General features: G+C 40.9%; 51 protein-coding genes (2 of these 51 cut by a window edge). 39 read left to right on the top strand and 12 right to left on the bottom strand.

The window, feature by feature from the left end; genetic code table 11:
- From Q4567_RS12995 to Q4567_RS12950, 10 genes are all read left to right on the top strand, one after another.
- On the top strand, positions 1 to 733 hold the 3' portion of the coding sequence (locus Q4567_RS12995) for a homoserine O-acetyltransferase (RefSeq protein WP_303500670.1). It extends 452 nt beyond the left edge of the window; 733 of the gene's 1,185 nt are visible here — the last part of the coding sequence; the start codon falls outside the window, past its left edge; the stop codon is at positions 731 to 733.
- 12 nt (positions 734 to 745) lie between these two features.
- Positions 746 to 1,765 carry a PHB depolymerase family esterase gene (locus Q4567_RS12990; protein ID WP_303500654.1) on the top strand — a complete coding sequence of 340 codons (1,020 nt, stop codon included), beginning with the start codon at positions 746 to 748 and terminating at the stop codon, positions 1,763 to 1,765.
- A gap of 3 nt (positions 1,766 to 1,768) precedes the next feature.
- Complete coding sequence (locus Q4567_RS12985) at positions 1,769 to 2,536, top strand: 3-hydroxybutyrate dehydrogenase (protein ID WP_216048434.1); 768 nt, start codon at positions 1,769 to 1,771, stop codon at positions 2,534 to 2,536.
- 87 nt (positions 2,537 to 2,623) lie between these two features.
- Positions 2,624 to 3,499: an NAD(+) kinase gene (gene nadK, locus Q4567_RS12980; RefSeq protein WP_216048433.1), complete on the top strand. Its 876-nt coding sequence runs from the start codon at positions 2,624 to 2,626 to the stop codon at positions 3,497 to 3,499.
- A 91-nt stretch (positions 3,500 to 3,590) separates the two neighbouring features.
- Positions 3,591 to 5,282: a DNA repair protein RecN gene (gene recN, locus Q4567_RS12975; protein WP_216048432.1), complete on the top strand. Its 1,692-nt coding sequence runs from the start codon at positions 3,591 to 3,593 to the stop codon at positions 5,280 to 5,282.
- Positions 5,283 to 5,394: 112 nt separating this feature from the next.
- Complete coding sequence (locus Q4567_RS12970; RefSeq protein WP_303500653.1) at positions 5,395 to 5,751, top strand: outer membrane protein assembly factor BamE; 357 nt, start codon at positions 5,395 to 5,397, stop codon at positions 5,749 to 5,751.
- A 277-nt stretch (positions 5,752 to 6,028) separates the two neighbouring features.
- On the top strand, positions 6,029 to 7,618 hold the full coding sequence (locus Q4567_RS12965; protein ID WP_303500651.1) for an ABC-F family ATPase: 1,590 nt from the start codon (positions 6,029 to 6,031) through the stop codon (positions 7,616 to 7,618).
- 36 nt (positions 7,619 to 7,654) lie between these two features.
- Positions 7,655 to 8,146, top strand: coding sequence for an NYN domain-containing protein (locus Q4567_RS12960; protein ID WP_303500649.1), 492 nt, complete (start codon positions 7,655 to 7,657; stop codon positions 8,144 to 8,146).
- Positions 8,147 to 8,242: 96 nt separating this feature from the next.
- Complete coding sequence (locus Q4567_RS12955) at positions 8,243 to 8,533, top strand: YebG family protein (RefSeq protein ID WP_216048428.1); 291 nt, start codon at positions 8,243 to 8,245, stop codon at positions 8,531 to 8,533.
- A gap of 333 nt (positions 8,534 to 8,866) precedes the next feature.
- Entirely contained in the window at positions 8,867 to 10,480 is a 1,614-nt protein-coding gene (locus Q4567_RS12950) for a Na+/H+ antiporter NhaC family protein (protein ID WP_303500647.1), read from the top strand.
- Between the two features lie 17 nt (positions 10,481 to 10,497).
- Here the strand turns inward: Q4567_RS12950 and Q4567_RS12945 are convergent, their stop codons facing one another.
- From Q4567_RS12945 to Q4567_RS12935, 3 genes are all read right to left on the bottom strand, one after another.
- A complete protein-coding gene (locus Q4567_RS12945) occupies positions 10,498 to 11,697 on the bottom strand; it encodes a serine hydrolase (protein ID WP_303500646.1) in 1,200 nt (399 codons plus the stop codon).
- 430 nt (positions 11,698 to 12,127) lie between these two features.
- The gene (locus Q4567_RS12940) at positions 12,128 to 13,474 is read right to left on the bottom strand and encodes a class II 3-deoxy-7-phosphoheptulonate synthase (RefSeq protein ID WP_216048425.1); all 1,347 of its coding nucleotides are present in this window, start codon (positions 13,472 to 13,474) and stop codon (positions 12,128 to 12,130) included.
- 198 nt (positions 13,475 to 13,672) lie between these two features.
- The gene (locus Q4567_RS12935; RefSeq protein WP_216048424.1) at positions 13,673 to 14,158 is read right to left on the bottom strand and encodes a low molecular weight protein-tyrosine-phosphatase; all 486 of its coding nucleotides are present in this window, start codon (positions 14,156 to 14,158) and stop codon (positions 13,673 to 13,675) included.
- A 98-nt stretch (positions 14,159 to 14,256) separates the two neighbouring features.
- On the opposite strand from Q4567_RS12935, the gene pepE reads away from it, so the two are divergent.
- Positions 14,257 to 14,961, top strand: coding sequence for a dipeptidase PepE (gene pepE, locus Q4567_RS12930; protein WP_216048423.1), 705 nt, complete (start codon positions 14,257 to 14,259; stop codon positions 14,959 to 14,961).
- Here the strand turns inward: pepE and bioD are convergent.
- From bioD to bioB, 4 genes are read right to left on the bottom strand one after another with little or no spacing between them, the layout of a single operon-like run.
- Positions 14,950 to 15,627 carry a dethiobiotin synthase gene (gene bioD, locus Q4567_RS12925; protein ID WP_303500644.1) on the bottom strand — a complete coding sequence of 226 codons (678 nt, stop codon included), beginning with the start codon at positions 15,625 to 15,627 and terminating at the stop codon, positions 14,950 to 14,952. The two genes, pepE and bioD, sit on opposite strands and share 12 nt — an antisense overlap.
- The gene (locus Q4567_RS12920; RefSeq protein ID WP_216048421.1) at positions 15,624 to 16,424 is read right to left on the bottom strand and encodes a methyltransferase domain-containing protein; all 801 of its coding nucleotides are present in this window, start codon (positions 16,422 to 16,424) and stop codon (positions 15,624 to 15,626) included. The genes bioD and Q4567_RS12920 overlap by 4 nt, the downstream gene beginning before the upstream one ends.
- Positions 16,417 to 17,625: an 8-amino-7-oxononanoate synthase gene (locus Q4567_RS12915; RefSeq protein ID WP_216048420.1), complete on the bottom strand. Its 1,209-nt coding sequence runs from the start codon at positions 17,623 to 17,625 to the stop codon at positions 16,417 to 16,419. Before Q4567_RS12915 ends, Q4567_RS12920 begins: the two co-directional genes overlap by 8 nt.
- A 3-nt stretch (positions 17,626 to 17,628) precedes the next feature.
- Positions 17,629 to 18,738, bottom strand: a complete 1,110-nt coding sequence (gene bioB, locus Q4567_RS12910; protein WP_216048419.1) for a biotin synthase BioB — start codon at positions 18,736 to 18,738, stop codon at positions 17,629 to 17,631.
- A gap of 98 nt (positions 18,739 to 18,836) precedes the next feature.
- Between bioB and bioA the strand changes: the two genes are divergently transcribed.
- Positions 18,837 to 20,126 (top strand): adenosylmethionine--8-amino-7-oxononanoate transaminase, encoded by a 1,290-nt coding sequence (gene bioA / locus Q4567_RS12905; protein WP_216048418.1) that lies wholly within the window; start codon positions 18,837 to 18,839, stop codon positions 20,124 to 20,126.
- Positions 20,127 to 20,133: 7 nt separating this feature from the next.
- On the opposite strand, the gene Q4567_RS12900 is transcribed toward bioA, so the two are convergent.
- Positions 20,134 to 20,514: a hypothetical protein gene (locus Q4567_RS12900; RefSeq protein WP_216048417.1), complete on the bottom strand. Its 381-nt coding sequence runs from the start codon at positions 20,512 to 20,514 to the stop codon at positions 20,134 to 20,136.
- A gap of 225 nt (positions 20,515 to 20,739) precedes the next feature.
- Here Q4567_RS12900 and asnS point away from each other — a divergent pair, with 225 nt between their 5' ends.
- From asnS to Q4567_RS12850, 10 genes are all read left to right on the top strand, one after another.
- A complete protein-coding gene (gene asnS, locus Q4567_RS12895; protein WP_216048416.1) occupies positions 20,740 to 22,137 on the top strand; it encodes an asparagine--tRNA ligase in 1,398 nt (465 codons plus the stop codon).
- Positions 22,138 to 22,267: 130 nt separating this feature from the next.
- A complete protein-coding gene (locus tag Q4567_RS12890) occupies positions 22,268 to 23,680 on the top strand; it encodes an aminotransferase class V-fold PLP-dependent enzyme (protein WP_303500641.1) in 1,413 nt (470 codons plus the stop codon).
- Positions 23,677 to 24,831: a paraquat-inducible protein A gene (locus tag Q4567_RS12885; RefSeq protein WP_216048414.1), complete on the top strand. Its 1,155-nt coding sequence runs from the start codon at positions 23,677 to 23,679 to the stop codon at positions 24,829 to 24,831. The genes Q4567_RS12890 and Q4567_RS12885 overlap by 4 nt, the downstream gene beginning before the upstream one ends.
- Positions 24,818 to 26,500 (top strand): intermembrane transport protein PqiB, encoded by a 1,683-nt coding sequence (pqiB, locus tag Q4567_RS12880; protein WP_216048413.1) that lies wholly within the window; start codon positions 24,818 to 24,820, stop codon positions 26,498 to 26,500. The genes Q4567_RS12885 and pqiB overlap by 14 nt, the downstream gene beginning before the upstream one ends.
- Positions 26,493 to 27,095 carry a membrane integrity-associated transporter subunit PqiC gene (locus tag Q4567_RS12875; protein WP_303500638.1) on the top strand — a complete coding sequence of 201 codons (603 nt, stop codon included), beginning with the start codon at positions 26,493 to 26,495 and terminating at the stop codon, positions 27,093 to 27,095. Before pqiB ends, Q4567_RS12875 begins: the two co-directional genes overlap by 8 nt.
- Positions 27,095 to 28,225: a GGDEF domain-containing protein gene (locus Q4567_RS12870; RefSeq protein ID WP_303500637.1), complete on the top strand. Its 1,131-nt coding sequence runs from the start codon at positions 27,095 to 27,097 to the stop codon at positions 28,223 to 28,225. Before Q4567_RS12875 ends, Q4567_RS12870 begins: the two co-directional genes overlap by 1 nt.
- A 167-nt stretch (positions 28,226 to 28,392) precedes the next feature.
- Entirely contained in the window at positions 28,393 to 30,933 is a 2,541-nt protein-coding gene (locus Q4567_RS12865; protein WP_303500635.1) for an RND family transporter, read from the top strand.
- An 18-nt stretch (positions 30,934 to 30,951) separates the two neighbouring features.
- On the top strand, positions 30,952 to 31,737 hold the full coding sequence (locus Q4567_RS12860; protein WP_303500634.1) for an outer membrane lipoprotein-sorting protein: 786 nt from the start codon (positions 30,952 to 30,954) through the stop codon (positions 31,735 to 31,737).
- Positions 31,737 to 33,047 carry a hypothetical protein gene (locus Q4567_RS12855; protein ID WP_303500632.1) on the top strand — a complete coding sequence of 437 codons (1,311 nt, stop codon included), beginning with the start codon at positions 31,737 to 31,739 and terminating at the stop codon, positions 33,045 to 33,047. The genes Q4567_RS12860 and Q4567_RS12855 overlap by 1 nt, the downstream gene beginning before the upstream one ends.
- A gap of 31 nt (positions 33,048 to 33,078) precedes the next feature.
- Positions 33,079 to 33,294 (top strand): DUF2892 domain-containing protein, encoded by a 216-nt coding sequence (locus tag Q4567_RS12850; RefSeq protein WP_216048407.1) that lies wholly within the window; start codon positions 33,079 to 33,081, stop codon positions 33,292 to 33,294.
- A gap of 72 nt (positions 33,295 to 33,366) precedes the next feature.
- Here the strand turns inward: Q4567_RS12850 and Q4567_RS12845 are convergent, their stop codons facing one another.
- The gene (locus Q4567_RS12845) at positions 33,367 to 34,671 is read right to left on the bottom strand and encodes a sigma-54-dependent Fis family transcriptional regulator (RefSeq protein ID WP_252729099.1); all 1,305 of its coding nucleotides are present in this window, start codon (positions 34,669 to 34,671) and stop codon (positions 33,367 to 33,369) included.
- Positions 34,672 to 34,881: 210 nt separating this feature from the next.
- On the opposite strand from Q4567_RS12845, the gene Q4567_RS12840 reads away from it, so the two are divergent.
- From Q4567_RS12840 to Q4567_RS12785, 12 genes are all read left to right on the top strand, one after another.
- Positions 34,882 to 36,153: an NAD(P)/FAD-dependent oxidoreductase gene (locus tag Q4567_RS12840; RefSeq protein ID WP_216048406.1), complete on the top strand. Its 1,272-nt coding sequence runs from the start codon at positions 34,882 to 34,884 to the stop codon at positions 36,151 to 36,153.
- A gap of 8 nt (positions 36,154 to 36,161) precedes the next feature.
- Complete coding sequence (locus tag Q4567_RS12835; protein WP_303500629.1) at positions 36,162 to 36,797, top strand: DUF3365 domain-containing protein; 636 nt, start codon at positions 36,162 to 36,164, stop codon at positions 36,795 to 36,797.
- A 253-nt stretch (positions 36,798 to 37,050) separates the two neighbouring features.
- On the top strand, positions 37,051 to 38,643 hold the full coding sequence (locus Q4567_RS12830; protein ID WP_303500627.1) for a cytochrome ubiquinol oxidase subunit I: 1,593 nt from the start codon (positions 37,051 to 37,053) through the stop codon (positions 38,641 to 38,643).
- A complete protein-coding gene (gene cydB / locus Q4567_RS12825; protein WP_303500625.1) occupies positions 38,640 to 39,776 on the top strand; it encodes a cytochrome d ubiquinol oxidase subunit II in 1,137 nt (378 codons plus the stop codon). Before Q4567_RS12830 ends, cydB begins: the two co-directional genes overlap by 4 nt.
- An 18-nt stretch (positions 39,777 to 39,794) precedes the next feature.
- Positions 39,795 to 39,905 (top strand): cytochrome bd-I oxidase subunit CydX, encoded by a 111-nt coding sequence (gene cydX, locus Q4567_RS12820; protein WP_100643419.1) that lies wholly within the window; start codon positions 39,795 to 39,797, stop codon positions 39,903 to 39,905.
- The gene (locus tag Q4567_RS12815) at positions 39,905 to 41,509 is read left to right on the top strand and encodes an ABC transporter ATP-binding protein/permease (RefSeq protein ID WP_303500623.1); all 1,605 of its coding nucleotides are present in this window, start codon (positions 39,905 to 39,907) and stop codon (positions 41,507 to 41,509) included. Before cydX ends, Q4567_RS12815 begins: the two co-directional genes overlap by 1 nt.
- Positions 41,499 to 43,040: an ATP-binding cassette domain-containing protein gene (locus Q4567_RS12810; RefSeq protein WP_303500622.1), complete on the top strand. Its 1,542-nt coding sequence runs from the start codon at positions 41,499 to 41,501 to the stop codon at positions 43,038 to 43,040. The genes Q4567_RS12815 and Q4567_RS12810 overlap by 11 nt, the downstream gene beginning before the upstream one ends.
- Positions 43,033 to 43,905, top strand: a complete 873-nt coding sequence (locus Q4567_RS12805) for an MBL fold metallo-hydrolase (protein WP_216048400.1) — start codon at positions 43,033 to 43,035, stop codon at positions 43,903 to 43,905. Before Q4567_RS12810 ends, Q4567_RS12805 begins: the two co-directional genes overlap by 8 nt.
- A 3-nt stretch (positions 43,906 to 43,908) precedes the next feature.
- Positions 43,909 to 44,667, top strand: coding sequence for a sulfite exporter TauE/SafE family protein (locus Q4567_RS12800; RefSeq protein ID WP_252729097.1), 759 nt, complete (start codon positions 43,909 to 43,911; stop codon positions 44,665 to 44,667).
- A 13-nt stretch (positions 44,668 to 44,680) separates the two neighbouring features.
- On the top strand, positions 44,681 to 45,091 hold the full coding sequence (locus tag Q4567_RS12795; RefSeq protein ID WP_216048399.1) for a TIGR01244 family sulfur transferase: 411 nt from the start codon (positions 44,681 to 44,683) through the stop codon (positions 45,089 to 45,091).
- A gap of 102 nt (positions 45,092 to 45,193) precedes the next feature.
- The gene (locus Q4567_RS12790) at positions 45,194 to 46,828 is read left to right on the top strand and encodes a methyl-accepting chemotaxis protein (protein ID WP_216048398.1); all 1,635 of its coding nucleotides are present in this window, start codon (positions 45,194 to 45,196) and stop codon (positions 46,826 to 46,828) included.
- A gap of 169 nt (positions 46,829 to 46,997) precedes the next feature.
- The gene (locus Q4567_RS12785; protein WP_303500618.1) at positions 46,998 to 48,599 is read left to right on the top strand and encodes a hypothetical protein; all 1,602 of its coding nucleotides are present in this window, start codon (positions 46,998 to 47,000) and stop codon (positions 48,597 to 48,599) included.
- Between the two features lie 136 nt (positions 48,600 to 48,735).
- On the opposite strand, the gene Q4567_RS12780 is transcribed toward Q4567_RS12785, so the two are convergent.
- Positions 48,736 to 49,470 carry an RNA methyltransferase gene (locus tag Q4567_RS12780; protein WP_303500616.1) on the bottom strand — a complete coding sequence of 245 codons (735 nt, stop codon included), beginning with the start codon at positions 49,468 to 49,470 and terminating at the stop codon, positions 48,736 to 48,738.
- Between the two features lie 272 nt (positions 49,471 to 49,742).
- Here Q4567_RS12780 and rlmE point away from each other — a divergent pair, with 272 nt between their 5' ends.
- Entirely contained in the window at positions 49,743 to 50,363 is a 621-nt protein-coding gene (gene rlmE / locus Q4567_RS12775; RefSeq protein WP_303500614.1) for a 23S rRNA (uridine(2552)-2'-O)-methyltransferase RlmE, read from the top strand.
- A gap of 19 nt (positions 50,364 to 50,382) precedes the next feature.
- Here rlmE and fdxA read toward each other — a convergent pair whose 3' ends face one another.
- Positions 50,383 to 50,706: a ferredoxin FdxA gene (gene fdxA, locus Q4567_RS12770; protein ID WP_216048394.1), complete on the bottom strand. Its 324-nt coding sequence runs from the start codon at positions 50,704 to 50,706 to the stop codon at positions 50,383 to 50,385.
- A 210-nt stretch (positions 50,707 to 50,916) separates the two neighbouring features.
- On the opposite strand from fdxA, the gene Q4567_RS12765 reads away from it, so the two are divergent.
- From Q4567_RS12765 to Q4567_RS12750, 4 genes are all read left to right on the top strand, one after another.
- Positions 50,917 to 52,548 carry an NAD(P)/FAD-dependent oxidoreductase gene (locus tag Q4567_RS12765; protein ID WP_303500612.1) on the top strand — a complete coding sequence of 544 codons (1,632 nt, stop codon included), beginning with the start codon at positions 50,917 to 50,919 and terminating at the stop codon, positions 52,546 to 52,548.
- A 40-nt stretch (positions 52,549 to 52,588) separates the two neighbouring features.
- Positions 52,589 to 53,833: a TMEM143 family protein gene (locus tag Q4567_RS12760; protein WP_303500668.1), complete on the top strand. Its 1,245-nt coding sequence runs from the start codon at positions 52,589 to 52,591 to the stop codon at positions 53,831 to 53,833.
- 342 nt (positions 53,834 to 54,175) lie between these two features.
- Positions 54,176 to 55,966 carry an acyl-CoA dehydrogenase C-terminal domain-containing protein gene (locus Q4567_RS12755; protein WP_303500610.1) on the top strand — a complete coding sequence of 597 codons (1,791 nt, stop codon included), beginning with the start codon at positions 54,176 to 54,178 and terminating at the stop codon, positions 55,964 to 55,966.
- 68 nt (positions 55,967 to 56,034) lie between these two features.
- On the top strand, positions 56,035 to 57,603 hold the full coding sequence (locus tag Q4567_RS12750; RefSeq protein WP_303500609.1) for an AMP-binding protein: 1,569 nt from the start codon (positions 56,035 to 56,037) through the stop codon (positions 57,601 to 57,603).
- Between the two features lie 27 nt (positions 57,604 to 57,630).
- On the opposite strand, the gene Q4567_RS12745 is transcribed toward Q4567_RS12750, so the two are convergent.
- Positions 57,631 to 57,671, bottom strand: the end of a protein-coding gene (locus Q4567_RS12745; protein WP_303500607.1) for a helix-turn-helix domain-containing protein. The gene runs 901 nt beyond the window's last position; the window shows 41 of its 942 coding nt (coding positions 902-942); its start codon lies off the right edge, out of view; its stop codon occupies positions 57,631 to 57,633.

Here is a 57,671-nt window from a genome sequence, read left to right as displayed (position 1 = left end):
TGATTTTGTAAACGTCCAGAAACAATTGCTAACGTCGTTGGGAATTTCAAAATTATATGCCGTAGCAGGTCCCTCTATGGGCTCAATGCAAGCTCTGGATTGGGCAGTTGCTTATCCTGACTGGGTAGAACGAATGATATCGGTTATCGGTTCAGGTGAAGCAGACGCATGGACATCGGCTAAACTCGAACATTGGTCGACACCCATCAAATTGGATAAAAACTGGCAGCAGGGAAATTATTATTCTGGCCTGCCGCCAACAGACGGATTAGTGGCCTCTTTAATGCTAATAACCCAAGATGCACTCTACCCTGATTTTTTTAATCAAGTTGGACAATCTATTGATTTTTCCCCATCCGAAGTAGCGCCACTTGAAGATATTCGACAATCACCAAGCATCGTTAATTGGTTGCGAGCAAGGGCTGAGGCACGGGCGGAGGCGATGGATGCAAACCACCTATTGTATTTAGTTCGAGCCTGTCAGTTGTACATTGCTGGCCACCAAGGTGATTTAAAGAATGCGCTAAAAAAAGTTAAGGCAAAAACCTTATTTTTACCGGCAGCCACAGATCTTTTATTGATGCCATATAATTTGCAGGCTACACATCAAATGCTATTGGATAATGGTAAAGACAGTCAGTTATCGATTTTGCCGGGAACCTTAGGGCACTTAGAAGGTGTCACAGGTATTACTAATCACGCCGCGCTAATCCAATCTTTTTTAAATAACTAGGTTAACAAGCATATGAGAAAATTACGTAATTTGGCTATCTGTATGGGATTAACCACTAGCCTGTCCATTAACGCCGTTGTTAATGCCGAGACTGTAGAATTGGATTTAGATATTGACAAGATCACTGTGTCAGGGCTATCTAGCGGTGGTTATATGGCAAATCAGTTTCACATTGCTTATTCTGATTGGGTAAAAGGTGCCGCCATTATTGCAGCTGGCCCCTATTATTGCGCTCAAGGAAGTATCACTACCGCGCTATCTGAATGTGTTAACAAACAATCCGCAGAATTCTCGCTGGATGTATTAACAAACCAACTAAGCCAATATGCAGAACAAGGATTAATTGCCCCGTTATCTCATTTACAAGACAGTAAAGTTTGGTTACTACATGGCAAATTAGACGCAAAAATCTCGCCCCCAGTAGCCAATGCCCTTTATCAGCAATATCAAGGGTTAGTTAAAGACGAAAACCTAACTTATATAAAAGATAAACCTTTTGCCCATCACTTCCCTACCCTGGCAACGGGATCTTCTTGTGATACCTCAGAATCGCCCTTTTTAGGAAATTGTAACTACGATGCAGCGGGTGAGTTGCTTAATTTTTTATACCCAGATTTAACGGCACCTTCAGCTGCATCTAGTGGCCAGATCAAACAAATTGACCAACATGAATTAGGCGGAGATCCTGCCGAAAGTATGGCCGAGAAAGGTTTTGTATATGTGCCTAAGAGCTGTGCACAAGGTGAAGAGTGTCAAGTGCATGTGAACTTTCACGGATGCAATCAAAATGCTCAAACTATTGGTCAAGATTATATCAAAAACAACGGTTTGAACCGTTGGGCTGATAATAATCAGTTAATCATTTTATATCCTCAAACAACTACATCAATGATGCTTCCAATGAACCCTCAAGGATGTTGGGATTGGTGGGGGTACACTGACAAAAATTATGCTACAGCCCAAGGAAAACAACTCAAAGCTGTTACAAATATCGTGAAATCACTTGCCGTTCAATCGAAATCTAAAGGATAAAAAATGCAAAATAAAACCATATTAATCACCGGCGCTGCAAGTGGGATTGGCTTTGGTATAGGCCAATATTTAGGAAAAATGGGACATAAGATCATTGTTGCCGATATTAATGCCCAAGCCGCTCAAAATGCAGTTGATAAATTAGTTGCAGAGAATATTAATGCTCAGTCTGTTGAATTAGATGTGAGTGACGCCGCCCAGATAGAAGCGTTACCGGAAAAACTGTTGCCAGATACTGTCGATGTGCTGATCAACAACGCAGGCATCCAACATGTATCTCGTTTAGAAGATTTTCCCGCACAAAAATGGCAACAACTAATCAATATCATGCTTGTTGGCCCCGCACTATTAAGCAAAGCGTTTTTGCCCCATATGCGCGAACAAAATTACGGACGCATTATTAATGTTGGTTCCTTGCACTCGGTTGTCGCCTCCCCCTACAAATCCGCTTATGTCGCTGCCAAACACGGGTTATTGGGATTTGCTAAAACCTTAGCGCTAGAAACAGGTGATTGTGACGTGACGATCAACACCTTATGTCCAGGCTACGTTAAAACCCCTTTGGTCGAGCAACAAATTGCCGCCCAAGCAATAGAAAATGGGATCAGTGAAGAAGATGTTATCAATAAAATCATGCTTGAGCCTATGCCTAAAAAAGCCTTTATAGAAATTGAAGAACTGGCCAGCACAGCGGCTTTTTTAATCAGTGATGCCGCTAAAAATATGACCGCTCAAGCGCTAGTAATTGATGGAGGTTGGACCGCTCGGTAAACATTTATTGAGACAGTGTTAACTATCATGCTTGGTTTTCATTACTAAGCATGGTTATACTGAGTTTTTGAATTTAAATAGAAAGTTATGCCTTTTAAAACTATTGGTCTGATTGGAAAGCCTGCACATGAAGGTGCAAACAAGAGCCTTAACGCTATATTGCAATTCCTTAAACGAAAAGGATGTCGAATTCTTGTCGAAACAAAGGTTTCTGGCATGCTACAAGGAAATGGTTTTGAAACGGCTGAGTTAGAAAACATCGGCTTACAAGCAGATCTAGCCATTGTTGTGGGTGGTGATGGCAACATGTTAGGGGCTGCCAGAATACTGGCTAAACACGACGTAGCAGTGGTGGGTGTCAACCGTGGCAACCTTGGTTTCTTAACAGATATCCACCCAGACGATATAGATCGTCAGTTAACCTGTTTGTTCAATGGTGAGTTTGTCAGAGAACAGCGCTTTATTCTGCAAGTTGATGTATTTCGTGACGGTATACAACAAAGCTCCAATTCGGCTATTAATGAAGTCGTGCTGCATCACGGTAAAGTAGCCCATATGATGGAATTCGAAGTATACATTGACGATAACTTTGTTTTTAGTCAGCGCTCCGACGGACTCATTGTGGCCACACCCACAGGTTCCACAGCATACTCCCTGTCTGGTGGTGGCCCAATTCTCACACCTAACCTAGATGCCTTAACATTGGTGCCAATGTTCCCCCACACCTTGAGTAGTAGACCAATAGTGGTAGATGCCAATAGTGTAGTGAGAATGAAAGTGTCTAATGATAACACCGATAATCTACAAGTAAGTTGTGACAGTCACATTGCACTCACTGTGTTTCCTGGTGATGAAATCCATATCAAAAAAAATCAAGACAGATTGTCTCTGATCCATCCAAAAGATTATAACTACTTCAACGTTCTTCGCACCAAACTAGGCTGGGGTTCGAAACTCTATTAACTTTTAGCGTGCAAATAGCAATTCTACTTTACAACTAGAAATTTATGTATATATTTACAGTTACTGTATGTATAACCATGTGTTTGTTTTTATGTTAATTCACTTATCTGTACAAAATTTAGCAGTCGTAAAGTCATTAGACGTCGATTTTAAGCAAGGTCTTAGCGTTATTACCGGTGAAACCGGGGCTGGTAAGTCTATTGCTATTGATGCCCTTGGGTTATGTTTAGGTAATCGCGCCGATGCTGGTATGGTGCGACCTAGTTGCGACAAAGCGGATGTTTGTGCAACCTTTGATATAACAAATCTTCCAAAAGTTAAATCTTGGCTAAATGAGAATGACTTAAGTGAGCAAGAAACATCGGAAAACGAACATCAAGAGCTAATGATTCGACGCGTAGTTTCCTCTGAAGGCCGTTCAAAAGCCTATGTAAATGGTTATCCCGTTCCGGCACAACAACTCAGAAGTTTAGGCTTACAATTAATTAGCATTCATGGTCAACATGCCCATCAATTATTGCTTAAATCTGAAATTCAGAAGCAATTGGTCGATAATTTTGCAGAACATGGCAATTTAGTCAGTGATGTTAAGCAGCAATATGAATTACTTAACACTGCCCAGAAGCAAATGGCCGTGCTATTGGCTGGTACGCAAAAACGTTCAGATCGTCGAAATTTACTGCAATATCAGGTGCAAGAATTAGATGAATTCAATATCGCTGAAAATGAATTTATTGAACTGGAATTAGAGCATAAAAAATTAAGTAACAGCCAAGCTTTGTTAGAACAATCACAGAAGAGCTTTTATCAACTATATGATGCTGATGAAGGCAGCGCTTTAAATGCAGTGCAAAGTAGTATTGATATGCTCGGAGAATTGCAAGAGCATGATCCTGAATTAGCGCCTATCGTTACCATATTAAACGAAGCACTCATTAATATTGATGAAGCCTCTAGCCAATTGCGCGCCTATACTGACCGCTTAGAAATTGATCCCATGAGGATGCAACAAATTGAACAACGTTACTCTCAAGCGTTAGATTTGGCTAGAAAGCACGGTGTGCGTCCTGAAGGACTGTTTGAGCATCATCAACAATTGTCTACTGAGTTAGCCGAATTAGATAATCAAGACGAGTCTCTGGAGGAATTACAGGGCAAACTCACGGTATTACAACAAAATTATATCAGTGCAGCAGAAAAACTAAGCGCCAGTAGAAGCAAGGCAGGCAATAAATTAGCAAAATTGGTCGAACAACATATTCAAGAGATGAATATGTCGCAGGCAAAATTTTCTGTGTGCGTAGAATTTGATGCCGAACTTGCTCCCTCCCCCTCAGGTTTAGACAAAGTGAAGTTTTTAATTTCCACAAACCTAGGCATTAAAGCGGATACTTTAGAAAAAGTAGTCTCCGGTGGTGAACTTTCTAGAGTTGGTCTTGCCTTACAAGTGATTAGTGCCAAAGGTAACTTAATTCCAACTATGATTTTTGACGAAGTGGATACAGGTATCAGTGGACCCACGGCATCTGTAGTTGGAAAGTTATTGCGGAAACTCGGTCAAACAAGCCAAGTCATTTGTGTAACCCATTTACCGCAAGTAGCAGCAAGTGGTCATCAGCAAATGTTTGTGACTAAGTTTTCAGATAAAAAAACCACTGAAACACACATGATTTGTTTACAAGAAAATGAACGAATTGAGGAATTAGCTCGCCTACTAGCTGGGGACACTTTGACCAATTCAGCTATTGCTAATGCAAAAGAATTACTCAGCAGTTATCATTAGTCTCGATTAATTATTGATTGCAGACCTAATGCTGAGTTAGCATGCGTGTCCAGAAATAAGCTGGCTCATTGGGCTAAGCTAGATTAATTATTTAACTTAAATGAAAGAATGAATGAAGTATAAAAGTATAATAGCGGCTGTTGTAACAACATTATTTTTGTCTGGCTGCACAGATTGGATATACCGTATTGACGTTCCCCAAGGGAATTTCCTACAGGAAAAAAGCGTTAAACAACTGCGTGTTGAAATGACCAAAGAACAGGTTATTTATGTACTAGGACGTCCAGTAGTTCAGGATTCTTTCGACCACGATACTTGGTATTACATATACGAGATGAAGCGCGGTATGAGCAAGCGAGGTGAAGACTTTCGCAAAGAATTAATCATTCATTTTGAAGATGAAAAAGTGGCTAGCGTAACTGGTGACTTTGAGCTTTCCGAAGATTTTAATACACCGCTAGATCAATAGTTCTTCTCTAATTTATCGAATCTTTTCCCCGCCTGACATATTTAATGGAAGGTGGGAAAATCGATGATTTCTGCCATCACTGTGCTGCAATCTAATTGTTAGTTAACCTATCTTATTGATAATTCATAATATCCCACCATTACCCTAGCCCAAAACGCGATTAACGTGTTAAAACGGTGCTTCGCGATTTAAATCAACAAACCCCATCAAAATAAAGTTATTTGTGGCATAATCCTGCGCAAAATTTATATGTCTTTAATCTATAGGAATTGCCAACGTGTTAGCTACTGCCAATATCACCATCCAATTTGGTGCCAAGCCTCTTTTTGAAAATGTGTCCGTCAAATTTGGAGAGGGAAATCGTTACGGTCTTATCGGAGCTAACGGTTGCGGTAAATCCACGTTCATGAAAATTCTAGGTAATGATTTAGAGCCATCTTCAGGTAACGTTACAAAAGATCCTAATGAAAGAATTGGTAAGCTTAAACAAGATCAATTCGCCTTTGAAAAATATTCAGTAATCGATACTGTTATTATGGGCCATGAAGAGCTGTGGAAAGTCAAAGAAGAACGAGATGCGATTTATGCTAATCCGGAAATGACAGAAGAAGATGGTATCAGAGCAGCCGAACTGGAATCTGAATTTGCCGAAATGGATGGATACACTGCTGAGTCTCGCGCGGCTGAATTGCTTACCGGTGTGGGAATAGAAGAAGCTTTACATTACGGTCCAATGAGCGAAGTAGCACCAGGTTGGAAATTACGGGTGTTGTTAACCCAAGTTTTATTCGCAGACCCGGATATTATGCTGTTAGACGAACCCACCAACAACTTGGATATTGATACTATTCGTTGGTTGGAAGATACTCTTAATTCACGTAACTGTACGATGATTATTATTTCTCACGATCGTCACTTCTTAAACAGTGTTTGCACCCATATGGCTGACCTCGATTATGGTGAGTTACGACTTTTCCCTGGCAACTATGATGAGTACATGACCGCTGCTACTCAATCCAGAGAACGTTTACTGTCTGACAACGCCAAGAAAAAAGCACAAATTGCAGAGCTAAAAACCTTTGTCAGTCGCTTCTCAGCTAATGCGTCAAAATCTAAGCAAGCTACATCTCGTGCCAAGCAAATAGACAAAATCCAACTGGATGAAGTAAAACCTTCTAGTCGTCAAAATCCATTTATTCGTTTTGAACAAGATAAAAAGCTGCATCGATTAGCCCTAGAAGTAGAAGGTTTGAGTAAATCCTTTGAAACTCCCCTATTCTCTGATCTGGATTTAATGATCGAGGTAGGCGAACGGGTTGCGATCATTGGTCCCAATGGCGCAGGTAAAACAACCTTAATGCGTTGTTTATATGGAGACATTGCAGCCGACAGCGGGAATGTAAAATGGTCTGAAAACGCATCTATAGGCTATTACGCGCAAGACCACGCTCATGATTTCGAAGAAGACAAAACCTTATTAGATTGGATGTATCAGTGGGGTAAAGAAGGCGATGATGAACAGGTTATTAGAGGAACACTAGGCAGACTATTGTTTTCTCAAAAAGAAATTGATAAATCAGTTAAAGTCATATCTGGTGGTGAGCAAGGTCGAATGATTTTCGGCAAGCTTATTTTGCAGAAAAATAACGTATTACTAATGGACGAACCAACCAATCACTTAGATATGGAGTCCATAGAATCGTTAAACTTAGCCCTTGAAAACTACCCAGGCACACTGTTGTTTGTTAGCCATGACCGTGAATTTGTATCTTCATTGGCAACCCGGATTTTAGAGATTACTGAAGATGGGATAATCGACTTCAAAGGCAACTACGAAGATTATCTAAGCAGTAAAAAGCTCGTTTAAACAAACTAACTTAAATAACCTGTGGGCGGTATCAGTATGCAAAATAAAGCTAAAAACATCGGCGTTTTTGTTGATGTGCAAAATGTTTACTACACCTGCCGACAGGCTTATCAAAAACAGTTTAATTATCGCCAGCTTTGGCAACAACTTTCAGAACACGGCAATATAATTGTAGCCAACGCTTATGCGATAGCCCGCCAAGATGACCAACAAATTAAATTCCAAGATGCCCTTCGGCATATTGGTTTTGAGGTTAAACTAAAACCCTTTATTCAACGCAGTGATGGTACCGCCAAAGGTGATTGGGACGTCGGTATTACCGTTGATATGATCGACCAGTCAGCGCATTTAGACGAAGTTATTTTACTCAGTGGGGATGGCGATTTCGCGGTACTGATGGGCTACATTAAAACTAAGTTTGGCGTTTCTACACAGGTTTATAGCGTGCCTAAATTAACCGCCAAAACATTGAGTGATTGTGTCGATGTGTATCATTCAATTGAGGCTAATTCTCCGTTACTCAAATAAATAAATATCAATCACAATTAATACTGTCCAAACATACAGTAGTTTGTTATATTTAATTTCGACGGCACAAAACCTACTGAAATTTGAGGATATATTATGGCGATTATTGTGAAATATGTTGTTGAGCGAAATGGAGAAGAGAAACTTGTGACTTCAGACAAAAAAGCCGCTGACCAATATGACAAAATGCTTGATGTAGCGGATAACCTAAGTACCTACATTCAGGCTAAAGGTATTAAATTACCTAATGATGTATCTGAAGAACTCACCATCATGCTGTCTAAAAACAAAGACGTGATAGCGAAGTTATTTAAAGGTACTGATGCAGATTCAATTTTAGAGCAAGAAAAAGCAGAAGTGGTAAAAATGGATAAGAAGAAAGCGTAAGCAACACACTACCCGAAATTATCGTAAAGCCCCTAAATTATCCGAATGCTAAAAAACACGCTTACACTTTTGTGTAAGCGTTTCTTGCACTCCCTCGAAACAATGTATCCATCAAACTCTAGGTTCGGACTAAACCTGTATGCAAAAAACTATAACAATTCCGCCACTCTATCATTGAATAAATACAAGCTATAGACTAATATTTGTACACAATCATTCTGGTTTATATTCCATAGGTCAATAAGTAACTCAGAAGTGCGAAAAAACTGTATCGTGTCATTATTTTAGTATCAGTATTTGGCAAAATTGAAATTGATCAGAAGGATCTGGACTTTGAAGCTCAATAACCTGTTTATTGCCATTAGTGTAATCATTCTTTCTGTTGGATCTGTACTGTATGCTCCTCCATTTGATGCGCAACATCCTAGTTTCATCGCAGTAATACCTCCTGTACTTGCTATTTTGTTTTCATTTATTTTTCGTCAGGTTATCGTCTCGATGATTATGGGTATATGGTTTGGGGCTTGGGTAATTAATGGCGCAGATATCAATGCAGTAATTACCAGTTTATTTGACGTTCCCGCCAAGTATGCAGTATCAGTATTAGTTGATAGTGAACACATTATGTTGATCCTTTTATCTGTGTTTATTGGTGGCTTGATGGCCGTTATTTATCGCAATGGCGGAATGCTGGGATTAGTGAATATAATTTCAAAAAGGGCCAATACGCGCAAAAAAGCACAATTAAGTGCTGCGTTTATAGGCATTTTGATTTTTTTTGACGATTACTCCAACACGCTATTAACCGGTAATACGATGCGACCATTAATGGATAGATTAAGGGTATCGCGAGAGAAATTGGCTTATATCGTAGATTCAACTGCCGCGCCAATTACTTCAATTGCCGTTATTTCGTTATGGGTAGGGTTTCAAGTTGGACTCATAGAAACTGCAACAAAATCTATCACTGAATTAGAAAGTCCATTTATGCTGTTTATCCATTCGATTGCATACAGTTTTTACCCAATTTTAGCACTTCTTTTTGTTTTTATTGTCGCTTCAACAGGCAGAGATTTTGGTCCTATGTTAGAAGCAGAAAAAAGTGCGTTGAAGACACTAAATGAAGAAAATAAAATCGATAGTCCGCAAAATAGCATTAAAATCTCTTCTGCCTATAATGCAACTATTCCTATATTCGTTTTAGTTTCCAGTATGCTAACCGGGCTATATATTACCGGCGACGGTAACACGCTATTTTCGATAATAAGTTCTGCTGATCCGTTTAAATCACTTTTAATCGCTGGTTTTGTGGGCTCGATTGTTGCCATAGTCATGTCAGTTAGTCGTAAACTGATGTCCCTTAATCACGCCATAGAAACCTGGGGTGAAGGAGTCAGCTCAATTACCAGTGCTGTTATTATTCTCGTTTTAAGTTGGTCATTGGCGCAGTTAACTCAAGAGATGAACACAGCGCAATATATAATCACTCAACTAGGTGATTCAGTTTACGCGCCAGTCTTTCCGGCAATTGTGTTTGTATTGTCAGCAATCATAGCATTAGGTACAGGATCATCATGGGGAACCATGGCAATCCTAGTGCCATTAGTTATACCTTTAAGTTGGAAAATAATTAATCAAGACATAGATATTCCAGCTGCTGCTAATATGCACATATTTTATTCGTCAATATCAGCAGTTTTAGCTGGTTCAGTCTGGGGCGATCATTGCTCGCCGATTTCAGATACCACGGTCTTATCTTCTATGGCATCAAAATGCGATCATATTCAACACGTTCGCACCCAAATGCCTTATGCACTGCTTGTCGGGTTTGTCGCAGTAATGTTAGGCACCTTACCTGCTGGCTTTGGCTTCCCATGGTGGCTTGGTTTGCTCGTCGGTGCTGCATGTTTAATAGTTACAATGCGAATCATTGGTAAACGAAGCTAATCAAATTATCTGACTTATTATTCGTTTGCCTGCAAATCAATTGCAACCTTAATCCGATCTATAAATTCAAAGCGTTTCCGATTCAAATCGGCATCGCTAGCTGTTGGCCAATTACCATTGAAGGCAATCACAAGATTTCTATTTGGATCAATAAATATAGTTTGCCCAAATATACCTCGAGCAGTATAACTTCCGTCATTGAATGTCCACCATTGATACCCATAGCCTCTGTCGGGAAATCCATAGTCAACTTGTTTAATTGTCGCTTTTGCTACCCAATCATCAGGAAAAACCGACTCCCCTTCTATTTGCCCATTTTCCAACATAAACAAACCATAGCGGGCAAAATCACGTAAGCTAGCTTGAATACAACATCCTGATATTTCGTTACCATCAGAACCCAAAATCCAAGTCGCTTTTTGTGCCATCCCAAAGGGCTGCCAAATTTTTTCAGTCAAATATTCGCTAATATTACGCCCAGTTGCTCGTTCAACTAAAATACCAATTAGGTTGGTTTCCCCTGTAGAGTATTGCCATTTTTCACCCGGTGGGTAGGCTCTAGATAAACCACGCATGTAACTCACTATCGTGGGCAAGCCATCTTCTGCTTTATGATTGTTGAACATGGCTACATCTGAATTTGGATCAGTGTAATCTTCATTCCATGCAACACCAGAGGTCATGGTAAGTAATTGTTCAATGGTTACATTATCGTAAACAGAGTCTTTTAAGCCGGTAACATATTCAGAAACATTGTCGTTAAGACTGCTTATGTGGCCTTCTTTTATGGCAATACCAACAAGACTTGAAGTGAATGATTTAGCCATTGAAAAGCTAGTCCACCTGGAGTCAGCTGAATGTCCGAGACCATATTTTTCAAACCTGATTTTGCCTTTATGCAGTATTAAACCACCAGCTAAACGCTGCTCCTCAAAAAAACCATCGATATCTTCATTTAGTATCAATTCCTCGCCGATAGGCAACTCTTTTACTTTGCTACTTGGCAGCATTTCGCGAGACTTAACGAGAAGAGAAAACTGATCCATAACTTGGAAAGCAGCATCACGCTGACTTTGACTCCAAAAAAGAACATCAAGAGCTTCAGGTGGATCTAAAATAAGCGAACGCCATTTAGGACCAACCCACCACCACCCTAAGGCGGAAAAAATCAACAATGCTGTTAGCGCACGACCCATCCATTTCAACGTTTTATTCATATTATTTTCTTTCCATGATTATCTAAATACGTACACAAGCTAATATTTTTAAATTTTAACACCTTGATAGTTTTATCATTATTCCTGTAACTGGGCAAACGCACGTACCAAAAAGGTCAGCGCCTTCCACATAACGAAGAAATGGAGAATCAAGATAGGTTCCGGTATTTGAACACATATCAATTTTACCTATTTGAAATATGGTGCCCTCTTCATAGTATGACGTAGATGCTTCTCGGCTCAGATAGTCACAAATTATAGGGCAGGTAACCCCTTGTACGTGACCAATCCATCTTCGACGGTATGACTGAGATCTATTAATTTGCTCATTTTATCGTCTCTCTTCATTATTTTTTTGTAAAAACCAAAAAAGCCAGTTGGGTCAGCAACTGGCTTAAAGAATTAACGTATAAAGAGCACTAGATATAAACTATTTACCACTTTTCAAATGGTCTGCTACTAAAAATGCCATTTCTAACACTTGGTCAGCATTCAAACGCGGATCACATTGGGTTTTATAAGCCTGGGCAAGATCGTCATCACTGATTTGATACGCGCCACCAGTACATTCCGTCACATGCTGGCCAGTCATTTCTAAATGAATACCACCTGGATGTGTACCTTCAGCACGATGAGCAGCAAAGAACTGCTGAATTTCGCTTAAGATGTCATCAAAGTTTCTAGTTTTATAACCACTAGATGCTTTTTTGGTATTGCCATGCATTGGATCTGAACTCCACACGACTTTTCGTCCTTCCGCTTTTACTCGGCGCAGTAATTTTGGCAAATTTTGCTCAAGCTTATCTGCACCCATGCGCGTAATGAACGTCAAACGGCCAGCGCTATTATCTGGGTTCAAGGTGTCGATTAATCTCATCAATTCGTCTTCTTGAATTGTTGGACCAATTTTAACCCCAATAGGATTATGTATGCCGCGGAAGAACTCAATATGGGCGTGATCCAATTGACGGGTACGCTCACCAATCCACACCATGTGTGCAGAGCAGTTGTAAGGTTTACCTGTCAATGTATCAATGCGGGTTAACGCTTGTTCGTAATTTAGTAGCAAGGCTTCATGGGAAGTAAATAAATTAGTTTCATGCAAAGTTGCGTTATTCACATGATTAATACCAATCACATCCATAAATTCCAATGCATCTTGCAAGCGGTTGGTGACGTCTTGATAACGATCACGTAACGGATTGTTCTCAAGAAAGGTCATATTCCAACGATTCACCTGATGCAAATCCGCTAAACCACCTTGGGCAAATGCGCGCAATAAGTTTAAGGTTGAAGCGCCTCTATGGTATGCCTCTAACATCCGATTAGGATCAGGCATTCTAGACTGCTCAGTAAATTCAAAGCTATTGATGATATCACCACGATAACTCGGTAAAGAAACACCATTAATCGTTTCTAAATCAGAGGAGCGTGGCTTTGCATACTGCCCTGCCATTCTCGCAACTTTTGTTACTGGGCATTTTCCGGCAAAGGTTAAAACAATTGCCATTTGCAGAATAACTTTAAAGGTATCTCTTATTTTAGGCGCATTAAATTCGTCGAAAGATTCCGCACAATCACCACCCTGTAGTAAGAAACCTTTGCCTTCGGCTACATCACCAAGTTGTTTGTATAGTTGCCTTGTTTCTTCAGCAAAAACCAGCGGAGGATAACTATGTAGTTTGCTCTCAACTTCTTTTAATAAAGCTTGATCTTGATAAGTAGGTTGTTGCTGGATAGGTTTAGATCTCCAGCTATCCGGTTGCCATTGGCTCACACGCATTCCTTAAATACAGTCAAAAAAAGCAGGCTATACCTGCTAAATAAAAATTACGGGGAAATTACCCTAAAACGCCTTTATAGTACAATGTCAATACGCGCTAATCTATTCAACTATGGACTATAACATCGATTTAAATTGTCATAGACAATATAGACAATGAGATGGGAATAAATTCAAACGTACTTACGATTGTTAATCATCTAGAACAATCAGAGCAGATATATGCTCGATAAGACCATCGGCTGATGCCTCGATTAAATCAAGAACATACTCAAAGCCTTTCTTACCGCCATAATAAGGATCTGGGATTTCCTGTTCCTCTAACCCAGAAAAAGACATAAACAACTTTATTTTATCTTGATACTCTTCTGGGCATTCACTTTGCAAACCACGAAGATTCATTTCATCCATGGCGATCAGAATATCGAAGTCACTAAAATCTTGTTTGGTGATTTTGCGACAATTTATCCCTGAAAAATCATAACCTCGGGCTTCCCCCACGGCAACAGAACGCTCATCGGGTTCCGCGCCAGTATGATATCCTTGGGTTCCCGCTGAATCTATTTTCAACAGCAAACCTTTTTCATGGGCTTTTTTCCTAAATACTGCTTCTGCGCTAGGAGAACGACAAATATTGCCCAAACATACAAACAATACAGAGCGAATTGTTACAGCCATTCGAGTTGTTTCCTATTCCTGATTCTCTTATGCTTAAGAGTCTATTCTATCTAGCTAAAAAAGCGCGTCTAGCGTTAAATTCATTTCAAAGGAAAAAAATGTCAGAAAAACGTGTACTCATGTTGAGCAGTTCAAAAGTTGGCAATGAAGAATACCTAGCTAACCCCAGAAAAATGATATTGCCGTTTTTAGATAAGGTTAAAACTGCGATTTTCATCCCCTATGCAGGCGTCACTATGTCATGGGATGACTACACTGAAAAAGTGCAACAGGCGTTACCAGAGATACGTATTACTGGTATCCACACATTGCCAAATGCAGCCGATGCAATCAATAACGCCCAAGCAATTATTGTCGGTGGAGGCAATACCTTTAACTTGCTTTATCAATTGCAGAGCAATGACATAATAAAAAGTATCCAAAATAAAGTGAATTCTGGTACCCCTTATATCGGTTGGAGTGCAGGTTCAAATATTTGTGGTTTGAGTATTAAAACCACGAACGACATGCCAATCATTCAGCCTGAATCATTTTCTGCTTTAGCCTTTGTTCCGGTACAAATTAATCCCCATTATAGCGATTATCAGCCACCTGGTCACAATGGTGAAACAAGGGCTCAACGGATTGCTGAATTTTGTGTATTGAACCCAGACACCCATGTAATTGGGATAAGAGAAGGAAGTGGTTTGCTGCTCCAGGGCGATACATTTACGCTAATTGGTGAACTCGACGGTGTTATCTTTAAAGGGAATCAACAACAAACCATAGCTGCTAATACAGCTCTAAATAACTTATTGAAATAACCTATCAATCGACAAATACTCTGCAGCTTGTTCGGTGTTTTTTAGCTTAGGCACAACACCGAGACAAGGTGCGGGGATCAATTGCTTTAAGCTCTCAATATTGTCCTGTAAATACAACATCTGCTCATCAATCTGATTAGCTACCCAACCGATAACCTCTAGACCATCAGCGCAGATAGCTTGATAGGTGAGTAATGCGTGATTCAAACAGCCCAACTTCATACCAACCACCAACACCACAGGTATTTTTTGTTGGATCGCAAAATCTGATAAGAATGCCCCTTCGCCTAATGGCAAACGCCACCCACCCGCTCCTTCGGTTAGCAGTAAATCAGCATTTGCAGAGAGTAAATCTGTATAGGCTGAGGTTATTTGTTGTAAATCGAGGGTCACTCCCATGCGCTGAGCGGCTAAATGGGGTGCGACAGGATCAGCAAACGCGATGGGATTAATTTTTTCATAGGGTAATTGCAATGTGCTAACACGCTGCAGGGCCACTGCATCATCGTTTCTAAGACCTTCCGCGGTTTCAAAACAGCCGGCAGAAACCGGTTTAAAACCTATGGTGGAAAGCCCTCTTTTTGCCGCAAGCTGCAAAATGGCTGAGCCAATAACGGTTTTTCCTGCATCGGTATCAGTACCTGCAATAAAAATAGAGTTGATCATATATCTTTGCTCAAAATCAAAAAACTAACTTGGTAAGACAAGGGTAACTGGTCTTCAACGGCAAAACGTTGCTTATAAATCCGTTCAAATTCAGCTAAAGACTGTCGACTCAGTTTTGAGTGGTTACCGGTTTGAGGCACAACATTTGCGCCAATATGGCGAATACTATTTAACACGCTAATCGCGTTAGGGTGCCAGGTAGTATAGGTTTTTTGCTGCTCAAGCACTTTAAACCCGCACTGTTGTGCTGCTTTTACCAATTCGCGATGGGGAATGAATTGGTTGACTCTAGGGACTGAATCGATTTCCCCCCAAGTTACCTGTAATTCTGACATCGAACCTTCGCTCAGCAACGCTAAGACGGCGCGGCCATCATCGGTTAAGACCCGATTCGCCTCCGCTAAACTCTGCTGAATTGGCGTACACCACTGTAATGCCATACAAGAAAAAATCGAATCAAAAGACTTATCTGGAAATGGCAAAGATTCCGCGTCTGCTATGTGGAAGTCAATGAATCCTTTAATGTCGTCAGTTGGATTAAGTTTTTTCGCCTGCTCAATCATGCCCGCTGCTAAGTCTATGCCGCAGACATGTTGAAATTTGTCCACCAGCATTCGGGTTAAACGAGCGGTCCCACAACCAATATCCAACAATTTTCCGAGTGTATTAGCTTGCACCAACTGAATTGCATCAAAACCAATATCTAATTGCACTTGTGCGACATCATCATAACGATATGCTGATTGACTAAACTGGTAGGCTATTCTGCGCTTTTTATCCACAACGGTGTCAATCATGGGTTAATACCTGATAACGCTTAAGCACTATTACTAAAGCATCAACAAATGCATCTATGTCAGTGTGTTTATGACTGGCTGATAAGGTAATTCGTAGCCTGTCAGTTCCCTTAGGAACAGTGGGATAACGTATGGCTGTGACCCAAAGCCCAAGCTGCTTCAAATCCTCACTAATTTTCACACACTTAACTGGGTCGCCAATAACAATAGGTTGGATGGCAGTTTGTGAATCAGTTATCGGCACACCCGTTTGCAAGCATAACTGTCTAAACTGAGCAATTCGTTGGGTTAACGTTCGCTGCTTGACACCATCCGCTAACGATTGAAAACTCGCATAGGTTGCCATCGCCATAGCAGGAGGCATTGCGGTGCTATATACATAATGCTTGGCAAAGTTAACCAAGTAGTCGATAAGCACTTGCGAGCCTGCGACAAAAGCACCAGAGGTGCCAATTCCTTTGCCAAAAGTCCCCATTAATATCGGCACCTGAGATTGACTTAGATTCAATTGTTCAGCGCTGCCTAAGCCGGTTTTACCCAATACTCCCATGCCATGCGCATCATCTACCATTAACCAAGCATCATATTGCTGAGCCACTTTGTGCAGTTCATCTAAACGTCCCAAATCACCGTCCATACTAAATACCCCTTCGGTGGCAATAAGGTAATCCTGAATGTTAGCTTGAGACTGTTGCTGTGCTTGTCGGTTACTCGAAGCGAATAACGTTGTCAGATGATCAATATCATTATGCCGAAAGCGCTTGTATGTGCCGTCACAATGTTTTGCCGCTTCCACAAATGATGCATGCATTAACTTATCCGACAAAATACACAAATTCGGGTTTGCTAATGCCTGACAAATAGCTTGGTTGGCGGCAAAGCCAGAATTAAATAATAAAGCGGCTTCACGCTTTAAACCACTGGCCAAAAACTCTTCCAATTGCTGATGCGCACGAGTATGGCCGGTAACAAGTGGCGAAGCCCCACTGCCCACACCATAGCTGGAAATGCCTTCCACCCAAGCCTGCATAACAGCAATATCTTGACGTTGTCCTAGATAGTCATTGCCGGAGAAACTCAAAAAGTGCTGCCCATCAACCTCAATCATTGTGCCAGCAGAAGAATCGATTATCCGCCGTTGACGCAACAAACCTTCACGTTTACGTGCATTCAGAGCCGCTTGTAAATAAGCAAAAGCCACTGACTAATTAGTCGTCTCAGGCACAGCGACGACAGGTTTACTGGCATCGTAGAATAATTCATTTCCAGCTTGCTCTGACTCACCCGCCTGAATCTCTTCCATTAAAGCGGCTTCATGGGCTTCATCAGAATACTCACGGGTTTGTTTAGAGTTGATTCCCAATTTTTTGAATAGCATGACATCTTCATGGGTCTCTGGATTAGAGGTGGTTAACAATTTACAACCGTAAAAAATTGAATTTGCGCCAGCCATAAAACACATGGCTTGCATTTGTTCATTCATAGCCTCACGCCCCGCCGACAAACGAACAAAAGACTTAGGCATTAAAATACGGGCGACAGCAATAGTACGAATAAATTCGAAAGAATCTAAATCTTCCACATCATCCAATGGTGTACCTTTTACTTTCACCAACATATTGATCGGCACACTTTCTGGGTGATGTTCTAAATTGGCCAATTGCATCAACAAACCAGAGCGGTCATCGGCCTCTTCACCCATGCCGACGATACCACCAGAACAGACATGCATACCGGCATCACGCACATTTTGCAGTGTATCTAAACGATCTTGATAGGTACGGGTTGTAATGATATCACCATAATATTCGGGTGACGTATCCAAGTTGTGATTGTAATAATCTAATCCAGCTTGCTTTAGTGCTATCGCCTGATCACGGGTTAACATACCCAAGGTCATACAAGTCTCTAGGCCAAGCTTTTTAACTTCTTTGACCATTTCCAAAACATATGGCATATCACGCTCTTTTGGATTTCTCCAAGCCGCCCCCATACAAAAACGCGTTGACCCTGTTGCCACAGCCTCTTTGGCCCGCTGAATAACTTTTTCAATTTCCAAAAGGCGTTCTTTTTCTAGGCCAGTATCGTAACGCGCACTTTGCGGGCAATATTTGCAGTCTTCCGGACAAGCCCCAGTTTTAATCGACAATAATGTGCTGACCTGCACATAATTAGGATCAAAATGTTGGCGATGAATACATTGGGCCTGGAAAAGCAAATCATTAAAAGGCATAGCGAATAATGCATTCACTTCGTCTAATGTCCAGTCGTGTCTTATCTGTGCTGCACCTGAAAAATCTGCTGGGAACGCCATATTTGGTCCTTTACTATCGAATTATGTTGGCTTAGTCTAAGGCCGACTTAAACATTGTCAACTCTTACCAGATACTTTGATTTACAAGTGAGTATTATTTGAACAAATCTAACCTAACTGATATCGAATTTGACCAAAAACATATTTGGCATCCATACACATCTGCGATTAACCCTCTTCCTTGTTATGAAGTTGAATCAGCAGAAGGGGTTTTCCTGAAACTGAAAGATGGCGAACGTTTAGTCGATGGCATGTCATCTTGGTGGGCAACCATTCATGGCTACAATCATCCAGAGCTAAATAAAGCGGCCAATAAACAGTTAGAAAAAATGTCTCATGTGATGTTTGGCGGAATCACTCATAAACCCGCTATCGATCTTTGCAGAACACTAGTGGATATTACACCTGAAGGCTTGGAGCGTGTGTTTTTAGCTGATTCTGGCTCAGTTTCGGTAGAAGTCGCAATGAAAATGGCATTGCAATATTGGGCGTGCCAAGGTGCTCCAGAGAAACACCGTTTTATATCCCCTCGCAATGGTTACCATGGTGATACCTTTGCGGCTATGTCGGTATGTGACCCGGTAAACGGTATGCACAGTTTATTTAACCAAGTGTTATCTTCACAAATATTTGCCCCAGCACCACAAACTCAATTTGATCAAACTTGGAATGAAGATGATATCGGACCCCTTGAGGATTTGATTCTTACCCACAAAAACGAAGTCGCAGCACTTATTATCGAACCAATAGTGCAAGGAGCCGGAGGTATGCGCATATACCACCCAGAATATCTTCATCGTTGTCGACAGTTATGTGACGAACACAACATTTTGTTAATTTGTGATGAGATTGCTACAGGGTTTGGTAGAACAGGTAAACTGTTTGCGTGCGAACATGCTGGTATAAGTCCAGATATCATGTGCGTAGGCAAAGCGTTAACCGGTGGTTATATGACACTTGCAGCAACGCTTTGCACAGAAGATGTTGCATTAGGGGTCTGTGCGTCTGAACCGGGCGTGTTTATGCACGGCCCTACGTACATGGGTAATCCGTTAGCTTGCGCGGTAGCTAATGCCAGTTTGGCTTTGTTGGCACAGAATAAGTGGCAAGCACAAGTCGAAAGAATTGAAAAACAACTGCAACATCAGTTGTTCCCCTTAAAAGACCATGTTGCTGTAGAAGACGTCAGAGTATTGGGCGCAATTGGTGTCGTTGAATGTAAAAAAGCAGTAAACGTTGCTGAGTTACAACGTGTTTTTGTTGATAACGGCGTTTGGATCCGACCATTTGGAAAACTCATTTACATTATGCCGCCGTTTATTATTAATCAGCAACAACTCACTCAACTGACCGCCGCTATTGCGATCAGTTTACAGACACTCAATTAGTGATATTTCAAAGATCAGATAAGATCCAAACTAATACCACTACGCTGATTGCCAATAAAATAACTACGTTTATACCAAAATAGTCATTTCGGCGGCGAGTTCTATATCGCCGCATGAAAAGTACAAACAGACTCATGAATGTGCATAGGCAAAGTAACATAATTAGATAAAGACTAAGAGACATAGCCCAATCTTGTCGACCAGATACTCCCCAATATTCTTGCACGCCAGATATCAATTCTGGCCGTGCATAATGGAAAACTATCAAAGAAGCGACAAATATCACCCAAGCAACAATATTCAATCCCAATACAATTTGGTAAAATTTATCGCGGCTTCGAGGCGTTTTTCGGCGGTTTTCGCCCTGCCAAGGGAATTGTTCAGACATATTCTCTATTTAGCGCCTATTTTTACTTGAGTCTGTCATTTAGCTAAGTAAGATTACACACCTTATTTATGCGACAGATTCTAGTGACATTTTAATTATCCAGCTTTAGTTACTGTAGAGCATTAATTTGGTTTCATCTAGGTTATTGTTTATCCTAGTCGTTTGTCTTATTTTAGTTTGTAATCAAAAATTTGCAGGTTAACCCTGCTGTAGTGGAGAATATCAATGGCGCATGCCCCAGTGGTTGACGTGTTAACTGGCAAGTACCCAATCGGGGAACAAGTAGTTTTAAAGGGATGGGTGAGAACCCGCAGAGATTCTAAAGCAGGATTATCTTTTATCAATTTGCATGATGGAAGTTGCTTTGACGCTATTCAGGTTATTGCACTGAATACAATGCAAAATTACAGCGATATCCAGCGTCTCACTACAGGTTGCTCAGTTGCAGTTACTGGCGAAGTGAAAGAATCACAAGGTAAAGGTCAGTCGTTAGAAATAGAAGCGACCCAAGTTGACATCTTAGGTTGGGTTGAAAACCCAGACACTTACCCAATGTCAGCAAAACGCCATAGTATTGAATACCTACGGGAACATGCGCACTTGCGTGCTAGAACCAATGTCATTGGTGCGGTAACCCGTGTTCGCAATTGTTTATCTCAAGCTATCCATCGCTTTTTCCACGAAAAAGGCTATTTTTGGATCAGCACTCCCATATTAACTGCCAGTGATACTGAAGGGGCTGGTGAGATGTTCAGGGTTTCGACCTTAGATATGATGAACATCCCTAAAACCGAACAAGGTGAAGTCGATTATTCACAAGATTTTTTCGGAAAAGAAACCTACTTAACAGTATCAGGTCAATTGAACGTTGAAACCTACTGTACAGCAATGTCCAAAGTGTACACTTTTGGGCCGACCTTTAGAGCTGAGAATTCAAACACAAGCCGCCACTTAGCGGAATTTTGGATGATCGAACCAGAAGTCGCCTTCGCAGAATTGTCTGACGTAGCGCAACTTGCCGAAGATCTTTTAAAATATGTGTTTAAAGCGGTATTGGAAGAACGTGCCGATGATATGGCTTTCTTTGCGCAGCATATCAATAAAGACGTTAAAGATAGAATGGAAAAAGTGATCGCCCAAGATTTCGTCAGAATGGATTACACCGATGCCATTGAAATACTCAAAAACTGCGGTAAAAAATTCGAATTCCCAGTTGATTGGGGTGTGGACCTGTCGTCAGAACATGAGCGTTACCTTGCAGAAGAGCATGTAGGTGCGCCGATTATTATGCAGAACTATCCAAAAGATATTAAAGCATTTTATATGCGCATTAATGACGATGGCAAAACAGTGGCAGCAATGGATGTATTGGCCCCGGGTATTGGTGAAATCATCGGCGGCTCTCAACGTGAAGAACGCCTAGACGTATTTGACCAACGACTTGAAGAAATGGGACTGGATAAAGAAGACTACGCTTGGTACCGAGACTTGCGTCGCTATGGCACAGTTCCACATTCTGGATTCGGCTTAGGCTTCGAACGCCTAGTTGCTTATGTCACAGGTATGCAGAATATTCGTGACGTAATCCCCTTCCCTCGCTCGCCAGGTAATGCAAATTATTAATCGATAAAGTTTATTTACTTTTCTCGCAGACAAAAGCCATCTTAAAGATGGCTTTTTTTACTTATTTTTCCTAAAAAACAACTACATTTAGTGATAACGTTAGCCTTACCCACAACTAAGAAGTACGACTATGTCAAAAATACAAAAACACATGTTCGAGCAAGTTCGTACTTCTGTTCTGTTAAAACAAGCCTGCAAAAGTGCACTTGAATACCAGACAGATACAGATGAAAAAGCAATCTATCCAAGCAATAAGGATTTGGATCTGCTCAGCGCATTTGATGGCGACTTACCGGAAAATATTGGCGACGCAAACGCGCTGTTAAATTTACTCGCCAATCAAGGGGCACAAAATACAGTACGTTACTCAAATGGTCGTTATTATGGTTTTGTTAATGGTTCGGCACTGCCCATAGGTTTGGCGGCAAAATGGTTAGCTGATGTTTGGGATCAAAATGCAGCGCTATTTGTCATGTCACCAATAGCGGCAAAATTAGAGAGCGTTTGCCAACAATGGTTACAACAACTATTTCAACTACCAGAAAATACTGTGGCAGGGCTAGTTGGAGGGACTTCAGTTGCCAGTTTATGCGGTTTGGCGGCTGCCCGTTATCGTCAATTAACGCATTTAGGATGGGACATTGCACAACACGGACTTTTTGCAGCGCCTGCCCTTCGCATCATTTTAGCTAAACAAACCCACGGAACTGTGGTGAAAATGTTGAATCTATTAGGATTTGGTCAACAGCAAATTGAATGGGTTGAATGTGATGAACAAGGTCGCATGCGCGTTGATGCGATTCCTCCGCTTGATCATAGTTGTATTCTCGTTTTACAAGCTGGAAACGTTTGTAGCGGGGCTTTCGATGACTTCCAAACCATCATTCCTAAAGCCCAAGCCGCTAAAGCCTGGGTGCATGTTGATGGCGCTTTCGGTTTATGGGCGGCAGCATCCGCAAAGTTTAATGAACTAACCAAAGGCGTTAATCTGGCGAATTCATGGTCTGTTGATGGTCACAAAACCTTAAATGCGCCCTACGATTGTGGAATTATTTTATGTGCAGATCCCAAAGCGTTAACGCAGGCTCTGCATCAACAAGGTTCCTATATACAAACCAGTGAAAACCGCGACAATATGATTTTTACACCTGACATGTCTAGGCGTGCCCGTGGAATAGAATTATGGGCATGTTTGGCTTATTTGGGTAAAAACGGTATTGCAGAACTTGTTGAGTTATTACATCAACATGCCGTCTACTTCGCCAAAAATATCCGAATTGCGGGTTTTAAAGTACTTAACGATGTTGTATTTAATCAAGTTATAATCTGCGCTGATTCAGATGAAATTACGGTTAATACACTCAAAGCAATTCAAAACTCTGGTGTAACCTGGTGTGGTGGCGCGACATGGATGGGCCGAAAGGTGATTAGAATTAGTATATGCTCTTGGGCAACCACAGAGACTGAAATAGATAAAAGTATCGCGGTATTTTCTGAATGTTTGGATAAACACATACAACTGGCTAACGGTGTTTATAAATGAGTCAACACTTATCCGATCCTATCCACAGCGGGCAAACGGTCTGCCAACAATGTGATACATCAGTAGAAATACCTCGTTTAGCTCATCGCCAGAAAGCAAAATGCCCATGTTGTGGGCACGTATTGACGCAACACCTCGCAAGGGCCAATCAAAGAATAATCATGTTCGCCCTTAGCGCTTTAATTTTTTTACTGTTATCAATGCCATTTAACTTTCTTGGATTTAGCAGCAACGGGCAAAATCATGCAATTGGGATCATTTCCGGCTTAGAGGTATTAATCGTCAATGATTATATGTTTTTAGCGGTGATCCAATTGCTGTCTATTATCATCGTCCCCGCCATAGTATTGCTGGGTTTACTGCTAGTCGTTGTGCCATTGCCTGTAAATAAAAATCCAGCCACTTCAAAGACTATCTTAAATATCGTTTACGCCCTCATTCCATGGAGCATGGCAGAGATATTTTTGATTGGAGTACTCGTAAGTTTAATCAAAATCAGTTCTTTTGCAGATATCAGTATTGGCCTATCATTTTATGCTTACATCGGTTTCACCTTATGCATGGTAGCCACATTGTTATCCATGGATAAACACCAACTTTATATCAACGCCACCCAAACCCAACACCGCCGTAAAAGACTTCCGAAGTCCGAAAGTATACAGCGTACTTGGGCGTTATTACTGACCTCGATATTGTTATATATTCCAGCTAACACTTTACCTATTATGCACACGGTATTTTTAGGTACCGATGAACCCAGCACCATACTGGGTGGGGTCATCTCCATGTGGCAGAACAAGTCGTATCCAATTGCGTTGGTCATTTTTATTGCCAGTATAGTTGTGCCCATAGGTAAGTTGGTAATATTAATCTGGCTTAACTATTGTGCGCAAAACGGTACAATCAAAAAACAAAACACCCGTATATTTTGGTACCGATTAACAGAGTTTATAGGTCGGTGGTCAATGGTTGATATATTCGCCGTTGCGATTTTGGTTAGTCTCATTCAACTAGGTAATACCATGAGTGTATTTCCTGGTCCTGCTGCAATGGCATTTTGTGGTGTGGTGATATTAACAATGCTAGCAGCGATGACTTTCGATCCTAGATTAATTTGGAGCAATTCGGACGCACAAGATGATAGACAATAAAAACCAACAAGTAAGCGCGCAAGAAGCAGATGTAGAGTCTAGTCGAATAATCTCAAAATTTTGGCTGATTCCATTAGTCGCCCTGTCTATTGGAATGTGGATGGTGTATCACCAGTGGGCAAATCAAGGCCCGTTAATTAACATTGAGTTTGTTTCAGCCTCTGGTATTGAAGCAGATCAAACAAAGATAAAAACCAAAGATGTCGAAATTGGTGTGGTTAAAAAGGTAGAACTAAAACCCGATTTAAGTGGCGTAATTGTAACCGCAAGAATGAGCCCAAGTGCCGAAATGCTGCTTGGAAAAGATAGTAAGTTTTGGCTGGTGAGGCCCCGTGTCTCTCTTAATGGTGTTTCTGGATTAACCACCCTATTTTCCGGCCCTTACATTACTTTGGAACCAAGCACCGAGGGCGAACTGTCTACTGAATTTATCGCATTTGAAAATCCCCCTGCCACAGCAGCTGGCACACCAGGATTACAGATAACCTTAAATAGTGACGAAGAACTATCCTTTAAAGCCGGTGATCCGATTATTTATAAAGGATTGAAAGTCGGTGAATTTGAAGACATGCATTTTGATGTAGATAGACGCATAGTTTCTTACAATGCCTTTATCCAAGCGCCTTACCACAAACTTATCACTGAAAATACCAAGTTTTGGAATGCCAGCGGTATGAGTCTTGATCTTGCCGCCAATGGGATAGAAATAAAAACAGGAAGTATCGAAACCATTCTCACTAACGGTGTCACATTTGGCATTCCTGAGGGTATGTCAACGGGCAAGCTAGTCACAACACAAGCGTCATTTGAAATATATAAAGACTATAAAAGCGCTTCAAACAAAAGATATAAACTGGGGGTTAATTTTGTATTGATGATCAAAGATAGTATTCGCGGATTAACTGTCGGCGCACCTGTAGAATACCGAGGTTTGCAAATTGGTAAAGTGATTGAAATTAACCTACCAGGCGCAGCGCAGAGTAAATTACTTGATGATGAATTTGCGATTCCAGTCCTGATCAACATCCAGCCAAGCAGAATGCAGCAACCCGATGACCACACGGGTGTAGAGATTGTTAGAACACAAACATTACGTGGAATAGAACAAGGTCTTAGAGCATCCCTTAAAATTGGTAATATTGTGACCGGCGGCTTGTACGTTGATTTACAGCATTATGAGGATGCTGAACCGGAACCTCTGAGTAAGTTTCTTGGCTACAATGTGATTCCTACAACATCAGGGGAATTTGCGCAAATCACTCAAAAAGTAAGTGGTGTTTTAGACAATATAAATGCCATTCCTTTTGCCCAAATGTCTGAAGATGCGAGTCAACTAATGCAAACCTTTAATGCCACAGCTGAGGCATTAAAAGAGACCGTTGACACCCTCGATAGCCTGCTGGTTGACGTGAAGGACCAACAAACAAGTCAGAATATTAATCAAGCTGCCGAATCGCTAACTAGCTTACTCAAAGATTACTCTGCAGGGTCTAGAACTAATCAAGAATTAATTTCGACAATGCAAAGGTTTCAAACGACCTTGCAGCAACTCACTCCATTATTGCAACAACTCAACCAAAAACCGAATAGTTTAATATTCAGCGACGCTACGCAGCCAGAAGTTGAACCCAAAGCGCAATCTTTAAATCAGGAAACCGACAATGACTAAGCCAACCTTTTACCTATTCGGGCTGACTCTGCTGCTAGCGGGTTGTGCGAGTGAAGTGAACACAAATGTGCACTATTATCTACTCGATAACGCAGCCTCTATTTCAATGCCAGATGATATTGCACAGCGCCCTACTACAGTAGCAATTCAGACTATTGAGTTGGCCGACTACCTCAAACAAGCCAGTTTGAATATGCAAATGGATAATCATCAAGTGTTCTACTCTAAACAACATTATTGGGCGCAACCATTACAAACGAGCATTCGTAATTCATTACTAAATGATCTCAATAAAACGTCGAAAACAGCCTACTTTGTTGATCCACAATTAGTTAATTTCAAACAAGCAGACTTAATATTAGGGTTAAAAATAAACCACTTTCTGCCTACATATGAATCAAAAGTGGTGTTAGCTGGACAGTATTGGATATATAATGATCAAAGCAACAGAAATTTAACTGACTCAATATATAACTTTAAGTACGAACTACCACTGGCAGAAAATGGTTATGGACATGCGGTGGGCAAACTACGAAATTTACTAGAACAGTTAAGCAAAGATATCGTAATAAACATGGAAAACGTTGAAATCTAATGATCAGAAAAATGACCAAGTGGATGCTGGCTTATCTTTATTTGGGTGTTGTTGGCGATAGAAATAGCGAATCTAATCAACAAATATTTGTCTCCAATCTTTTCTCCTGCATTGGCTATAGCCTCACTCTTGTTTTAGGTATTTCCGCCGCTTTCGGTGGCGAAACGGTGTTATCCATCTCTCTTTTTTCAGCCTGTTTTTTATTCTTTTTAAGTCACCAAATCCATCGTTTTAAACGAATCAAAAATACCTACAAAATATCTACCCGCATTATTTTTATATGTTTGTTATTTTTAATGCTTTATTTAGTTTACACCGGTGGCCATGCCAACACTGGACCATTATGGATTTATATTCTGCCTCCTGTAGCTTTCTTTTTTGGCGGTTTGCGTAAAGGCTTAGCCAACATTGGCCTATTTGTTATTTTGATTAGCATCATGTTGTTCTATCCAGGCGAAGTTTTATTAAATACATCCTACACCCACGAATTTAAGTCACGTTTAATTTATTCCTTTTTAACGGTTACTTTATTATTTGGCTTCTACGAATTTTCACGGCAAAAATTCATTACTTTTATGCAAAAATTAAGTGACCAATTCGAACAACAAGCAATGCAAGATCCCCTTACGTTGTTACCAAACCGCAGGGCCATGAAAGATTATTTAGAACACGAATACAATCGTGCACAGCGCAGTAAAGTCAATATGTCGTTATTACTGTGCGACATTGATCACTTTAAAAATGTAAATGACCTCCACGGCCACGATGGTGGAGATTACGTACTACAAAACTTATCGGCGCTATTTACCTCAACGTTGCGTAAACAAGACAAGATATCTCGATGGGGAGGAGAAGAGTTTTTATTCCTTTTGCCAGAAACCAGCGAATCTGATGCACACTTTTTAGCAGAAAAAATACGCAAGAAAGTAGCTAATCATATTTTCAAATATGCTGGCAAAGAATTTAGTATTACCTTGAGTATCGGTGTTAAAGAAGTAACCAAGAATATAAGCGTAGATAAAGCTATCACAGCTGCGGATAAGTTTTTGTATCAAGCTAAAGAAGAAGGACGTAACCGCACCATGCCTAAAGTCGCCCACACCCATGCAGATAAAGCCACTTCTTTCTAGACCATCATAAAAAGGCTCTAGCAGTTTAACTAAACACATTTTTCAACCACTGCAAGATTTTCAAACGACGAAAAGCTGTCTCAACAATATGCATCAATGCTATCTAAACTAGATATGGCACTTTTATTGCTTTACTGATACATATTATAAAAAATCTGTTGGGTTTCATGAAAAATATAGCCGATAATTTAGTGCATTTATGCACTCACAAACCTAAATCTGTATATGCAATATTGTTGCTTTTTGTGGTGTTATTAGCGGCCCAGATCCCTCGAATTCAAATAGATACAGATCCAGAAAACATGCTGGATGCAGAGCACCCTGCACGAGTGTTTCATAATCAAATTAAGCAAACATTTAGTATGCACGATGCAATAGTTGTTGGGGTGGTTAGTACACAAGATGAAAACGGTGTGTTTAAGCCTGATGTGCTTTCTGACATTTTTGACATTACAAAGACAATTATGTCATTGGACGGGGTTGTTTCCGCTGATGTCATGTCAATTTCAACAGTTGATAATATCAGTCAGGAAGGAACAGGTGCGATTCGTTTTGAATGGATGATGCCCACCCCACCGGAAACCATTGCAGTTAGTCAACAGATACAACACAACTTGTCCCGTCTGCCCTTGTTACAAGACACTTTGGCATCAAACAACGGTAAAGCCGCTGCGATTTACGTACCTATTTTAGATAAAAACGAAAGTTTTAATATTGCTGAACAAATTCGCGGCGCAATCGAAAAGCGTGATAGCAGCGCACAGTGGTATATTACTGGGTTGCCTGTTGCCGAAGACCAATTTGGTTTCGAGATGTTTGTGCAAATGGGAATTTCAGCGCCCCTAGCAGGCTTAACTATATTCATTCTATTGTTTATTTTCTTCCGCAATATTCCGTTAATTATCGCGCCTATGATAGTGGCGATGGCAACAGTCATTATTACCATGGGGGCATTAATAGGAATGGGATTCACTGTTCATATCATGTCATCCATGATTGCGATTTTTCTAATGCCGATTGCGGTGGTAGATTCAGTACATATTTTATCGGAATTCAGTGACCGTCATAAACCAGGAGAAGATCTTCAGGCCACGATTGAGGAAGTGGTAGGACATTTATTTACGCCTATGCTGTACACTTCAATAACCTCTTCCGTGGGGTTTTATTCATTAATGTTAACTCCTATTCCTCCGGTACAAATATTTGGTGCTTTTGTAGGTTCAGGTATCCTACTCGCGTTTTTAATTACCATTACGTTTATGCCTGCTTATCTGTCGAGAATGAGTGAAAAGTCACTACAAAGTTTACAGGATGTGATGCATAGCCAGCAAAGTGGCGGTACTAGAATTGCAAAACTTGCAGGTGCTTTGGGTAAGATTGCAATGAACTTCAAAGGCGCATTGATATTGAGTTTTTCAGTGGTGTTCGCCATCTCCGTGTGGGGAATTACCCAAATTCAAATAAACGATAACCCGGTGCGATGGTTCAAACCTGATCATGAAATTCGCATAGCCGATAAAGTCTTAAACGAAAATTTTGCAGGTACCTACGATGCCTACATAGTGCTAAGTCAACATTCATCTTTGGTGCCTGTGGAGAACTTATTATCAAAAAATATCCCCTCAAGCTTAACCAATTGGCAACAGGCAACTTTAGAAAAGCTTAAAGATGAGCCGCTAAATGAACAATATCAGCAACTTATCATTGAAATAGAAGATAAGATGTTTACTGATTTAAGCTCACAAGAAGAACAATTTTTAAACGACTTGTTAAACCTGACAGAGAAAGCCCTGAGCCAGTCAAAAGCTTTTCAGTCTCCGCAATTACTTGCCTACATAGAGTCTTTACAAACAGCTTTGCAGGCATCAGGCTTGGTCGGTAAATCTAATTCCCTAGCCGATGTAACTAAAGTGGTGAATCGCGAACTCAGATCTGGCGAAGCCAAGGATTACCAGATCCCGAATTCACCGCAAGCTGTGGCGCAAACCCTAATGCAATATCAATCTTCTCATCGTCCTAATGACTTGTGGCATTTTGTCACGCCCGATTACCAACAAACTCTGGTTTGGTTGCAATTAAGCAGTGGCGATAATCAAGATATGACTGAGGTAATCCAGTTAGTAGACGATTATGTAGCCAACAACCCACTGCCAGCGAATATTGAACTAGGCTGGGCAGGCAAAGCCTATATTAATGTCATTTGGCAAGAAAATATGGTTGCAGGCATGCTCGATAGTTTAATAAGCGCATTTATTATTGTATTTGTGATGATGGTAATTTTGTTCAGATCCTTAGTATATGGTGTGCTTGCGATGCTGCCGCTAACAATTACCATCACCTTCATTTATGGATTGATTGGTATTATTGGCAAAGATTACGATATGCCAATCGCAGTGTTGTCTGCATTAACACTTGGTTTGTCAGTTGATTTTGCGATCCACTTTTTAGAAAGGGCCCGCGCCTTATTTAAACAAACCAAGGATGTGAAACAAACATTGGCCTTGATGTTTCAAGAACCGGCTACCGCAATCACTCGTAACGCGTTAGTTATCGCCCTAGGATTTACCCCCTTGCTCTTTGCTCCACTTGTTCCCTATATCACCGTGGGAGTATTTTTAGCTAGCATAATGGCAATTTCGGCCTTGGTGACGCTACTTATCTTGCCCGCTGTGATGTCGTTAGCAAAACAATTGGTTTTTAAAAACTAGATGATTAGGAGTTTTAGAATGTCTAGATTTACATTATTTACTTTATCGTTATTTATGTCGTTACCGACCCTTGCTGCTATTGATGTTGCCGAATTAATTAGCAGCGCTGAAAAAGTGGCTTATTACAGTGGAGAAGACGGTCGCTCAGATGCACGTATGATGATTGTCGATTCTCAGGGACGCAAACAAATGCGTCAATTCACCATTCTCAGACGAGATGTTGAAGACAATGGTGATCAACAGATGATGGTATTTTTCAGTCGTCCAACAGATGTAAAAGACACTGTATTTAGAGTGGAAAAACATGCAGATATTGCAATAGACGATGACCGTTGGCTGTACTTACCTGCGCTGGATTTGGTTAAGCGCATTTCGGCTGGCGATAAACGCACGTCCTTTGTGGGATCGCATTTTTTCTATGAAGATGTGTCAGGCCGTGCCGTATCAGAGGATAACTTTGAATTACTGAATGAAACCGCTGAACACTACATCTTAAAAGCAACCCCGAAGTCAGCAAATAGCGTTGAATTTAGCTACTATCAAGTCAGTATCGATAAACAATCAAAGCTACCTGTGAATATTGATTTTTTCAATGAAGATGGGGTTAATTACCGACGTGTTGAAGCGATTAAAATCGAAGATATTCAAGGTTTCCCTACCGTTGTCCGCTCGAAAGTAAGTGATTTGATTAACGGCGGTTATACATTAATGGAATTTAGAAATATCAGTTACGATTTAGGACTTCCGGATGATGTATTTTCGGAACGCAGTTTACGTACGCCTCCACATCAATGGCTAGACTAATGAAAAAAATTTCATCCCTCGCCAGCGGTTTATACATAACTGTAATACTCTTCACATTCAATGCTGTAGCGCAAACTTCAGAAGATGAATGGGATATGGGCGATTGGTCGGAAGAAGAAGTAGCAAAGCCGCTATTTACCGGCTTTGTCGACTTTAGTGCTGGCAACAGAATATCCTCTGATCCTGAAATTGATCAAGCCAAAACCCTCAGAGATATTCGTTTACAAGTACAATGGGAAAAACTGCTCAGCCATTCTAGCGTAACTATTACTAGCGACTTATATTATGACGGTATACTCGATGAGGTAAAAGCAGATATTAGGGAGTTTGCTTGGCAAGGAAGATTGGACTCCTTAGGCGAATGGGGAAAATATTTTGATCTGAAATTAGGTCAACAAGTGCTGACCTGGGGAACGGGAGATTATTTATTTCTAAATGACCTTTTCCCAAAAGATTATCAATCATTTTTTGCAGGTCGTAATGATGATTATCTTAAGGCCCCTTCCCTATCTGCAAAGTTATCTGGATTTTTTGATTGGGGTAATATCGACTTGGTTATTACCCCTGAATTTGCTCCTGACAACTATATTAACGGCGATTATTTTTCCTTTTTCTCACCACAATTTGCTAAAAACATTGCGCCTGGTTTTGACGTGAGCCCACCCTACCGACCTGAGTCGCCAGAATATGCACTGCGTTATTACAAAACCTTAGGATCATCTGAAATTGCTGTATACGGTTACCATGGATTTCATAAATCGCCTAGCAGTCAAACGGCACAAGGCCAACCTTATTTTGCTAAACTCAACGTTTATGGCGCCAGTGTAGTCAGCCCTGCTTTTGCAGGTTTAATCAAAGCTGAAGTCGCCTATTATGCCTCTGGTGATGATAGCCAGGGTACTGAAGCATTGATCCCTAACGATCAAAGTAGAGTGTTAATTGGTTATGAACAAGAACTAATAAAAGATTTATCGGGGAGTTTACAGTGGTATATGGAGCGCACTCATGATTATTCAGCACTGCGTTTAAATTCACTTACGCCACAATATGATCCTAACCGCAGTCGTATCGTCGTTACGCAGCAACTGGTGTATCGGTTAATGCAGCAAACCTTAACAATTAATGTATTTAACTTTTACTCCACCAGTGATCAAGACGGATTTTTGAAACTGCGTGCCGATTACAGCCCTGTAGATGAGTGGCGACTGTCTGCTGGAATGAATCTATTTTACGGTGAAGAGCAATACACCTTTTACAATCAATTCGAAGATGCTAGTAACCTTTATGCTAGTTTCAGATACTTTTATTAACTATGGCTATCCGATAAAAAAGAGGATGTTTATGTCTGCAGAAAGAGCGTTAACCGCATTTGCTGGTTTTATGGTGTTAGTATCCGTTGCATTAACCGTTTGGGTTCATCCAAACTTTGTATGGTTTACGGTGTTCATTGGTGCCAACTTGTTTCAACAAAGTTTTACTGGCCTTTGTCCTGCAACCTTTGTTATTCGCAAAGTATTTGGTTTCAAAACTGAAAAGGAATTAGCTAACGGTCAATGAATCGTATACTTTATTATTAAATATCAAAATCTTATATCAGTCTGAGGCGAGATTTAAGCGCACTATCTCAAGTCAGACGCCCTCGTATTTTAAGCCATATCTCTGAAGTTTACGGTAAAACGTTCGAGGGCTGACGCCCAATTTCTGAGCCAGTTCATCTACCGGTAAAGTGCTTGCAAAACACAATTGCGATAAATATTGTTTTTCCATATCGTCCAAGGAAATAATTTGATTCACTTCTTTGGCTTCAAAACCACCGGTGTTAATCACGAGTTCCGGCAAGTCCTCCACTTCAATAATATCTTCATTTGCGAGCAATGCTGAATGTTCAACAATACTTCTTAGTTCACGAATATTACCGGGGAAATCATATTGACACAGCGCAAGCAGCGCTTTTTCACTGAACCTTTTACGATGCAGCTCAGACTGTTTTAAAAAATGTTCTGCCAAAATCGGGATATCAGAGCGTCGCTGAGCCAAAGACGGCAACATTATTGGAAAGCCAGCAATGCGATAATACAAATCTTTCCTAAACTCGCCTGACGCTACCAAATCAAGCAGGTTTTTATGGCTTGCGCAAATCAGCCTAAAATCCGCCTTTTTCTGCTTAATTCCGCCAACGGTTCGATAACAATGGGTTTCAAGAAGACGTAACAATTTCACTTGCATTGCTAATGGCACATCGGCGATTTCATCAAAAAAAACGGTACCACCATTGGCCATTTCTATCAGTCCCTTTTTGGCATGAGTTGCACCAGTAAAAGCCCCCTTTTCATGACCAAATAATTCAGATTCGAATAAGTTTTCATTAAGGCCAGTACATTCAATTATAACGAAAGGCTTTTGTGCCCGAGCGCTCGACTCGTGAACCGCTTTAGCAACTAGCTCTTTTCCTGTGCCGGTTTCACCATGCAGTAATACCGCAATATCGGCCTTAGCAGAGCGGTTAATTTTATTCAGCATGGTTTTAAACGGCTCTGATGCACCTATCATCAGCTGTGCATTAGACTCATTAGAGGCAAACCTTATGCGATCAAGCACTTCTAGAAAACCGGTGGTTATGCCATTTTCATCTTTAATCGGTTTCATCAAAATATCGCAATAGGTTTTACCATAAGGCGTATCGTGAATGTGAATGACACTGCTGGTTCTATTGGTTTTTTTACATTGCTCCATAGGACAGTCTTCGCCGTGTTTATCGCAAGGAGATGAATTACCGTGAGAAATTTCAAAACAACTGCTTTTACCAACAATGACTTCATTTTCGTAAGTATCTCGATAGGCGGAATTTACCGCTAAAATACGATATTCAAGATCGATAAAAATTGCCGGTTTTTCCATGGCATCGATCATCGATTGCACTACACCAATATTCATATCCAGATAGCTCGTCAGTAAGTCAATATTGACTCATTCTGTGACAAAAATGACAAAGGAATCAAGGTTTATCTAAGCTAGTTCATCAATACTTAATAAACTGCATACTTTTCAACATGTTAAATTTTTTGAATTTATAGCACGCCTCTTGCTTACATAATGTTCACATATCGTAACTATTAACAACGATAAGATAAGTGAGGAACTAAAATGGCTAAAGTAGTGATCTTAGGTGCAGGAACCGGTGGCATGCCAGCGGCTTATGAAACAAAGGAAATACTCGGTAAAGAACATCAAGTTGTTGTCGTCAATGAACGACCGGAGTTCCGTTTTGTGCCATCGAACCCTTGGGTAGCAGTTGGCTGGCGGGAACCTGACGCCATAACTATGCCGATTGAAAAATATCTGAACAAAAAAGGCATAGAGTTCATTTGTGCAAAAGTGGACAAAATTGATGCCGCAAACAAAGTTATTTTAACCCATGAAAATGAAAGCATAAGTTACGATTATTTGATAATCGCTACAGGTCCAAAACTCGCGTTTAGTAACATTAAAGGAGCTGGCCCAGATTATTATACCCAATCCATATGTACCTTAGATCATGCCAAACAATGTTATCAAGATTTCGAAAAACTGCTGAAAAACCCTGGTCCAGTTGTGGTTGGTGCGTTTCAAGGCGCAAGTTGTTTTGGGCCAGCTTACGAATATGCGTTTATATTAGATAAAGCTCTTCGCGATGCCAAAATCCGCCATAAAGTTCCAATCCATTTTGTTACCAGTGAACCCTACATCGGACACATGGGATTAGGTGGTGTTGGAGATTCCAAAACCATGTTGGAGTCGGAACTCAGATCTCGAGATATAAAATGGACATGCAATGGCACTGTAGATGAAGTCTGTGAAAATATGATGCATGTATCCGAATTAAACCGTAAAGGAGAAGTGGAATTTGAACATCAGCTGCCTTTTCATCACGCCATGTTAATACCGCCTTTTAGTGGCGTGGATGCAGTCGCAAATGTTGACGGCTTGTGCAATCCAAAGGGATTTGTTGTTACCGATGAATTCCATCGTAATCCAACTTATCCAACTATTTTTTCGGGCGGTGTTTGTGTTGCTATTCCACCAGTTGAGACAACACCAGTGCCCACAGGGACGCCTAAAACCGGTTACATGATAGAAACAATGATGACAGCTATTGCGCACAATCTAAAAGCACTCATTATTGACAATCAACCACCGCAAACCAAAGGCACTATGCACGCAATTTGCCTAGCCGACATGGGAAATACTGGGGCAGCATTTGTGGCAATGCCGCAAATTCCTCCCCGCAATGTCGCTTGGTTTAAAAAGGGCAAATGGGTGCATTTAGCCAAAATCGCATTTGAAAAGTATTTTATGCGCAAAATGCGCACCGGCACCAGTGAGCCTGTTTACGAAAAGTATGTGTTAAAAGCACTTGGAATAGAACGTTTAGAGTAGGAATAATTATGAACAAGATTTTGGCAATATATTCAACGACAGTTAGCTTATCAATTATATCCGGTTTTGGGTTATATATGACGCTAGCCAATGCAAACGAAATAACAAAATCAAATATACCATTGGCCAACAATAAGGTAGAAAATCAACAAGATAATGCATCATACCAACAAATCGCCAAGGAAAAAATGGCGCAATTTGGAAAGCAACTCAAAAGTGCATTATTGGACGCAATTGCTACTGGCGGTTTTGAAAATGCAGTGGAAGTTTGTCAGAATAAAGCACCGAAAATAGCCGCCGAACTATCCACTGATGGCTGGCAATTAAGTCGTACTAGCTTAAAAACTCGTAACCCTCTTAATCTGCCAAATGAATGGCAAAAGCCTGTATTACTTGAGTTTGAACAACAAGCTCAAAATGGAAAACCGATAGATAAATTAGTATTCAGCGATACCGTAAACGGTCAATTTAGGATGATGAAAGCGATTCCTACTGGCCAGCTATGTATCGCCTGCCACGGCACAAATATTTCACCTGAATTATCCAACAAAATTAACCAGCACTACCCACAAGACACAGCAATCAACTTCTCTTTAAAGGATATTCGCGGTGCTTTTAGTGTCACAGCGCCTATAGGTCAATAATCTACTTGTGATTAAATCACATATTGTCACTTATGACAGAACCTCTGTCATAAGTGACAACCACCCTCCTCTATAGAGCCATGGTAAAAATAAAACCCTCATAATTTCATATGGTTACATGAATTTCAAAATTTGGCACGTTGAATGCAATTCTGTTGATTAAGATCAACTCCGAGTTAGAAATCTTCGGAATATAATAAATTTCGCTAACTCTTTATGCGCAAACACATTTTTAATCACAAGGAGAAACAGTATGAACGAGACTCTTATCGAGTTATCTCGTTGGCAATTTGCCTCTACCGTCATGTTTCATTTCATATTTGTTCCATTAACTTTAGGGCTGAGCTTTATGCTTGCCATAATGGAATCAGTTTATGTTTTGACTGGCAAAGAAATCTACAAACAAATGACCAAGTTTTGGGGTAAGTTGTTTGGGATCAACTTTGCCATTGGCGTTGCCACAGGCTTAACCATGGAATTTCAGTTCGGTATGAACTGGTCTTATTATTCCCATTATGTCGGTGATATTTTCGGCGCACCTTTGGCAATTGAAGGGCTCATGGCGTTCTTTTTAGAGTCTACATTCGTTGGTTTGTTTTTCTTTGGTTGGGACAAAATGACCAAGGTAAAACACTTAATGACTACTTGGCTGGTTGCAATTGGCTCTAACTTCTCAGCACTTTGGATTTTAATTGCAAATGGTTGGATGCAGTTTCCAGTAGGAGCTGAATTCAACTTTGAATCCATGCGGATGGAAATGACTAGTTTTGCAGAGGTAATTTTCAACCCCGTTGCACAGGTTAAATTTGTACATACCGTTTCTGCAGGATACGTCACAGGCGCTATTTTTGTATTAGCGATTTCGTCATATTATCTACTGAAAAATAAAGACGTTGCTTTTGCTAGACGTTCTTTTGCCATTGCCGCCAGTTTTGGTTTGGCCTCGGTGATTTCGGTCATTATATTGGGTGATGAAAGTGGCTACGAATTGGGTGATGTTCAAAAGGTAAAATTAGCGGCAGTAGAAGCAGAATATGAGACACAACCTGCTCCAGCGGCATTTACCCTATTTGGGATACCCAACGATGAGACCCAAACAGTCGATTATGCAATTCAAATTCCCTATGCCATGGGTATTATTGCCACTCGTTCTCTAGACGAAGAAGTGGTCGGATTAAAAGAGCATAAAGAGCGTCACAGAGAACGAATTTTATCTGGAATTATAGCCTACGACTTACTAGATAAAGTCAGGAATGGAGAAGCGACTGTCAATGAGCGCGCTGATTTTGAACAACATAAAGACAATTTAGGCTTTGCCATGTTGTTGCAACCATTTACCGAAGATGTCAGCAACCCGTCGGAACAAGCTATTCAACAAGCAGTAGACTACAGCATCCCTAAAGTTGCGCCGTTATTTTGGAGTTTCAGGCTGATGGTTGCATCTGGGTTTGCGATGTTAGTGCTGTTTGCCCTTGCGTTTTACTATTCCACTAAGCATCAGATTACCAAGCCTCGTTGGTTGTTAAAATTTGCACTTTACAGCCTGCCGCTTCCTTGGATTGCCTCTGAAGCCGGATGGTTTGTAGCAGAATATGGCCGTCAACCTTGGTCGATTGCAGAAATACTACCCGTACATGCATCGGTATCAAATTTATCTGTGACTGATGTCGTCATTACAATAATTGCCTACACATTTTTCTACGCAATTATGTTTATTGCAGCCTTCTATCTCATGCAAAAGTACGCCAAAAAAGGACCTAGCGAGACCTTCGCTGACGCCGAGCGTGAATTAGAAGAAGCCGCTCAATTACTGAATAATGAACAACCTCAAGGAGCAAACTCATGATTGACTATGAAACGCTGCGCGTTATCTGGTGGGTGTTAATTGGTGTATTACTCATAGGCTTTGCTGTTACCGACGGTTTTGATTTAGGCGTAGGCGCATTGTTAACGCTGATTGGCAAAACCGATCAAGAACGACGAGTTATGATCAACACAATTGGTCCCCATTGGGATGGAAACCAAGTATGGTTTATCACTGCCGGTGGTGCCATTTTTGCGGCTTGGCCAATGATTTATGCGACTGCTTTTTCCGGTCTATACTTAGCGTTAGCCTTAACCTTAATCGCACTTTGGATGCGTCCACTTGGGTTTGACTATCGCAGCAAACTAACCAATAAAAAGTGGCGAATGATGTGGGATTGGGCACTATTTGCTGGCGGATTCATCCCTGCCCTAATATTTGGTGTGGCATTTGGTAATTTGCTACTGGGTATCCCATTTGAGTTAGATGAGACGTTGAAATCAACCTATACAGGCTCATTCTTTGGTTTACTCACCCCTTTTGCTTTGCTTACTGGCCTAGTTTCGGTTGCCATGCTACTAAATCATGGCGCAACTTGGTTACAACTTAAGTCTGATGGTGACCTGTATCAACGAGCGCGCTCTGTTGCGGTGATATTGGCTTGTACAAGTGCGGCGCTTTTCGCTTTAGCAGGTGTTTATTTAGCCCTGGGAGTCGATGGTTATCAAATCACCTCAACCATAGATGTTGCCGCTACGAGTAATCCATTACATAAAACCGTATCGGTTGTCAGTGGTGCATGGTTGCAAAACTACAGCATTTATCCATGGATGGTAGTCGCTCCTGTTCTAGGTATCGTTGCAGCACTCGCCTCTGCCTTGTTTTCAAGTAAAGGAAAAAGTGGTTGGGCGTTTACTGCAAGTGGCTTAAGTATTGCTGGCATCATTTTAACCGCTGGGTTTTCGATGTTTCCGTTTCTACTACCAAGCAGCATCATGCCTGATGCAAGTTTGACTGTGTGGGACGCAACGTCTTCATTTTTAACCCTGCAAACTATGTTTATTGTGGCCTGTGTTTTTGTACCTATAGTGCTGTTTTACACCGCATATGGTTTTTGGGTCATGAGAGGTCGAGTAAAACAAGCGGACTTAAGTAAGTCACACGCAATTTATTAATGTAAAAGGAAAAAGATTATGTGGTATTTCACGTGGATTTTAGGCGTTTTATTGGCTTGCTCATTTGGCATCATTAACGCCATGTGGCTTGAGTCAACAGAAGATATGGATCGTACGGACGAATCATAATGGAAAATCAAATAACACCTCAAGCTATACAATGGTTAAAGCGGCAAAGCATGGATTTTCGCGTGCCGCAAATGAAGGTGTTTTTGGTCAGGCTAATACAGTTTATTGCTCAAATCTTCACATTCTGGTTATTTGCCGAAATGATGATGTCGATTGTTGTTGAGCAACAAGCATTTGATGGGCGCAAGGTTTTATACTTAGCGGTCGCATCATGTATTTGGTTGGTCAGTGTATACGTTGCAGATAGCTTATCGGCTATCTGCAAAAATAAAATTGAAAGCCAAATTGAATCGGATATCCATGCAATTTGGCAACAACAACAAACTGCATTAATACGCCGATACTCGTCGGCTTATTGGCAACAATTAATCTTTGATCACATTGCTGATGTAGGAAATTACGTCAGTCAGTACTGTGTCCAAAAATGGATGGCCGGGATAACGCCACTGGTTATCTTAATGGTGATCGCCCCCATCAATTACGTGGTAGCAGTTTCTCTACTGCTTTGTATGCCAGTGGTTCCTTTGTTTATGATTATCGTCGGCAAAGGCGCTGCGGCACTGCATCGTAAACATTTTATCGCTTTAGAACGTTTAGGCGCGATGTTCTCAGATAGATTAAAAGCCTTGCCGCTGATTACCAGCGCTAATCAGCATCATGAGCAACAGATGCGCTTAAGTCATGCCAGCAATATTGTAAATTCAAAAACCATGAAAGTGGTATCTGTGGCTTTTTTGTCTACCACGGTTCTAGATTTTTTCTCGACCTTATCAATTGCACTGGTGGCCGTATTTATCGGTTTCAGTCTAATTGGTGAATTTGAATTTGGACCGTCAATGAATCTACACACTGGTCTGTTTATGTTACTGGTTGCACCGTTATTATTTGCCGAATTAAAAACATTAGGCCGATATTACCACCAAAAATCCAAAGCCGAAGCGAGTGCGGAAAGGTTTGCAGAGATATATCAAGAGGTTAAACCTAACGTCATCCAACAAAACTTCAGCGGAATTGATTGGCTTAATTTTCAAGTTAAACAACCAAATATTTGCGCAAAAAAGATTTCCATCCAGCCCAGTGAATGGATATTTCTCGAGGGTCAATCCGGCGCAGGCAAAACCGTTTTGCTAGAGGCATTGATGGGTTTTAGGGAAGCTTCACATCAATTCCCTGCGCTAAGTTACTTGTTAACTCAAGATACCGTAGTGCTAGATAATACGCTGAGATATAACCTCACCCTAGGGCGCGATTTCGCCGATCACATGCTTTGGGAGGTGTTAGTCGACGTAGAACTGAATGACTGGGCGATCAAACTTGAACAGCAATTAGATACACCTTTAGGTGACTACCCTCCACTTTCCGGCGGTGAAGCCCAGCGTTTAGCCCTTGCGCGCATCTTACTGATTAACCCCGAAGTGGTTTTTCTCGACGAACCCACTGCTCACCTGACTCAGGAACAGCATAGAATCCTAAGTTTACTGCTGCGTCAACGCTTGCAACACAAGACTGTAATTTGGGCATCACACAAGTCCATTCCAGATCACTGGTTTACACAACATTGGCAACTTGAAAATGGTGTATTGAGGATCCCAAATGAAGCATAAAAAGCTATTAGCCGTCAGTTTGTTTCTGGCCATAGTGCACTTTCTGGTGGGATTCACTATTTTACTGGTGTCTTCTTGGTTTATTGCCGCCTCAGCCATTGCTGGCATAGGCTTCAATTACATGTTACCGGCTGTCATCATCCGCGCCCTTGCTATATTGCGGATTGCGTCTGGCTATTTCAGTATGTTGTTTGGCCATCAGCACTTGCTTGGCTCTTTGGCAGACATTCGTTTATCGGTGTTCAAGTCCCTCGCCGACAATAATGTTACATCTAGAGATGTATCCTTAAACGCACTTGCTTATCAAAGTGAAGAAGTGGCTTCTATTTGGATTGCTTGGGTGGGGCAAAATGCAGGTGTGTTATTATCCATCAGCGCACTTATGTTTTGTGCTGTTGTATTTACACCGACATTAAGTTGGCCATTAATCGTTTTCTTTAGCGTATTTAGTCTCATTTACGCCACTTTAGTACTCACAACTTTGCACAACGCTAAGCGCTTAGTCAAATATCAAAAAGCGACGCAATTACGCTTAATTCAGCATATTGAAAGTGCGCCTATCTGGCATATGCAAAATCAACTGCAACCACCACAACTAAATAGCATTAGAAAAATACAAAACCGAATCCAACAACACACAAGATTAGCCGCGTTGCTGACCTCTATAACCAGTATCTCAACCTTGTGTTTTATTTTAGTAAGTCACGCTAGTACTCACTTAGGAAACAGTTTGTTTGTGATTATTCCTATGGCGTTACTGAGTGTAAATGATTGGTTGGGTCGCTCAATCGAATCTCAAAACAAGCTGGCAAGTTATCAGGTTGCCAATAACAACATTGCTCAACTAGTAAAAGAGTCAGTGCCAATTTCGCGACTTAATCCCCATGTTAAGAATCTCGAAGTTTTGAACTTTAAAGCTCAAAATACAGTAATGCCGGAAGTGTTTGGCACATTCAACATAGCAAGTTTGAGCTTACTGGTGGGAAGCTCTGGCTCTGGGAAAAGTCGTTTTTTACAGGCTGTCGCAGGCCTTATCCCCAACCAAGGTAAACGTTTGATCAACCATAGCGATATGCCTGAAGGGTTACTTAATGACAGCTTATACATAGAACAATTTCCATTTTGTTTATCAGATACCTTAAAAAGTAATTTACTTATTGCCAATCCAGAGGCGTCCGATAGATGTTTAATTGAAACCCTGAATGATGTTGGTTTGGGCTACATGAGCGATATTAATCAATGGATTGGAGAAAACGGTAGACGTTTTTCTGGCGGTGAGAAAAAACGTTTGGGCTTGGCTCGAGCACTATTAAGTAAAGCAAATTTAATTTTGATTGACGAACCATTTGAAGCCTTAGATGAAACCAATATTGAAATTGCCTGCCGCCAACTCAACACATTGGCCCAACATAAAATCGTGTTGGTTGCCTCTCATATTATTCCACGTCAACTGAAAATCGATCAGCAAATATCTCTTGATCCTCCATTGCATTCGGAATTAAACAAAGAAGGTGCCATTCATTATGAATAAACTCATCATTCAACCATTTTTGGATGAAACAACCAATACTGTCACATATGTGGTAACTGACAAAACATGTAACCTATCCGCGATTATTGACCCAGTATTAGATTTCGATCCAAATTCCGGCACGCTTTCCTCCACCAGTGCCGATAAAGTGATCAAGTATTTAGATGACAATAATTTATCCTTGGAATGGATACTGGAAACTCATGCTCACGCTGATCATATTACTGCGTCTCAATATATTAAGGAAAAACGTGGTGGCGAAATCGGCATAGGCGAGCATATACGCAAAGTCCAATCGACCTTTAAAAAAATCTTTAATTTACAACCAGACTTTGCTTGTGACGGTAGTCAATTTGATCACCTTTTTAGTGACGGTGAAATGATCAATTTAGGCCATCTAAACATTCAAATAATGAATACCCCAGGTCATACACCTGCCTGCATTAGCTACCTGATTGAAGACACTGTGTTTGTTGGTGACACACTGTTTATGCCCGACTATGGTACCGCGCGAGCAGACTTCCCCAATGGCAGTGCCAAAGCCTTGTACCAGTCCATCCAGAAAATACTTTCACTACCTGACGAAACCCGTATTTTTGTCGCTCATGATTATAAAGCCGAAGGTCGTGACGAATATGCGTGGGAAACCACGGTATTTCAGCAAAAACGCAACAATATCCATGTAAAAAATGGCACCACTGAAGAGGATTTTGTCAATATGCGCAATCAACGTGACAAAACATTAGCCGCGCCAAGACTTCTGCTACCATCAATTCAACTTAATATTCGCGCTGGACTGCTGCCAGATAGCGAGGATAACGGTGTTGCGTATCTCAAAATTCCGTTAACCACAAAATTGGCTTAAACCATGAACGATCCAATGATTTGGTTAGGTGCAATTGCTATGGGATTGAGTCTTGGGCTACTGGGCTCCGGTGGCAGTATATTGACCTTACCCTTACTGATTTTTATTGCCAAAGAACCTGAAAAGTTAGCCATTGCAGAATCTCTACTTATTGTAGGAATAGTGGCGTTAGTTGGCACTATATCCCACTATCTAAAAGGTAATATCATCTACAAATTGGTATTGTATTTTGGCATTCCTAGTATGTTTGCGGCATATGGAGGCGCTTATTTAGCGCAGTTTGTCAGCGCAAAATTACAACTGCTTACTTTTGCAGTAATAATGCTTTTAGCGAGTTTTTTTATGCTCAAACCGCTCGCCCCTAACCTCACCCAAACAACCAGTCCGCAATCAGGGTTTTGGCTAATTCCTGCGAGCTTGTTGGTGGGCTGCTTAGCCGGCTTAATTGGTGTAGGCGGTGGTTTCCTGATAGTGCCGGCACTTATGTTTATTGCCAAAATCCCCATCAAGCAGGCAGTGGGTACCAGTTTAGTCATTATTGTAATGCAGAGTATTAGTGGCTTTTCCCAGTACTTAAAAGTATTTCAAAATGCTGATATCAGCTTAAATTGGCCGTTAATCTCGCTGGTCAGCAGTTGTGCAATAGGCGGAATATTAGTCGGGTTGCGAATCGCAGATAAACTTCCCCAATTGGTGATAAAGCGCCTATTCGGTGCTGGGCTAATTGCGCTATCGGCCTACACCTTTATGACCAACGTTTAAACCAGGATTTGCCATGCCTATCGTCAACCTAAACGACCACTTTTCAATATCTGGTGAGCTCGATAATGAATTACTCTCACAGTTAGTTGAAAATGGCTTAACCATGCTAATTAATGTTCGCCCCGATAATGAGTCTGCCACTCAAATAAATAGTCACCAATGGCAACAGATATGTCGTTCACTTCGAATTGAGTATCAGCATATTCCGGTTAAATCGGGTATTTACTCAAATCAACAAATTGCGTTATTTAAACGCTTGCTTGAACAACATAAGGGCTTAGTCCATTGTTTTTGCAGAAGTGGCACTCGTGCAGTCCACCTTTGGGCGTTGAGTCAAAAACAACAGGCCAGCTTCCAACAGTTACAACAACTATGTTCCTCAAAAGGTTATGATTTGTCAGCAATTAAAGACTATTTTAAGTGATTAAGTTTTGAATCAACAAAAATAGACTAGACTGAAAGAAAAAGCATAACGCGGCAGCAAGCGTCGCCTAAAAGTTGGGCTGCAATAGTCGAGGAATTAGCAATGATATTTTTACGCAATTTTTCATTGATATACCGATTAAGTTTTATTGTCATTTTAATGGTGCTCGTACTGGTACTTCTGAGCTTCAGTGTGTTGAACCATCATTATGAAGCACTGGAACAACAAGCCTACAAAGAAAACAAAAGCGTTGTGGATGTCGCATACAGCGTAATTGAACACTTCCATCAATTAGCCAGTACCCAACAACTCAGCGAAGACGATGCAAAATCAATGGCGATTGCAACTGTGAGTGAGCTTAGATACGACGACAATAATTATTTTTGGTTACAAGATGCAACCCCCAATATGATTATGCATCCTTTCAAACCGGCGTTAAATGGAGAGTCTCTATACAACAGCACTGACGCCAATGGGAAAACGTTTTTCCGAGAAATGTCGCAATTAGTCAAAAAACAAGGCAGTGGTTTTGTGACCTATGTTTGGCCACTACCAGGTGAGGAAGAACCAACCTCGAAAATATCCTACGTCAAAGAATTCCGGCCGTGGGGATGGACTATAGGCTCGGGAATTTACTTAGATAAACTTGACGCCTTTTACGCCAAACTGCGTAATTCATATATCCTCGAAGCTTTTATCGGATTGCTTGTTATTCTTGGCGCTACTTGGTTAATTAGCAGGAGTATTACTGCGCCGATTCAAGAAGCAAGTGAACGAATGCGTGACATTGCTCAAGGTGAGGGAGACTTGACCCGTCAATTGCCGGTAAAAGGAAATGATGAAATAACCCAGCTAAACCAGTTTTTTAATCAATTTACCTCCAAAATACGAGAATCTCTTCTGCAAGTGCGCACAATCGTTGAAGAGTTAATAGAACAATCCAATTCGGTTGCCAGTGTTAGTCAAAGCAGTAACACCTTTGCCCAACAGCAAAGTGACGCCACCTTACAAGTAGCAGATGCTATTGATCAAATGACGAAACAAATTAGCGAAGTTAGTAGCAGTGCATTGAATGCGGAAAACACCACAACTGATGCTAAAACCAATGCCCAATCGGGAGCCGTAGCGGTGAATCGCACCGTAGAGGATATTCAATCATTAACCAGTAACATCGATCAGGTTAATTCGGTTGTATCTCAATTAGCCAAACAAAGCGAAAACATTGGTAGCGTACTCGATGTGATACGAGCGATTGCAGAACAAACCAACCTGTTAGCATTAAACGCGGCGATCGAAGCGGCTCGCGCAGGAGAGCAAGGCCGAGGATTTGCTGTCGTTGCCGATGAAGTCCGTACCTTAGCCAGCCGCACCGGACATAGTACTGACGAAATTCAAACCATGATTGAGAAATTACAAAGCGATGCTAAAGCCGCAGTGGAAGCAGTAAAAACCAGCCAAGACACTTCTCAAAAAACGGTAGGAAACATAAACGAAGCGAATGAAACACTGCAAGAAGTTGCAAGATTAATGGGCCAAATGTCGCAAATGAACAGCCAGATAGCCCAAGCGACAGAGCAACAAACTCAAGCCGCGCAAGCCATTAACTTGCGACTTAATGATTTAAACGATGCCTCAGAACAATCTGTCACAACGGCAGCCACCTTAAACCAAGCTAGTCAGGCGCTAAAAGCCCTCAGTGATAAAGTGCATACTGTAGTTAATCGCTTTAAATTGTAGTTTTACAAGCTGTTTAACCTATTTAGACTTTTGCTGACTGTGCCGCGGCGAGCTCAGAAGAATGAAAAAGCTCTCGTAAAATGTAAACTTAAGAGTTTTAAAGGTTTTTTGTTAAGCCGTTCTTAAGGTTAACAATATAAAGTTCATACATACATTTATTGGTGGTTGTATGAACTTAAACCTTTTCACTGTTTTTATTATAATTTGCGCGACTTTATTTTTGCCGTCTAAGCTGCTCGCTCAGCAAGAAAAGGAGTGTAGTCAAACTGACAAGGTTCACTTTAAACCCAACGATATATTCAACTTAGAAGATGATGACAGTATTTTCATACACGATTGGGCCAACTTTCTACATATCAAAACCAAGCAAGATACCCTCGAAAATGAAGCTGCTTTTTTCCTCAAAAAATGTGAGGTTAACTACGATGATTTACTCGAACTGGAACGACATCTACGCAATCAAAAATACATAAGAGACGCGAAAGTAAATTATGATGAGAATAATTTAGTTTCGGTAGAAACTTGGGACAACTGGACGTTATTGCCAACCATAGATTTCAGTCGTAAAGGCGGTAAAAATAAGTTTGCTATTGGTATAAGAGATCGTAATTTGCTTGGTTTGGGAATAGGCGCAGAAATAGAATATTTTAGTAATGAACAGCGCACGGGTTATAGATTTGATACCCAATTCCCCCTTTATCTGAAAAACAATATTAATGCCTCTATCACACTAACGAGCAATGATGATGGCAGCTCAAAGGCCGCTTTTATTAATAAGCAATTTGTGAGTTTCGATACCCAATATGCATATCAAATAGGGTTTGATAATTTCAGTCAAATAGACACACAATTCGAATTGGGCCAGCAATCTAACCGCTTTAGCCATGAACAAAGATTCTCCACTATTGCGTGGCAATGGCTGCAAACAAATTCATCCACAGATACGTTACGCTTTGGTGTCGGTTACACGCGGGAATCACATCGTTTTTCAGATTTAATCAAAAATGCACTCAACGAGACTAACCTTTTGCCCAACGACAGAGAGTTTAATTATCCCTTTGTTTCCATCGAGTATTTGCAGAAAGATTTTAGGAAATTAACCAATCTGCACTTAATCAACCATATCGAAGATTACAATTTAGGCTGGCATGTCAGTGCTAGTATCGGTACTGATTTTTCAGATAGAGATAACGCCCCTAGCCTAATCTGGCAATCCAACTTATCTAAAGGAATCGAAATATCTGAAAATGCGTTAGTGTATTTTGATGTCTCACTTGAAGGCGAGCAATACAACAATTCGCAACAACAAGACAGAGTCCTACTCAAAACCAGTGCTGAGTATTTCTACAAGTTCAATCAGCATTGGGGGGCATATTTTAAAAATGCCAATGTAATAAGTGACAATCAATATTTAGACTCACCTGTGGTTTTAGGTGGTGAAACTGGTGTACGAGGTTACCCATTGCAATATCAGCACGCCACAAAGAGCACACAATTTACCGCTGAGGCCCGCTATTATCCGCAGATTAATATCTACAAATTATTGGAGTTAGGTGGCGCTGCATTTATAGATTCCGGTAAAGTATTTGACCAATCAGAGTCATCAGAAAAGCAATCTTCATTAATGACATCCGTTGGCCTTGGAGCTCGATTTTATTCCACCCGTACCAGTGAAGCACGGGTAATTCATATTGATGTTATTAAGCCGATTAGTTCAGATCCGAATGTAAACAGTGTTGAATTTAGAGTGACCACTAAACATAGATTTTAGCTAATCTATAGTGTTTTACTTAAGACAAGCGATTGCCCATCACTTTAATCACTTTAATCGCTTATCACTATGGTTAAAGCAGCATTTCCACGTATCGAATAACATCACTTTAATCGTGCTAATAACTGAAAATTACTTAGCTCGACAACTGATACACGCAAATATTCACTGCACTGGCTAAATTAAGTGAATCAATTTTTCCACTTCCAGCAATAGTAAAGGCGTCGGCAGCACAGGCCGATAAGGCATTAGTAGGAACGCCACGCGCTTCGTTGCCAAACAAATAACACTGGTAATTGACAAAATCTGTACTTTGAATTTGTTTGCCTTGCATATCTAAATAGGCAAAGCGCTTAAAGCGTGTTTGTAGATCAGCCAATTCAACCTCCAACTCAATGGGCACATGAAATATCGCGCCCATACTGGCCCTTACCACTTTGGAGTTAAACGGATCGACACTGTTGGGACTGAGCAATAAGCGAAAACCACCAAACCAAGCTAAGGTTCGTAAAATGGTACCTAAGTTACCGGGATCTTGTACTTCATGAAGATAGATACAGCGTTCACCCTGCAGGTTCGCTTGCTGCAATTTAGCGGCCTTTGGCAATGGCACACAAGCAATAATGCCCTGCGGGGTTTTGGTGTCACTGAGCTGTGCCATTTGCTTTTTATTCAACACAACTAAAGCACATTGATGAGTAAATCGTTTGCCCCAATCTTGATATTCTTCAGTGACATACAAGGTAATATCATCTAATCCATGTTCTGCTTTTTGAAGCTCTAAAACCAGATGTTCACCTTCCACAAGGTAATAACCAAACTGCGAACGATATTTCTTTCGGTGGAGCTTTTTTACATCATCAAATTTCATATTAACTTGCCTTTATAAATTGGTGCAGCATGGCACAAGTTAAATACTGCAAGTTCGGTCATGTAAAATCCTAGTCTGTAGATTGGCTAAACGAAATAATAAATACTCAAGGTTGATAATTGTAACGCTTTGCTCAAATCAAGTCAGGGAAAACAAGTTAAAGCAAATAAATTACCGTTAAAAACGCTATTTTCGCCTAGGTAATTTGCAAATTTGCCGTGCCAGCTTACAATAAGCGCCGTTTAAACCATCAAAAATAGCAGACTCACTTTATGGCACGCTCTAAAACCAGTAAAAAATGGCTGGACGAACACGTTAACGATCCCTACGTAAAAAAAGCACAAATTGACGGATATCGTTCCCGTGCTAGTTATAAACTTATCGAAATTAATGAAAAAGATAAGTTAATTCGCCCCGGTAGTATTGTCATGGATCTAGGTTCAGCTCCTGGTGGTTGGTCACAAATAGTCGCTCCCCTAGTAGGTAAAAAAGGCCGAGTGATAGCCTCAGATATTTTGCCAATGGATTCGATATTGGATGTAACTTTTATCCAAGGTGATTTCACCGAAGAAGCGGTTTACGATCAAATTGTGGCAACCTTAGACAACGAACAAGTTGATGTGGTGGTGTCTGACATGGCGCCGAACATCAGTGGTGTTAATGCCACTGACCAATACAGCTCAATGTACCTTGTCGAGTTAGCACTAGATATGGCCCGCAATGTATTAAAGCCTGGCGGCAGTTTTTGTGCAAAAGTGTTTCAAGGTGTTGGCTATGAAGAATATTTGAAAGACGTTCGTAGTTCTTTTAATAAAGTGGTGATCCGTAAACCTGGTGCCTCTCGCCCACGCTCTCGCGAAGTGTACATAGTCGCAAAAGGATTCAAAGGCTAAAACAAGATCTAAATAATGACTATCGCTCTAACAACGGCAACTTTTCGACAACACCGTTCCATTTGTCGGCATCTTCTGGAGGGGCTTTTAGTTCAGTGATATTCGGCCATTCTTGGCTCAATTGTTCATTTAGCGCTAAGTACTGGAGTTGATCGGCTGGCAGTTCGGTATCTTGAAAAATCGCATCTGCCGGACACTCTGGGACACATAACGCACAGTCTATGCAAATTACTGGATCGATCGCCAAAAAATTAGGCCCTTCAAAAAACGCATCTACAGGGCATACGGCAACACAGTCGGTATATTTACATTTAATGCAATTGTCGGTCACTACGAAGGTCATTGAAAGCTATTTTGGTTAGGCTGAAAATATGCCGACAAGTTTAAAGAAGCACGATAAAAACACAAGTTTCTTTGAAATTTTGTTGTGGTTAACAATAACCAGATGTTTTCAACCTAAATACAATTTAACAGGGCTATCTATCACAGACTAGCTGATTTAAAATATCGCGCCCTGACAGAAAGGCTGTCCGGCGTTTAAAGAGTGTGTATTATGTTACGTTTGACGGATATTAAATTACCCCTAAATCATCAAGAACAGGCTATTGAGCAAGCAATACTTAGCAAACTCAAAATCACCCCAAGCCAGTTAATATCCTTCAATATGTTCAAACGAGGCTATGACGCTCGCAATAATAGAGACATTCAGCTCATTTACACCCTTGATGTGGAAGTCAAAAACCAATCTGAACTGCTCGAACAGTTTGAGCGAGATCCGCAAGTTCGCATCACGCCTGACATGCAATATAAATTTGTCACCCAAGCACCAAATGAACTAACCGAGCGACCAGTAGTGGTTGGACTAGGACCATGTGGTTTATTTGCCGCATTAATTTTGGCCCAAATGGGGTTTAAGCCGATAATACTGGAACGGGGCAAAGAAGTTCGAGAACGGACCAAAGACACCTTTGGTTTTTGGCGCAAAAAACCACTCAATCCAGAATCAAATGTGCAGTTTGGTGAAGGTGGTGCGGGTACATTTTCCGATGGCAAACTTTATAGTCAGGTAAAGGATCGCAAACATTACGGGCGCAAAGTGCTACATGAATTTGTCGCTGCAGGCGCACCTGAAGAAATCATGTACGTAAGTAAACCCCATATTGGGACCTTTAAATTGGTCAATATGGTCGAAAAAATGCGTGAAAAAATCATATCTTTAGGGGGTGAATTTCGCTTCAGTACAAGAGTAGAAAAACTCGATTTAGAACCGCAAAATGACGGCTATAAAATAAAAGGCTTACATTTAGCTGATGGGGATTACCTTAGCTGCAAACACGTAATATTAGCAGTGGGTCACAGTGCAAGGGACACCTTCACGGCACTGTATGAGCAAGGCGTGTATATTGAAGCTAAGCCATTTTCAGTAGGCTTTCGAATCGAACACGAACAAAGCATGATCGACAAATGTCGCTTCGGCGACAATGCCGGCAACCCTATTTTGGGTGCAGCTGACTACAAACTAGTCCACCACTGTAAAAATGGACGCACCGTCTATAGTTTTTGTATGTGTCCAGGCGGCACGGTAGTCGCGGCAGCATCAGAACCAGGAAGAGTCGTTACCAATGGCATGAGCCAATATTCTCGCCACGAACGTAACGCCAACAGTGCCATAGTCGTTGGCATTACCCCAGAACAAGATTATCCAGGTCATCCTTTGGCAGGTATCGAATTACAACGTAGTTTAGAAGATCTGGCCTTTGCAGTTGGAGGTGAAAACTATCACGCACCGGCGCAATTAATTGGAGACTTCCTAGCAGGTAAAGCCAGTGCAGAATTAGGTGATGTAAAACCTTCATATACCCCAGGTATCACCCTAACTGATTTATCCAAAGTGGTACCTGATTTCGTAACCGAATCCATTCGCGAAGCCATTCCAGCGTTCAATCGTCAGATCAAAGGATTTGCCAAAGCGGATGGTTTACTCACTGGCGTTGAAACCCGCACCTCTTCACCGATTTGTATTAAACGCGGTAAAGATTACCAAAGTGTCAACGTAGCAGGTTTGTATCCCGCTGGCGAAGGAGCAGGTTATGCTGGCGGCATTTGGTCGGCCGGAATTGATGGTATTCGCGTAGCCGAAGCTGTGGCGTTGGCCATAGTGGGCATAGACGAAAAACCTGAATAAACGCAACCAAACAGGCTAATAAACCTTTATGCAGCAAAGTATTAAGAAAGATCGGTTTATTCCGTTACGAAAAGCGGATCTTATCAACGCCTGTTTGCAACAAGGCCAGCTCAATGAAAAGGATAAAAATGCGTTCATAGACTTGTGCCATATTCTGGTGAGCACCTTACATTTTGAATATCATCAGACTCTTGAAATATTAAAAGATAGTTACGCCCCCTTTGATCCTAACTCAGACACCCTGCCCGTTCATTCAACCTCTAAAGATTCCTTAGATAACAAACAACAGGTTTTCGCGCAAACCTTTGCTCAGGTGTTAAATGCCGCAAACTTTGAAAAGGTTACCGAGCAGGATTTACAAGAGGCGTTGCATGAAGCGTCTTTATTTAAAGTTAGGCTGGAAGTGGAATTTGAAGATTTCGCCGAAGTGGTATTTTATCGCCGTGGCGAATACCAGAAAACCGAAACACTGAGCAAGTTTTGGGGTCTGAAGAAACAGCAGGTAAGCTTCACCAACTATGACAAAGTAGCAGTTTATATAAAGTTTAAAAACGCTGAATACTTTGCCTCAAAGAAAATGAAATCGGTTAATTTTGAACCTGACTCAACCATCATCAAATTATTCCAAAATGTACCAAAAGCGGATTTAGAAATGCTGTTCCCCAACAGCGAAGTGCGCATGCGCACCTTAGACAAAGCCATTATCGGCGGCTCTGCGTTAGTTGGCGGAACCGTGGTGTTAGTTACAAAACTAGGCGCGTCTTTATTATTGATGGCAGGCATTATCAGTTATTGGATTGGTCTGTCAGATAAAGCAGTGACAATTGGCACTCAAGAACTCATCGCTCTTTGCGCAGGTGCAGGGGTAATTGGTGGGTTTATATTCAAAGAATGGAGTAAGTTTAAAAATCGTAAATTGAAATTTATGAAAGCACTGGCTGATAACCTCTATTTTAAAAATCTCGACAACAATGCTGGGGTTTTTCACCATCTAATTGATGCTGCGGAAGAAGAAGAATGTAAAGAAGCGATACTAGCCTATTATTTTTTACTGACATTTAAACAGCCTATCAGCAGTGAACAACTAGATCAGCAGATTGAAGATTGGTTTGCCAGCCGATTCGATTTTGAAATAGATTTCGAAATTGAAGATGCGTTAAATAAATTGCTTCGATTTGGCATAGTTAACAAACAAAATAATATGTATAGCGCCATATCGATACAAGCCGCCCAGACCCAACTGGGTCGTGAATGGGATGACATTTTCAGCTCAAAGGTTGAGTAACTCCAACAGCATAAAAACTCAACGTCAGGCTCTAACTAACCTGATATAACTTATTTAAATAAACCATCATAAGCATTAATCAATCTAGCATTTCACCTATCAATATAGTTTTTCAATAGTCTGATATTGCAAATAGATTGCTCGTTAAAACCCTGTGTAACATCACTTTTATTACATACATGTAAATTAAATGTTCACTTATTAACAAACTTGCTTGCTTTACGAGACTCTAAAACATAACATAACTTGCATTAAAGAACTCACTGCGTTTATTTGTCGGTCGAAGACTCAGCTATTTGCTCGACAATCTCCCATAAAACGCATTACTTTGGAGAACATTTTATGCCCGCTTACAAAGCACCACTTCGCGATATTCAATTTGTTATGGATGATCTGCTTAACTTTTCCAACCATTATCAACAATTGAATATTGATGTTGAGATAGATCGTCAAACTCAAACGGCAATCATTGAAGAAGCGGCTAAATTTTCTGAAAATGTAATTTCTCCACTAAATGCGGTTGGTGATCAAGTGGGGTGTAAGTGGAGTGCAGATGGCGTTACCACACCAACTGGCTTTAAAGCCGCTTATCAACAATATTGTAAAGGTGGTTGGCCATCATTGGCAATGCCCGAACAATACGGCGGACAAGGCCTGCCGGAATCTATGAACATCATTGTCAATGAATTGGTATGCAGTGGCAGCGTTGCGTGGTCGGGTTACCCAGGTTTACGTGAAGGCGCGATAAAAACACTGGTTAGTTATGGCAGTGAAACGCTTAAAAATACCTTTCTACCAAATTTAGTCAGCGGTAAATGGACAGGAACAATGTGTCTAACCGAATCTCATTGTGGAACGGATTTAGGCCAATTAAAAACCAAAGCTACGCCTATATCTGATACCGAGTTTACCCTTACCGGAACAAAAATATTCATATCATGTGGTGAACACGATATGGCCGAAAACATCATTCATATTGTGTTAGCTCGTTTACCCGATGCACCAGCTGGCAGTGCAGGTATTTCGCTTTTTGTGGTGCCAAAGTTTTTGGTAGAAAACGGAAAATTAGCTGCCAGAAACAAGGTTAACTGTGGTTCCATCGAACATAAAATGGGTGTCCATGGTTTTGTCACCTGTGTAATGAACTTTGATGGTGCCAAGGGTTACTTACTTGGACAACCAAATAAAGGCCTTGAAGCCATGTTTACTTTTATGAACTCAGCTCGGTTAACCACCGCTTTGCAGGGCTTAGTCCATTCAGAAGTGGCCTATCAAGGCGCTGTCCCCTACGCCAAAGAAAGATTAGCAATGCGTTCACTAAGTGGAGTGAAAAATCCAGATGGCCCTGCCGACCCCATCATAGTTCACCCTGACGTCCGCCGTATGCTACTAACCATTAAGTCATTTGCAGAAGGGTTTAGAGCATTCGCTTATTATGTTGCCCAACAGCTCGATATTGCCGAACATGGACAGTCAGTTGAAGAAAAAATCCATGCCAAACAATTACTAGCGCTGCTTACTCCTATCTGCAAGGGATTTATGACGGAACTAGGTTGTGAAGCAGCCCATCACGGTGTGCAAGTTTATGGCGGTCACGGCTACATTAAAGAATGGGGTATGGAACAAAACCAACGTGATAGTCGTATCTCTACTTTGTATGAAGGTACCACAGGTATTCAAGCCTTAGATCTGATCGGCAGAAAAGTGATGGGCTCTAAGGGCAGCTTATTAACCAATTTTACCGACATCATTATGAGGTTTTGTCAAACCCATCAATCTACCCCCAATATGCAAGAATTTATCGAACCACTTAAGCAATCAACCAATGACTGGTTGGAATTAGCCAATACAATTGGCAAATCTGCAGCTTCAGATGCCGATGAGTTAGGTGCCGCATCAGTGGACTTTTTAATGTTTTCTGGCTACACCATATTGGCTTACTTTTGGGCACGAATGGCGCTAGTTTCAATTCAAAAACTAGATACTGAAACAGAAGACAAAAATCTTTATACCAGCAAAATCAATACCGCCCGCTTCTACTTTCAACGCATATTACCGCGCACTGCGACCTTAAAGTTAACTATTCAATCTGGTGCAAAAAACTTAATGGAAATCAATTCGGAGCACTTTTAAATGGCCATAGCTATACTCATTTTAGTGCCCAATAATTTTTGGCAATTAACCAATATTTTGAGTTATTTATGAATACTAATAACAACTTAGCATTACCGGAAACCGCCTCCTTGCAGTCTATTTTTGACAAAGGCTGTCAACAATATAGTCAAAACAACGCTTTTAAATGTGGCTCACAAAGTATTAGTTATATGGAGTTGGACCATCAATCAAAAAGTTTCGCTGCCTATTTACAAGAGAATACCGAATTGCAACCAGGTGATAGGATTGCCCTTCAGTTACCTAATTGTATTGCCTATGCCGTAATAGCTTGGGGTGCTTTGCGGGCGGGGTTAGTGATAGTCAACGTTAACCCGTTATACACAGAAAATGAACTAGCCCATATGTATCAAGACTCAGGAGCTAAAGCGCTAATTGTATTAAGTTCATCTATTGAAATGGTCAGCAATTTAGTTAACGAGTCTGATATCTCAGTTTTGTTTTACATCAATAATGCAACCGCAGAACTTAACAACTTAACAGTTGATACAATTGAATATACGGATTGTTTAACTCAAGGCAGCAATTGCAAATTTACGCCAGTCTACGCCTCTCCAGACGACACAGCCTTGTTACAATACACTGGAGGTACAACAGGATTAGCCAAGGCAGCGGTATTAACCCATGCAAATTTGGTTAGTGCCGCTCGCAGCTTTTGGGATACCACCGGGGTATTTGAAGCTGGTAATGAAATTTTCGCCGCACCCTTACCCTTGTATCATGTTTATGCTTTTGTAGGTCATATTGTGGTGGGCGTAATATATGGTGTAACCAGCATTTTAATTACCAACCCACGAGATATACCTGCGCTGCATAATGCGTTAAAAGACAGCAAGTTTAGTCTTTTTGTTGGCATCAACACGCTATTTAACATGTTATGCCAAGATCCGTTATTTAGAACCCTTGATTTCTCAGGCTTAAAATTCACCTTGTCTGGAGGAATGGCTCTTAACCAGCGTGTTGCTTTACGTTGGGAAGAACTAACACACTGTCAGATTAATGAAGGTTACGGGTTAACAGAATCATCGGCTGGGGTCATTATTAATCGCGGCGAACATGATCGTCGATTAGGCTCCGTTGGCAAACCAATGCAAGGAGTAGAAATTAAGGTTATTGGAGATAAAGGACAAAGATTAGCGGCCGGCGAAAAAGGTGAGTTGTTTATAAAGGGTAAGCAAATCATGAAGGAATATTGGCACAATCCAAGTGCCACAACTGCAATATTACAAGACGGCTGGTTAGCAACAGGTGACATAGCGTTAATCGACGAGGAAGGTTTTGTCTATATTGTTGATCGCATAAAAGATGTGATTATTGTCTCAGGATTCAATGTTTACCCAGCAGAAATAGAGCAAGTGGTTAACCGACTTTCCGATGTTCAGGAATGTGCTGCGGTAGGAATAGAGTCAGAGGATACCGGTGAGGCTGTCCAACTGTTTGTTGTGCTAAAAGAAAATGTCATTTCTGAAGCCACTATTATTGAACATTGTCGTAAAAACTTAGCTGCTTACAAAATTCCCAAAGTGATAAAAGTGATTAATGAATTACCTAAATCGCCTGTCGGTAAAGTGTTGAAACGCATGCTTAAAACACACTGAGAATTAGCTTTAAAATAGTAAGTTAAACTATTTGATAACAGTAAACCCCACTTTATCTGGTTGGGGTT

It is taken from the genome of Aliiglaciecola sp. 2_MG-2023, assembly GCF_030548145.1.
In the GTDB taxonomy this organism is placed as follows: Bacteria; Pseudomonadota; Gammaproteobacteria; order Enterobacterales; family Alteromonadaceae; genus Aliiglaciecola; species Aliiglaciecola lipolytica_A.
Note: the sequence above shows the minus strand (reverse complement) of the source record. Positions and strands in the feature narration are given on the sequence as shown.

Bases quoted from the DNA above. Each gene is read 5' to 3' on its own strand.
- recN (WP_216048432.1), top strand. From the start codon at position 3,591: ATGTTAATTCACTTATCTGTACAAAATTTAGCAGTCGTAAAGTCATTA.
- Q4567_RS12785 (WP_303500618.1), top strand. From the start codon at position 46,998: ATGAACTTAAACCTTTTCACTGTTTTTATTATAATTTGCGCGACTTTA.
- Q4567_RS12855 (WP_303500632.1), top strand. From the start codon at position 31,737: ATGAAAAAAATTTCATCCCTCGCCAGCGGTTTATACATAACTGTAATA.
- Q4567_RS12815 (WP_303500623.1), top strand. From the start codon at position 39,905: ATGGAAAATCAAATAACACCTCAAGCTATACAATGGTTAAAGCGGCAA.
- Q4567_RS12765 (WP_303500612.1), top strand. From the start codon at position 50,917: ATGTTACGTTTGACGGATATTAAATTACCCCTAAATCATCAAGAACAG.
- Q4567_RS12755 (WP_303500610.1), top strand. From the start codon at position 54,176: ATGCCCGCTTACAAAGCACCACTTCGCGATATTCAATTTGTTATGGAT.
- Q4567_RS12900 (WP_216048417.1), bottom strand. From the start codon at position 20,514: ATGTCTGAACAATTCCCTTGGCAGGGCGAAAACCGCCGAAAAACGCCT.
- Q4567_RS12805 (WP_216048400.1), top strand. From the start codon at position 43,033: ATGAATAAACTCATCATTCAACCATTTTTGGATGAAACAACCAATACT.
- rlmE (WP_303500614.1), top strand. From the start codon at position 49,743: ATGGCACGCTCTAAAACCAGTAAAAAATGGCTGGACGAACACGTTAAC.
- fdxA (WP_216048394.1), bottom strand. From the start codon at position 50,706: ATGACCTTCGTAGTGACCGACAATTGCATTAAATGTAAATATACCGAC.
- Q4567_RS12985 (WP_216048434.1), top strand. From the start codon at position 1,769: ATGCAAAATAAAACCATATTAATCACCGGCGCTGCAAGTGGGATTGGC.
- nadK (WP_216048433.1), top strand. From the start codon at position 2,624: ATGCCTTTTAAAACTATTGGTCTGATTGGAAAGCCTGCACATGAAGGT.
- Q4567_RS12840 (WP_216048406.1), top strand. From the start codon at position 34,882: ATGGCTAAAGTAGTGATCTTAGGTGCAGGAACCGGTGGCATGCCAGCG.
- Q4567_RS12990 (WP_303500654.1), top strand. From the start codon at position 746: ATGAGAAAATTACGTAATTTGGCTATCTGTATGGGATTAACCACTAGC.
- Q4567_RS12945 (WP_303500646.1), bottom strand. From the start codon at position 11,697: ATGAATAAAACGTTGAAATGGATGGGTCGTGCGCTAACAGCATTGTTG.
- Q4567_RS12860 (WP_303500634.1), top strand. From the start codon at position 30,952: ATGTCTAGATTTACATTATTTACTTTATCGTTATTTATGTCGTTACCG.
- Q4567_RS12830 (WP_303500627.1), top strand. From the start codon at position 37,051: ATGAACGAGACTCTTATCGAGTTATCTCGTTGGCAATTTGCCTCTACC.
- Q4567_RS12875 (WP_303500638.1), top strand. From the start codon at position 26,493: ATGACTAAGCCAACCTTTTACCTATTCGGGCTGACTCTGCTGCTAGCG.
- Q4567_RS12870 (WP_303500637.1), top strand. From the start codon at position 27,095: ATGATCAGAAAAATGACCAAGTGGATGCTGGCTTATCTTTATTTGGGT.
- bioB (WP_216048419.1), bottom strand. From the start codon at position 18,738: ATGGCGTTCCCAGCAGATTTTTCAGGTGCAGCACAGATAAGACACGAC.
- Q4567_RS12800 (WP_252729097.1), top strand. From the start codon at position 43,909: ATGAACGATCCAATGATTTGGTTAGGTGCAATTGCTATGGGATTGAGT.
- Q4567_RS12790 (WP_216048398.1), top strand. From the start codon at position 45,194: ATGATATTTTTACGCAATTTTTCATTGATATACCGATTAAGTTTTATT.
- Q4567_RS12885 (WP_216048414.1), top strand. From the start codon at position 23,677: ATGAGTCAACACTTATCCGATCCTATCCACAGCGGGCAAACGGTCTGC.
- bioD (WP_303500644.1), bottom strand. From the start codon at position 15,627: ATGATCAACTCTATTTTTATTGCAGGTACTGATACCGATGCAGGAAAA.
- Q4567_RS12955 (WP_216048428.1), top strand. From the start codon at position 8,243: ATGGCGATTATTGTGAAATATGTTGTTGAGCGAAATGGAGAAGAGAAA.
- Q4567_RS12935 (WP_216048424.1), bottom strand. From the start codon at position 14,158: ATGGCTGTAACAATTCGCTCTGTATTGTTTGTATGTTTGGGCAATATT.
- Q4567_RS12810 (WP_303500622.1), top strand. From the start codon at position 41,499: ATGAAGCATAAAAAGCTATTAGCCGTCAGTTTGTTTCTGGCCATAGTG.
- cydB (WP_303500625.1), top strand. From the start codon at position 38,640: ATGATTGACTATGAAACGCTGCGCGTTATCTGGTGGGTGTTAATTGGT.
- asnS (WP_216048416.1), top strand. From the start codon at position 20,740: ATGGCGCATGCCCCAGTGGTTGACGTGTTAACTGGCAAGTACCCAATC.
- Q4567_RS12780 (WP_303500616.1), bottom strand. From the start codon at position 49,470: ATGAAATTTGATGATGTAAAAAAGCTCCACCGAAAGAAATATCGTTCG.
- Q4567_RS12890 (WP_303500641.1), top strand. From the start codon at position 22,268: ATGTCAAAAATACAAAAACACATGTTCGAGCAAGTTCGTACTTCTGTT.
- pqiB (WP_216048413.1), top strand. From the start codon at position 24,818: ATGATAGACAATAAAAACCAACAAGTAAGCGCGCAAGAAGCAGATGTA.
- Q4567_RS12865 (WP_303500635.1), top strand. From the start codon at position 28,393: ATGAAAAATATAGCCGATAATTTAGTGCATTTATGCACTCACAAACCT.
- Q4567_RS12920 (WP_216048421.1), bottom strand. From the start codon at position 16,424: ATGATTGACACCGTTGTGGATAAAAAGCGCAGAATAGCCTACCAGTTT.
- Q4567_RS12960 (WP_303500649.1), top strand. From the start codon at position 7,655: ATGCAAAATAAAGCTAAAAACATCGGCGTTTTTGTTGATGTGCAAAAT.
- Q4567_RS12845 (WP_252729099.1), bottom strand. From the start codon at position 34,671: ATGAATATTGGTGTAGTGCAATCGATGATCGATGCCATGGAAAAACCG.
- Q4567_RS12750 (WP_303500609.1), top strand. From the start codon at position 56,035: ATGAATACTAATAACAACTTAGCATTACCGGAAACCGCCTCCTTGCAG.
- cydX (WP_100643419.1), top strand. From the start codon at position 39,795: ATGTGGTATTTCACGTGGATTTTAGGCGTTTTATTGGCTTGCTCATTT.
- Q4567_RS12795 (WP_216048399.1), top strand. From the start codon at position 44,681: ATGCCTATCGTCAACCTAAACGACCACTTTTCAATATCTGGTGAGCTC.
- Q4567_RS12970 (WP_303500653.1), top strand. From the start codon at position 5,395: ATGAAGTATAAAAGTATAATAGCGGCTGTTGTAACAACATTATTTTTG.
- pepE (WP_216048423.1), top strand. From the start codon at position 14,257: ATGTCAGAAAAACGTGTACTCATGTTGAGCAGTTCAAAAGTTGGCAAT.
- Q4567_RS12835 (WP_303500629.1), top strand. From the start codon at position 36,162: ATGAACAAGATTTTGGCAATATATTCAACGACAGTTAGCTTATCAATT.
- Q4567_RS12850 (WP_216048407.1), top strand. From the start codon at position 33,079: ATGTCTGCAGAAAGAGCGTTAACCGCATTTGCTGGTTTTATGGTGTTA.